A 56978-nucleotide genomic window follows, 5' to 3' on the forward strand; every position below is an offset into this window, starting at 1 on the left:
TCATCATCCCCCCTTGTATTTTTCTATCTCTCTGAACGTGCTGGAGAAATCATGTCTCGACTCATCTATCTGCTGCGCCACGGCCAGACCCGCTTCAATGCCGAGCAGCGTCTGCAGGGGCGTTGCAACTCCGATCTGACCGACAAGGGTGAGGCGCAAGCCATCGCCATGGGGCGGCGGCTTGCCGCCGAACTGGCGGATCCCGCCCGCTGGATCGTCTATGCCAGCCCGCTCGGGCGTGCCCGTCAGACTGCGCTGCTGGTGTGCGAGCAGTTGGGACTGACGGCAGATCGCATCGTCTGGGACGATCGCTTGATGGAGCTGGGGATGGGGGAGTGGGAGAGTTGCCAGATCCCGGCGCTGCGGCTCGCTCATCCCGAGCTCGATACCGGCAAAGGGGACTGGTATCTGCAGGCACCGGGGGCCGAGAGCTTCGAGAGCATTCAGCGCCGGGCACACCTGTGGTTGCAGGATCCCGCGCTCGTCGAGCGGGCCATCGTCATCACCCACGGTCTGCTCGGTGCCATGCTGCGTGGCGTCTATGCCGATCTCGACTATGAGGCGACCTGGTCACAGGAGTTGCCGCAAGATGCCTTCTATAAGCTGCAGGATGGCCACATCACCCGCATTGCCTGCTAATTGCCGTGAGATGGCACCATGGCATGGACCATGATTGCCACCTTCGGATGCCCATTTTTGCCGCAGTTCAACACATCAGAGCACCTTATCGCGGCAAGATGAGGTATCTTATGCCCCGATTTCATCCATTAAACGGATCCGAGACCCCATATGATCATCAAACCCAAGGTTCGCGGCTTTATCTGCACCACCACTCATCCGGTCGGTTGTGAAGCCAATGTTCGTCGCCAGATCGCTTATACCAAAGCCAAGGGCATCATCGAGAATGGTCCCAAGAAGGTGCTGGTGATCGGCGCTTCCACCGGTTATGGCCTGGCCTCCCGGATTGCGGCTGCCTTCGGTAGCGGCGCCGCCACCCTCGGCGTCTTCTTTGAAAAAGCGGGCACCGAGTCCAAGACCGGTACCGCTGGCTGGTACAACTCTGCCGCCTTCGACAAGGCAGCCAAAGAGGCGGGCCTCTACGCCAAGAGCGTCAACGGCGATGCCTTCTCCAACGAGTGCCGCGCCAAGGTGATCGAGCTTATCAAGCAGGATCTGGGTCAGATTGATCTGGTGGTCTACTCCCTGGCCTCTCCGGTGCGCAAGATGCCGGAAACCGGCGAAGTGGTGCGCTCTGCCCTGAAACCGATCGGTGAGGTCTACACCACCACCGCCATCGATACCAACAAGGATCAGATCATCACCGCCACCGTCGAGCCGGCGAACGAGGAAGAGATCCAGAACACCATCACCGTCATGGGCGGTCAGGATTGGGAGCTGTGGATGGCTGCCCTGCGTGATGCCGGCGTGCTGGCTGACGGCGCCAAGTCCGTGGCCTACTCCTACATTGGTACCGATCTGACCTGGCCAATCTACTGGCACGGTACTCTGGGCCGCGCCAAGGAAGATCTGGACCGCGCCGCTGCCGCCATCCGTGGCGATCTGGCTGCCAAGGGCGGCACCGCTCACGTGGCCGTGCTCAAATCCGTGGTGACTCAGGCCTCTTCCGCCATTCCGGTGATGCCGCTCTATATCTCAATGGCCTTCAAGATCATGAAGGAGAAGGGCATTCACGAGGGGTGCATGGAGCAGGTGGATCGCATGATGCGCACCCGTCTCTACGCCTCCGACATGGCGCTGGACGATCAGGCTCGCATCCGTATGGATGACTGGGAACTGCGCGAAGATGTGCAGCAGACCTGCCGCGACCTGTGGCCATCCATCACCAGCGAGAATCTTTCCGAGCTGACTGATTACACCGGCTACAAGCAGGAGTTCCTGCGCCTGTTCGGTTTCGGTCTGGACGAGGTCGATTACGATGCGGATGTAAATCCGGATGTGAAATTCGACGTGGTCGAGCTCTGAGTCTGACTCAAGTGAAAACAGGGCCCCGCGGGGCCCTGTTTTTTTGGCAAACATTCCGCTAATTTGCGGAATTTTATTATCAGCGATCACCTTTTTCCCATATCAAACCCGCTAGTCTTGCGCTGATCGGATCACAGACGGCATTGCCGAGGTACGGAAGCTATGACCACTCCAAATGAAGCGCCCAAAAAGCGCCAACTCCCCACTGTCTATACCCTGCTTTTTATCATCATCGCCCTGATGGCCGCCCTCACCTGGGTGCTGCCGGCGGGCAAATACAACTATGTGACTGCCAAGACCCAGCAGCCGGTGGCGGCCGCGGCCGTGGCTGACTACAGCGGCGATGAGCGACTGTTGCCGGTGCCCGGCAGCTACACCGAGTTGCCCTCTCATCCGCAGGGGGTATTCGAGGTGCTCAAGGCCCCTATTCAGGGCTTTCACAAGGCGGCTGACGTGGCGCTGTTCGTGCTCATCATCGGTGGTTTTCTCGCGGTGACCATGCAGAGCGGGGCACTGGATGCCGGGGTGGGAGCTATCGTGCGCGGCTTTGCCGGGCGTGAGCGGCTGCTAATTCCTGTGTTGATCGCCTTGTTTGCCCTCGGCGGCTCCACCTTCGGCATGGCGGAGGAGACGGTAGCCTTCTGGGCGCTGATCGTGCCGGTGATGATCGCGGCGGGCTTCGATCGCATGGTGGCGGCGGGGATTATCCTGCTCGGCTCCGGGGTCGGGGTGCTCGCCTCCACCGTCAACCCGTTTGCCACCGGCATTGCTTCCGGTTTTGCCGGTATCCCCATCGGCGAGGGGATCGGTTTGCGGGTCATCCAGTGGCTGCTGCTGGTGATCTTTGCCTCCTGGTACGTGATGCGTTATGCCAAGCAGGTGCAGCAGGACAAGTCCCGCTCCGTGCTGGCCGACATCGCCTATGACGACGAGTTCTCCCAGATGAAGAGCGGCAACCTCGCCTTCACCGGCAAGCAGAAGCTCACCATGCTGGTCTTCTTCGGCACCTTCCTGCTGATGATCTATGCGGTGGTGCCCTGGTCCGATTTGGGGATCGATCTGCTGCCCACCTTTGGCTGGTGGTTTGACGAGCTCTCGACCCTGTTCTTCAGTGCCTCCATCCTGATTGCTCTGATCAACCGGATGCCGGAGTCCAACTATGTGGCGACCTTCTTGAGCGGCGCTCGGGATCTCATCGGGGTAGCGCTGGTAGTGGCGGTGGCGCGTGGCATCTATGTGGTGATGGAGCAGGGCGTCATCATCGACACCATTTTGCACTGGGCCGAAGGGCTGGTGACCGGACTCCCCTCATCGGTCTTCATCCTGATGGCCTATCTGGTGCACATCATCCTGAGCTTCTTTATCCCCTCCACCTCGGGGCTGGCGACTGTCTCCATGCCGCTGATGGGGCCGCTGGCTGACTTCTCCGGCATCTCCCGGGATCTGGTGATCACCGCCTATCAGTCCGCCTCCGGCTGGATCAACCTGTTCGCCCCTACCGCCGCCCATCTGGTGGCGGGGCTGGCGCTCGCCAAGATCCCCTACGATCGCTTCGTGCGCTGGGTGCTGCCCTTTATCATCGGCGTAGCCCTCATCACCATGGCGGTGCTGGTGGCCGGTGCCCTGCTGCACGGCTGATGGCACGGATAAAACCACAGATAACAAAAAGGCTCCCGCGGGAGCCTTTTTCATGAGCCTTACTTACTGCTTGTAGCCCTTGAGGAAGCGGGCGAGGCGGCCGATGGCATCCTCCAGCTCCTCTTCGCGGGGCAGAAACACCAGCCGGAAGTGATCCGGCGCGGGCCAGTTGAAGCCGGTGCCCTGTACCAGCAGCAGCTTCTCCTGTTGCAGCAGGTCGAACACCATCTTCTGATCGTCGCGGATGTCATACACCTTGGGATCAAGGCGCGGGAACATGTAGAGCGCCCCCTTGGGTTTGACGCAGGAGACCCCGGGGATCTCGTTCAAGAGCTCCCACGCCTTGTCCCGCTGCTTGCGCAGGCGGCCGCCCGGCAGGATCAGCTCGTTGATGCTCTGATAGCCGCCGAGTGCAGTCTGGATGGCGTGCTGCATCGGCACGTTGGCACACAGCCGCATGGAGGCCAGCATCTCCAGCCCTTCGATATAACCGCGGGCACGGCCCTTGGGACCGGTGATGACCATCCAGCCCTGACGGAAGCCGCAGGCACGGTAGGCCTTGGAGAGGCCGTTGAAGGTCACCACCATCACATCGTCGCACAGGGTGCAGACGCTGGTGTGGGAGATATCGTCGTAGAGGATCTTGTCGTAGATCTCGTCGGCGAAGATGATGAGGTTGTGCTGGCGGGCGATCTCGATCACCTCCAGCAGGAACTCGCTGCCGTAGACAGCACCGGTCGGGTTGTTGGGGTTGATCAGCACCAGGCCGCGGGTGCGCGGGGTGATGCGGGCGCGGATGTCGTCGAGGTCCGGATACCAGTCAGCCCCTTCGTCGCAGCGATAGTGCACCGCATGGCCACCGGAGAGAGTGACGGCAGCAGTCCAGAGCGGGTAGTCGGGGGAGGGCACCAGCATCTCGTCGCCGTTGTTGAGCAGCGCCTGCATCGCCATCACGATCAGCTCGCTGGCGCCGTTGCCGATATAGATGTCATCGATATCGACCTTGCGCATCCCTTTTTGCTGGTAGTACTGCATCACCGCCTTGCGGGCAGAGAAGAGCCCCTTGGAGTCGCAGTAGCCCTGGCTCAGCGGCATGTTGAGGATCACATCCTTGATGATCTCTTCCGGCGCATCAAAGCCGAACGGAGCCGGGTTACCGATGTTGAGCTTGAGAATGCGGTGGCCTTCGTCTTCGAGACGGCGAGCTTCTTTATGCACCGGGCCGCGGATGTCATAGCAGACATCGTCGAGCTTGTGCGACTTGTCGATTGTGAACATGGTGACAGTGATTCCTTCCCCACAGGGACGCGTTGGCGAAAAAGGCGGTTTTTAGTATCAAATATCTTTTCCCCTATTCTTCACAGAATTGAATGCTAGAACAATCTTCTTTTTAGTAGATATTCCTGATTTTTAGCCCCAAAACAGAGTTATTAAAAGGTTAAATTCAGCACGATCGTTTGTGCTTGGCAAGGTTCACCAGTGAAAGATGGGGGAGTGATTAACAAAGCTACTCTACTGTGTTGAAATCTTCACGCTCTCTGGCACGATTGGCTTGTGTAAAAAAGCCTCTTCATCGTCATTTCCGACGAGAAAAAGCTGATACAACTGGCACTGGCCAGCGCATATTTCCCCTTTCCCGTCCTGTTCTATCTGCAGAGGTATCCCATGCATACACCCACGCCCGGTCGCTATCGTCACTTCAAGGGGGGCTACTATCAGGTGCTGACCCTGGCCAGCCATACCGAGACAGGCGAGCAGCTGGTGATCTATCAGTCGGAACAGGATGGCGCCGTCTATGCCCGTCCAGTCGCCATGTTCATGGAGTGGATTGAGCATCAGGGTCAGGTGGTCAGCCGATTTTCGCCGATCAAGTGATCCGCTGGTGTGGCCCTGAATTGTTGATCAACAAATAGACAGAACAGGCCTTTGGAGTCATAAGTTGTCGCATGAGGCTCCTTGTTGGCAACAGCCTCTGTGTGGCTTGCTACTGATAAATATCTCTATTAATCAACCAATTGTGACTTGAGTCACGTTTTCTGGCGACTGGTAACCGGGTTCGCATCGGCTATTGCTGCTCCCATAATGCTGCGCGTGTTAACGCATGGCCCCTTTGCGGGCCTTTTTATCTCATCTTATCGGGAGACATACAGTGAAACCTGTTGCAGCAGAGTTTTTGGGAACCTTCTGGCTGGTATTGGGAGGTTGTGGCAGTGCCGTGCTGGCTGCAGCCTTCCCCCATGTGGGGATCGGCCTCTTGGGCGTATCGCTGGCATTCGGCCTGACCGTGCTGACCATGGCCTATGCCATCGGCCATATCTCCGGTTGCCATCTCAACCCGGCCGTCACCATCGGTCTGTGGGCTGGCGGTCGTTTTCCTGCTTCCGGCGTGCTCTCTTACATCGTGGCTCAGGTGCTGGGGGCAATTGCCGGTGCTGCTGTACTCTATGTGATTGCCAGTGGCCAGGCCGGTTTTGATCTCTCCGCCGGCTTTGCCTCCAACGGCTACGGTGAGCACTCTCCGGGCGGCTACAGCATGATGGCGGCACTGGTGTGCGAAGCTGTGATGACCGGCTTCTTCCTGTTCGTCATCATGGGCGCTACCGACAGCCGTGCGCCAGCTGTGCTTGCTCCGGTTGCCATCGGCCTGTGCCTGACCCTGATCCATCTGGTGAGCATTCCGGTGACCAATACCTCGGTCAACCCGGCCCGCAGTACCGGCGTTGCGCTGTTTGTCGGTGACTGGGCGGTCAGCCAGCTGTGGTTGTTCTGGGTTGCCCCGATTGTCGGTGCCATTCTGGGTGCGCTGGCTTATCGCCTGGTGGCGACGGAGCAGAAGTAATCATTTGCGAAACAAAGTGTGGTATCGACACGCCTGAGGGCGTGTTTTTTGTTTCTGGAGGAGTGAGATAAGAGAACTCACCAAGCCAAACGTCAGAGTCCCTTGGCCTGCAGCATCTCTTTGTAGCGCTGATGGAGCAACTGGACGCGCTCCACATAAGCGCGCGTTTCCGCATAGGGTGGGATGCCGCCATGTTTTTGTACGGCGCCCGCCCCGGCGTTGTAGGCCGCGGTCGCCAGCGCAATGTTGCCGTCATACTGCTTGAGCAGTCCCGCTAGGTATTTCACCCCGCCGAAAATATTCTGTTCCGCCAGCAGGGCATTGCCGACCCCCAGCTCCCGCGCCGTGGCAGGCATTAGCTGGGTCAGCCCCATCGCCCCCTTGCGGGAGACCGCCAGTGGATTGAAAGCCGATTCGGCGTGAATGAGCGCTCGGATCAGCGCAGGCTCAACCTGATAGGTCTTTGCTGCTGCCTTGATGGTGCTGGCATAGTCATAGAGAAACAGTCCTGTGGTCTGCCAGTTGACGCTGGATTTGGGGTCGCAGGCGAAGCAGTCGTTGAACAGCAGCAGTTCGTAATGGCCCTGTTCGGGCGCCATATCGGAGTAACGTACTACCCCGTTTTGCTGCACCGATTTATAGACCTGGATCTGCTTCTTGCCGCCAGCGGCGGTTGCCGCCGTTTGAGCGGTTTCGGGTTGTGGGGCGGGCGCAGCATGATTGACCGGGCGCAAGGGAGAGGGGGCTGCGGTCAGGAAGACCACCTCCGCGGGAGGGGGCGTCTGGCTCCATCCACTCAAGGGGATCAACACCATCTGGCCTGCCAGCATCCATGCTTTCAACCGTCACACTCCTTCCCTAGATCATCATGTTGAGTAAAGCACCATGGCGAGTGCAGAACAAGCGTACAAACAGGGAGTTGTGAAGTGGAGGGGGGATTTGACCGAGGGACGGGGGGATGCCGGAGTATGGCCAGGAGAGGCGCTAAAAGGTGGAATTTTCCGGTAGCCAATGGTCATAAGCGTCTTAGGGAAGTGCTCTAGCATGTTCGCTTTTTTGTTAATAAAAGGCATGCTATCTTGCTGGTGTAAGCTGGTCTGGCTAGTTAGTCTAAATCTATCTTATCTACTGATTATAAAGGAATTTTTTGTGTCAGGAATGCTGGCGATGGAACTCATCTTCGAGGAGTACTGTGACGCCGATCTCTCTCTCATCAAGGACTATTACGAGACGACTTTTTCCCACTATGTGCCAGATCTGGCAGAGCGGGTCTTTGTCGTACGTGATGCTCACTGGCTGGTAGGGGCGGTTCGCTTGCGGGACGAGGAGGAGTTTTATCATCTGTGCGGCTTTCGTCTGTTGCCTCACTACCAGTCGCTGGGATTGGGTTCACGGCTGTTGCAGCACGCCTGTCACGGTCTGGAGGACAAACCGGTAGTCTGTCAGGTACTGCCTTTCGAGAAACCCTTCTATCTCAAGGCCGGTTTTGCCGATATCTCCCTCAACCAATTGAGCGGGTCACTCTTCTCCCTTTATGAGCAACAGCAGCAGCAGGGTTATCAGGTGGAGCTGCTGGTACGGGATACCAGCCAGCCCCTCCTGAATTGAGCGGGCTAGCGGGGTCTGGTCAGCAGGTGGATTTTGCCTGGTGACAGCTCCAGCCCCAGCAGGTTTTCTTTCAGCCAGGCTTGTTGCGGATCCTTGTCATCCAGTCGGTAAACCGGTTTGCTCTCAAGACGCTTCTCCATGCTCTGCAGCAGCATACCGAGCATCATGCCGAACTTTCTCTCTGCCGCCTCCGGTTCCAGCTTGTACTCCACCAGTTTCATGTTGTCGAGAAACAGCGCGCTCTGGCTCTTGTCATAGCGGGGTCTTGCCTCATAGGTCATCTGCAGGCGGGCGTCATATTCGGTATTGTCGGGCAGGGCGATCTTGAGCTTGCCCTTGCCATAGACTCGGGCGGTGTCTGGCTGTTGACGGCCAATCTGGACATCGCTCTGCTCCAGCTTCACATGGGCCTTTATGATGCCGGGCAGCTCCAGCTGTTTGTCGACTTGCACCTGGGATTGCAGGTACTGATTGATCTGCTGCTCATTGATGTCATATGAGCCTTGACCTAGCATGGCCAGGCTGAGCAGCATGGATTGCAGAATCATGGGGGCAACCTGATAGAATGGATTTGCCTTACAGCATACCATTCCTGACTGGCAGGATCTGCCGACCACTGTTTGTTGATGAAAAGGAGTTACCGTTGCTAAACGGTCTGGAACATGATCTCCACCTGCTGTTCTCCCGCTTTCTGGGCTGGCTGCTACTGCTTTTTCATACCGTTATCGTCGCGGGTGTGTCGTTTCGGGTAGTGATGAAACGCCGCCCCATCGGGGTGTCGCTGGCCTGGCTGGCGCTGATCTACGCCATTCCGTTTGCCGGCGTCGGCTTTTACTTGCTGTTTGGTGAAATCAAGTTGGGGCGCCGCCGCGCCGAGCGGGCACAGGCCATGTATCGCCCTTACGCTATCTGGATTCGTCAGTTGGCCCGCCTTTTCCCCCAGCATTGCTGCGAGGTGGGGGAAAAGGCCCAACCATTGCACGATCTGATCCAGGGGCGGTTGGCCATGCCCATGCTCTCCGGTAACCGGATGACTCTGCTCAGCCAACCCGACCAGATCCTGCATGAGATTGCTCAGGATATTCGCCGCTCGACGCTCTCATGCTATCTGGAGTTCTATATCTGGCACCCCGGCGGTGATGCCGACGAGGTGTGTGAAGCACTGATGGAAGTCGCGCTGCGCGGCGTGGATTGTCGTTTGTTGCTCGATTCGGTGGGCAGCAAGCACTTCTTCCGCTCCGGGTGGCCGAAAAAGCTGCGCAAGGCGGGGGTCAAGCTGGTGGAGGTGCTGCCGGTCGGCGCCTGGCGCATTCCGTTCCAGCGGCAGGATTTGCGAATGCACCGCAAGTTGGTGGTGATCGATGACAAGGTCGGCTATACCGGCTCCATGAACATGGTGGATCCCCGTTTTTTCAAGCAGGATGCCGGGGTCGGCCAGTGGGTCGACATCATGATCCGGGTGCAGGGGCCCATGGTGCCGCTGATGTGGTCGATCTTTGTCTGGGATTGGGAGATGGAGACCGGCGAGCGGCTGCTCGACAGTCTGCAGCATGAGCCGGAAGCCTGGCCCCAGACCAACTACCGCGCCCAGCTGATCCCGTCCGGCCCCTTCGTCGGCGGCGACTGCATCCAGCAGAGCCTGCTGCTGGCCATCTATCAGGCGCGCAGCCATCTGGTGCTGACGACCCCTTACTTTGTGCCCGACGATCCGCTGGCGGCCGCACTCAGTTCGGCGGCGGCGCGCGGGGTGCAGGTGCAGCTGGTGTTGCCGGCACGCAACGACTCCATCATGGCCAATTACGCCTGCAACGCCTTTATGGAGGAGCTGCTGGCGGCCGGGGTGGAGATCTACCGCTACGATGCCGGTCTGCTCCATACCAAGAGCGTGCTGGTGGATGATGACTTCGCGCTGGTGGGGACGGTCAATCTGGATCGGCGCAGCCTCTGGCTCAACTTCGAGGTGACCCTGCTGGTGGATAACCCCTCGTTCGTGGCCCAGATGACCCGGCTGGTACAGGGCTATATGGCGGAAGCCACCCCGATGACCCTGGCCCAATGGCAGGCCCGCCCCTGGTACAAGAAGGCGATGGAGAACATCTTCTATCTCTTCAGCCCCTTGCTGTGAGGTGATGGCGAGCCACAAGAATGTTGGCTCGCCCTCTGATTGGACTTGCCTAGTCCCGAGTCCGCCCCGTAGAGTGCAGTGACAACTCCCTGGAGACACATGGATATATGAAAAAGATAGTGGCCCTCGCCGTGGGTGCGGCACTGGTAGGTGGTGGTCTGGCTGCGTGCTGGTACACGGGCAACAGCTTCGACAGCATCATGGCGGAGCAGATCGCCAAGGTAGAGCAAGAGACCGGTATCGATATGCAGTGGCAGCCGAGTAGCAGCAGCCTCTTCACCCGTGACGGGGTCCTGAAGGTCGTGGTGACGCCCGAGGAGCTGGCCTCCATCGATAGCGAGCTGGAGGGCAGTCAGCCCATCGAGTTACAACTGGTGGTCAAGAGCAGGATACTGCCGCTCTACATCAAGAGCCACTTCCTGCTCGATACCCATAATGGCACCTTGGCGCCGGTTTTCACCGCACTGGGTATGGAGCAGTGGCAACTTGGTCTGGAGTCGGCAACCAGCCTCTGGACCCAGGGGAACAGCAGCCGCTTCTGGGCCAATGAATTCAAGGTAAAACAGGGGCTGGACGAGTTCAGTTTCCTGCCCCTGAACGGCGAATTTCACGGCAATCTGGAGGGCAGTGGTCACCTCACCATGACCTGGCAGGGGATGACGGTCCATGAAGAGCAGAGCAAGATGGACTTGGTGCTGGCCGATCTGAAAGGGAGTGCCGACATTGCCGAGATCAGCGGTGTGCTCCTCTCGCCCCAGAGCGAGATGACCCTTTCGGCCCTCACGGTGCAACTGCCTGACAGCGTCAAGGTTGCCCTGCAGGGGATGACTACCGAGACTCAGCTGACTGGTGATGATGCCCAGACCCTCTCCAGCAGCTATCAGATGAAGATTGCCAAGCTGGATCTGGAGAACGAGACTGACACCCTGGCGGTGACGGACAGCAAGTTGGCGCTCAACCTCAACGGTCTGGATCTGGAAGGGTATCAGGGGCTGCAGGCAGCCGGTGGCAAGGGAGTTGAAGATGCCGCCATCCAGCAGGCGCTGGACAAGATGCTCAAACGTGGTGCGACCCTGGAGCTGGCCGATCTCAGCGCCAAGCTCAACGGTGAGGCGGTGACCATGAAGGGGGACGTGAAGCTGGCCTCCACCTCGCTGGAGCAGCTGTTCAACAGCGACGCGGGGATGCAGGCCCTCTCCGGCGTGCTGCATGCCAGCCTCAGCGACAAGTTGGGCAAGGCGGTGCCGCAACTGGCCCCCATGCTCGATCAGCTGACCCTGATGGGTTATCTGAAGGCCGACCAGCAAGCGCTGACCTCCGAGCTGAAGCTGGAGAAGGGCGCGGTGACGGTAAACGATCTGCCGCTCTGACACTCGGCGCAGAAACAACAACGGCTCCCACGGGAGCCGTTGTTGTTTCTGGCGTTTGCATACGAGTCATGTGGGCGGATTACTTGAAGACCACCGTCTTGTTGCCGTAGACGAACACCCGCTCGTTCAGTACCAGCTCCAGCGCACGGCTCAGCACCGATTTCTCTACGTCACGGCCCGCTTTTGCCATCGCATCGGCACTGAAAGTGTGATCCACGTGGATCACGTCCTGCTCGACGATGGGGCCTTCATCCAGATCGTCGGTCACGAAGTGGGCGGTGGCGCCGATCAGCTTGACGCCGCGATCAAACGCCTGCCGGTAGGGGCGGGCACCGATGAAGGCGGGCAGGAAGGAGTGGTGGATGTTGAGGATCTTGCGCGGATAGGCCTCGACGAAGCTCGGGGTCAGCACCCGCATGTACTTGGCCAGGATCACATAGTCAGGCTCATAGCTGTCGATAATGGCGCGCACCTGCTCTTCATGCTCGGTACGGCTCAGCTCGCCATGGCTGACGGTGTGGAACGGAATATTGAACTTGCCGGTGAGCTCGGCCAGGGTATCGTAGTTGCCGATCACCGCGACGATATCCATATCCAGCGCGCCCGCGTAGTTCTTCATCAGAATATCGCCGAGGCAGTGGGTCTCTTTGGTCACCAGGATGACGATGCGCTTCTTGCCCGCCTTGACCAGACGACGCTGGGCGCCGGTGGGCAGGGCATCATCGAGGTCGGCAAGCAGGGTCTCGTCGTTGAAGCGCCCCTCCAGCTCGGTACGCATAAAGAAGCGGCCATTCTCGTGATCCACAAACTCATCGTTCTTGATGATGTTGAGCTGGTGCTTGTAGCAGATGTTGGTGATCTTGGCGATGAGCCCTTTGGCATCCGGGCAATCCGTGAGCAATATTTTCTTTTCCATCTCTGTCATTTTCCGTTTGTGGTGTTGGCGCTGCTGTCTGCGCCGGCAGCGTTGTTCAGGATCTCTTTTCGGGCCCTGTGTTTTTGTTTCGGGAACTATGCCATAAACCGATCCGAGCCATAAAGAAATTCGCCAGTCATGGCCTCGCACGCTGGCGAGCAGGCCGCAGAGCGCGATCCCGGGCGCAATGTTGAAACGCTTTTCAGCCTGCGGGGGGATTTTGACTGGTATCTGCAACCGTTTTTCTTTAGGCTGTCTGCGCTTATTCTCAGGGCGGGGTGCAATTCCCCACCGGCGGTATCCCGATTGACTCGGGGAGCCCGCGAGCGCCCGACTTGGCTGATTGCCAGATCGGGGTCAGCAGATCCGGTGAGATGCCGGAGCCGACGGTCATAGTCCGGATGAAAGAGGATAAGACAGACCTTGCAGCGTTGGCCCTTGTGGGCTGGCCGCTGCATGCCCGTCTCTGTCTGCCTTTCCATGCCCTGATTCTGGTCCTTGTCTTGTTTAGGAGTTTTACCATGAATCAGTCTCTACTCAGTGAATTCGGTGATCCCGTTGCCCGTGTCGAAGCGGCCCTGTCTGCCTTGCGTGCCGGAGGCGGCGTGCTGGTGGCCGACGATGAAGATCGGGAGAACGAGGGCGACCTCATTTTCGCCGCCGAATCCATGACCAATGAACAGATGGCGCTGATGATCCGCGAGTGCTCCGGCATCGTCTGCCTCTGCCTGCCCGACGAGCGGGTTCGCCAGCTCGAACTGCCGATGATGGTGGAGGCCAACTCCAGCCACTACCAGACCGCCTTTACCGTGACCATCGAAGCAGCGCAGGGGGTCACGACCGGTGTCTCGGCGGCTGATCGCATCACCACCATCCGTGCAGCTATCGCTGACGGCGCCCAACCGGGCGATCTACATCGCCCGGGTCATGTTTTCCCGCTGCGGGCGCGAACCGGTGGGGTGCTTACCCGTCGTGGTCATACCGAAGCCACGGTCGATCTGATGCAGCTGGCTGGCCTCAAACCATTTGGAGTGTTGTGTGAATTGACCAAAGAAGATGGCTCGATGGCGCGTCTGCCAGACCTGGTTGCGTTCGGTCGCAAGCACCAGATGCCGGTGCTGACCATCGAGGATCTGGTGCAATATCGTCAATTGTTGTCAGAACGTACAGCCTGAGCCTCATACGAAATTGTAATAAGGCAAAAATTTGGTTAACCTTTGTCCGTGCCCCCACCACACGGCACTCATTTTTTAGACGAATCTGGACAAAAACTGTTCATTCAAAAAAAAATGAGGGTTTTAATGCATTTATCTGTGGTGGGGACTATGCAAAGTAGGATTTTTTTGTGCCATAATCACGCCGCTTGCTAAACGTCTGGCGAGTTCAAGGGAGCTTTAAAAATGAAAAAATTGTTGTTGGTAGGTGTTGTTGGTCTGTCCGCTCTGCTGGGCGGTTGTGCAAACACCAGCGAACTGGAAACTTCCGTTCAGAATCTGTCTAACAAAGTTGACCAACTGGCTCAAGATGTTAGCGCAGTTCGTGCTGATCAGTCCAAAATCGCTGCTGATGTTGCCGAAGCCAAGCAAGAAGCTATGCGTGCTAACCAGCGCATCGACAACATGGCTACTTCCTACAAGAAGTAATCCATGCGAAAAAAATGGCGCAGTTTTGCGCCATTTTTTTTTGCCTGAAATTCACCGTTTCTCCACTATTCCCACAGCACCTTATTCCCACAGTACCTTCTTCGTACTTGACCCATGAGGTCATGCCGGTCTCCCGGCACTCCCCCATCATTACCAGCCAGTCAGTATCTGATCAGTAGAGCAGACTATAGAGTTTGCGACGGTAGCTCTGTGCCGCCGGTGTGCTGCCCATGGTCGCCAGAATATCGAGATAGGTCTTTCTTGCTTCGCCGAATGCCAAGTCCCGTTTGAGGATCGCCAGCAGCAGTTCCAATGCCTCTTCCTGACGGCCGGCCTGGTTGTATTGCACAGCAAGTTCTTGTGCCAGACCAAAATCATCAGGCTGTTCTGCATGACGGGCTTCCAGCGCGCGCAGTTCCGGGCTGTCTGCCGCTTGCAGGGCCAGCGCCAGTCGTGAGCTCAGGGTATGGAAGTGACTTTCCTGTGCCACCATCGGGATGGTGCCGAGGCGCTCCTGCGCTTCATCCAGCAGGTTGAGGTCGAGCGCGGCCTGAATAAGCCACAGGCTGATGTCGTGACGTTCAGGGGCCAGCTGGTGTGCCTTGGTCAGATGGGCATAGGCGATGCTGGGCTGCTCGTCAGCCAGTGCCTGTTGCCCCTTGGCCAGCAACTCTTCCTCTTCTTTGGGGGCGAAGGCGGCGAAATACTGGCGCAGGGTGGCTTCATCCTGCGGTCCTTCGATGATCCCCTGTTCGTCAGGGCGACCCTGATGGAACAGCACCAATGCGGGTAGGGCGCGCAGGCCGAGCTGGCTGGCGAGCGGTTGCAACTGGGGATCGTTCATATCCACCTTGGCCAGGGTGACCTGCTCATTAGCGGGCCCAACCAGTGATTCGATCAGCGGTGTCATCCCGTGACACTCCGGCATCTGCGGAGCATGGAAATAGATGACGACCGGCTTCTTCATGGAGGCATCGATCAGTTCAGCGTGAAAATTCTGGGGATTAATGTCGACGATCATGAGTTGGACTCTTCAGAAAGGGTGTTGAGTAACATGGGGTTGAGTGACTGGCAATTCAAGCGCTCATCAAGCCGGTAAAAGGTCACGGGGGTTGCCGCCGCGAGACTGAGCCAGCCGCTGGCAAAGGGCCAATCCTGTACCTGATAAGGGGTGTCATCGAGCCGGTTGTCGAGTCGCCACCCTTCCTCCGGGAGAAACCGCACCTTCTCCAGTCCCGCCGCTATGCCGCCACCGTGGGCTTTCAGTACCGCCTCCTTGCGTGACCAGAGCCGGTAGAAGGCACTCTCCTGCTCTGGAGCAGGCAGCGCGCAGAGCCACTCATATTCACTCTGTGCATAAAACCGGCGGGCCAGGGGGAGGGGGTGATGCCGCCGTTTGCCCAGTTCGATATCCACCCCAAGCTGCCCCTGCGGGCAGAGCGCCAACACCAGCCAGCTGCCACTGTGGCTCAGATTGAACTGCCAAGCATCATCATGCAGTTGGGGCTTGCCGTGGGGGCCGTTGCAAAATTGCAGGCTGGCGGCAGGGCGTTGCAGCCTCTCGGACAACAGCTGGCGCAGCAGGGCGCGGCTCACCAGATATTCCTGACGCCGTTCAGGATGGGTCATGGTTTGCCAGATATGCAGCTCATCGGTTGACAGCCATTCAGGCAATTGAGCAAGCAGTGCCTGGCATACCCTGGCTGGTTTTAACAAAAAAAGATCGGTTTCGATCATGATTTTTCACTTTAAAAAGGTGCTGAAGCAGGGATAAAAGCCAGTTATCTATGAGGCCAAAGGTCCTTTTTGCGATTGTATATTGTTTGGGCATGATCACATTAATTATGAAAAATCGTGCATTTCCTTGCAAAAATGTGAGCTTGATAGGGATTTTCACTTGCCTCGATAGAATTCTTGGATATAGTCGGGTGCTGTTGCCTTATAAATTGCCCTTTGGGGCCGTATTTTAACAAGATTTACTATTTTGCGGGGATAAAGGATTGCGCTACCTGATGCTACTGCTGGTCGCGCTCGGAATGGCGGGTTGTGCTTCGGCACCCCAACCCGAGGTCGCGAGCAAGATCGAAGTTTCCATGATGGAACCCGTTATTGAACCGGAAGCTTCGCAGACACCCGATGTGAATGAAATCCTGACAGTATACAAAGAGTGGCGCGGTACCCCTTACCGCTACGGTGGTACAACCGAACGTGGTATCGATTGTTCCGCCTTCGCCCGTGAAGTGTTTCGCAATGCGGTCGGTATTGAACTTCCCCGCGATACCCGCTCTCAAGTTCACGAAGGGACGCGCGTTTCCAAGCAGGATCTGGTCGAAGGTGATCTGGTCTTCTTCAAAATCAATCGTCGTCTCAACCACGTTGGTATCTATGTCGGGAATGGCGAATTCATTCACGCCTCGACTCGAGCCGGTGTGACCCGCTCCAAGCTGGACAGCCAATACTGGCGCAGCAAGTTCTGGCAAGCTCGCCGGATCGATATCTGAGTCAGGCTGGACAAACGGCTCGCAGTACGGACTGTTTTTCCAACCTCACTTGAACCGGGCTCGATAGCCCGGTTTTTTATTGCCCTCGTTTAGACTTTCCCGAGTCAAATCACTATAGTGTGGGCCCGTTTTCTTCGGCAGGCTCAGCATGAAACCCCGCATCCCATCAGCTGGTGGCCCCAAGTCGGGCGACCGTAAATCCGGACTTCACTCCCGTAATCGCCATGAGGCGGGTTACGACTTTGAGGCGCTCTGCCTGCGAACTCCCGAGTTGGCCGTCCACATATTTATCAATGACTACGGTACCCGCACCATCGATTTTGCCAATCCCGATGCAGTGAAGTCCCTCAATCGCGCCCTGCTGGCCCATCACTACGGGATTGCCCACTGGGACTTGCCTACCGGTTACCTCTGCCCGCCTATCCCGGGACGGGTGGACTACCTGCACTGGGCGGCCGATCTGTTGGCCGAGAGCGCAGGCCAGCTCCCTACCGGCAAGGGGGTGAGAGTGCTGGATATCGGGGTGGGGGCAAACTGCATCTATCCGCTGCTAGGCTGCCGCGAATATGGCTGGCGTTTTGTCGGATCGGATATCGATCCGGTCTCGGTCAAGGCGGCCACCCTGCTGGCCAAGAGCAACGGGCTCGGCAATCAGATTGAGTGTCGCCTGCAGGGAAACCCCAACCATGTGTTTCGCGGCATCATAGGGCCAAAGGAGCGCTTTGCCCTGACGCTATGCAATCCGCCGTTCCATGCGTCGCTGGAAGAGGCGAGCAAGGGGACGGAGCGCAAGCTGCGCAATCTGGGCAAGGAGGTGACAGGCGCTCCTGTGCTTAATTTTGGCGGCCAGAAGGCCGAGCTCTGGTGCGAAGGGGGCGAGGCGGCGTTTCTGGCCAACATGATTGCCCAGAGCAAGGAGTTTGCCACTCAGTGCCTCTGGTTCAGCTCGCTGGTGTCGAAAAAAGAGAATCTGCCGGGGGCGAAAAAGGCGTTGAGCCGGGTGGGGGCGCGTCAGGTACGGGTGATCGACATGGCGCAGGGCAACAAGGTGAGCCGGATCCTCGCCTGGTCCTTTCTGGATGAAGAGGGATTGCGTCGCGGCTGGTCGAGCGCGCGCTGAGTCCCCACCACAAGGCCCGATGAGGGCCTTTTTTCATGATGAGCCCCGCGAATTTCCCCTGCTGGCGGCATCTTTGGCAATCGATTTCCTCATTGGCAGATCGTGCTGGTTTACATGGTGTAAGTAGTTACTTCCGCCTTGGTACAGGTGTACGCCGAGATTTTTTTGCACTTACAGCTGAAACTTTAATAAAATAGGACTGGTTAGACCTCTTTACAGGCAATGAATCACATAGGGATCGAAACATGAAAGTTGTCGATTTTCTGAAGCGCAAGCGCGAAATTTTGGCGCAGCACCCCTTTGAGCTCAAGGATTGGCTCTCACCGGCGATCCGCGACTACTGGCGTGAGTTTCAGCAAAAGGCACATCTTCACCCTTTGCTGGGTCGTGTACTGGACTTGCAAACCGAGACCCAGAGCGAGCAGCAACAGGATGCAGCAACCGTGGCACGGGTGGCCAACGGTCAGCCTGCCGTGGCTCAGGAACCCGCTGTGGAGCTGGGAGCCGAGGCTGCCGAGCTCTATGCCGCCCTGCAGGCTCGCATTGGTGAAGAGACCCATGTGGGCGAGTGGCTGCACGTCAGCCAGCAGATGATCGATCAGTTTGCTGCCGTGACCGGGGATCATCAGTGGATCCACACCGATCCGGAGCGCGCGGCCGCCGAGTCGCCTTTCAAGACCACCATCGCCCACGGCTTCCTGACCCTGGCGCTGCTGCCGCAGTTGACCGGCTCGGTCGATGAGGCCACCCCCGAGTTCCCGACCGCCCGCATGGTGGTGAACTTCGGGCTGGATCAGGTACGTTTCCCGTACCCCATCAAGGTGGACAGCAACATCCGCGCCCGCACCAAGCTGGCCCGGGTCACCCCCATCAAGGGTGGGCTGGAGCTGCTCAAAGAGATCAAGGTGGAGATCGAAGGGATCCGTCGCCCGGGTTGCGTCATCGAGTCGGTGACCCGCATCTACTTCTGAGCACCCTCATCGGCATGAATGGTGAAACGGGCCCGCTGTCGTGTGCAACGAACAGCGGGCCCGTTTTTTTGCCTGTTTGTTGCAAGGTCTGAGGCGTCAGCCATCGCGCGCCGACCCCAGCTTGATATGACTCACAAAACGGTGCGCCGTGCAGTTAGCCAGCTCTCATTTTGGCGAGTTGGCCGCGTGAGGCGATAGCATGTTATGCCACTATTGGCTTCTTACTCCCGATCCTGGAGACAATAGTGCCCATCAATAACAAGATTATTCTGCCACTGCTGCTGAGCCTCGCCATCCTGCTGATCCCGACCCACTGGATCCCGCTGGAGGGGATCACCGTCATCGAGCAGCGGGTCGTGGCTATTTTCGTGCTGGCCGCCCTCTGCTGGATCCTGGAGCCCATCCCTATCTTCGCCACCTCGGTGCTGATCATCGTGCTGGAGCTGCTGTTGCTCTCCGACAAGGGGCTCTGGTTCATGACTGCCGACAAGGCCGAACCGGGGTTTGGTGAGCTGCTCAAGTCCACCGAGGTGATGGCGACCTTTGCCTCGCCGGTCATCATGCTGTTTCTCGGCGGTTTTTTCCTCGCCATTGCGGCGACCAAATACCATCTGGACGTCAATCTGGCGCGGGTGTTGCTGCGCCCGTTTGGTCAGGATCCCCGGATCGTCATGCTGGGGCTGATGTTGATCACCGCCACCTTCTCCATGTTTATGAGCAATACCGCCACCACCGCCATGATGCTGGCCATCCTTACCCCTGTGCTGGCGGCATTTCCCGACAAGGACCCGGCCAAAGTCGGCTTTGTGCTGGCCATTCCGCTGGCGGCCAACCTCGGCGGGATCGGCACTCCCATCGGTACTCCGCCCAACGCAGTGGCCCTCAAATACCTGACCGGCGAGCATGCCATCTCGTTCGGTCAGTGGATGGGATTTGCGGTGCCCTTTGTGGTGTTGCTGTTGCTGCTTGGCTGGTTCCTGCTGGGGCGCTTCTTCCCGAGTTCCCTCAAGCGGATGGATCTCAAGATTGAGGGGCGCTTTATGCAGACCCCCCGCGCCTGGGTGGTCTACCTCACCTTTATCACCACCATAGTACTCTGGCTGCTGGGGGATCTGCACGGCATGAGCTCCTACGTGGTCGCCATGATCCCGGTGGCAGTGTTCCTGACCACCGGCATCATCACCAAGGACGATCTGCACAAGATCTCCCTCGATGTGCTCTGGCTGGTCTCGGGTGGTATCGCGCTGGGGCTGGCGCTGGAGGACTCCGGGTTGGCCGAGCGGCTCATCACCCACATTCCGTTCCACGAATACTCCACGCTGGCGGTGCTGATTGGTGCCTGTCTGCTGGCAGTGGTGATGGCCAACTTCATGTCCAACACCGCAACCGCCAATCTGTTGCTGCCACTGGTGGCGGCACTGGCGGTCAGCATGCCGGAGCTGGCCGAGTGGGGCGGCAGCCACACCTTGATCCTGGCGGTCACCATTTCGGTTTCGCTCGGGATGTCGCTGCCCATCAGTACCCCGCCCAATGCGCTGGCCCACGCCACCGGTCTGGTGGAGAGTCACCAGATGGTGCGCATCGGCGTCATCATGGGGTTGGTCGGCACCCTGCTGGCGATGGTATGGATCTACCAGATTGCCGCCTGGGGGCTGATCTAGCGAGCCTGTCTGCCTAAAGCAAAGAGGAGCCGAATTGGCTCCTCTTTGCGTGTTGGGGAGCCGGGGCTAGAAACTGACGCCAAGGCTGAGCAGGTGTCTTAATTCGCTCTCGCGGGGTTCCGGGCTGCCTGTGTCGACAAGGATGTCAGCATCTTCCCAATTCAGCTCACTCGACCAGGAGAGGCGCAGATGGTCATTGAAGTAGTAGCGCAACCCTATGCTGCCTTTCAGGTCCTGATTACGGGTGACATAGGGGGAGGGTTGTGCCAGATATTTCAGATAGCGCCCCTGGCTGAACAGTTCCATTTTCTCCTGCCAGAGGGAGAAAGGTTGGCGATAATCCCAGTTCAGGCCAGCGAAGGGGTAGTCTATGACCCGTTCACCCAGAAAAACGCCGGTGATCTTGCTATCTTCACGGAAGTAGAGCCGACTTAGCCCCCCTTGGGCCATCAGCTCCAGTCGGCGGCGCTTGTCGTTCCAAAAGCGATAGCCAGGCCCCGAGCCATAGTCCATGTAGAGATAGCGATCTTTATCCAGCATGTCATATTCGGCATCGAGTGAGGTACGCAAGAACCACTGCTGGTTGAAGAAGTAGTCCAGCGTAGGGTTGAGCTGATAATCATGGCTGTCGGTGACGTTGTCAGCGGTCTCATAGGTGTATTCACCGGAGAAGCTGTAACGCCAGTCCAGATTGGCCAGCTCGCTTTTCCACTTGAGGTTGACGTTGTTGGTCTGCTTGTCATTCTGTTTGAGTTTGACATTGAGATCGCCGCTGCCGGTCCAGAGCCAGGCGTTGCGTTCATCCTGGTCATCCTCGAACAGCTTGAGCCCACCCTTTGCCGTCGCCTTGGGTTTGTCCTCTTTATCGATACGCCAGCGTTTGATGGCCTCTCGCTGGACGGTGACTGCGCCGCTGTAGGGAAGGGCGATGCGCACCGACTGTTCGGTCACCTCCTCGATGTTGCCGGTCAGACGATCGCCATTGTTCATCCAGAGAATGTCCTTGGCCCACAAGGAGTGACAGACCAACAGGAGCAGGAGGGGCAGGAATTTCATGAGGTAAGGTGACTCCGGTGCGACTCGGGCGCTGGTGACTTAACCACTGACAAGTTGGCTGCTGATGGGGCGGGGCAGGCCATTTTTGCTCTCCAGCGCCGCCGTCACCTCATCCTGCATCACGTCAGGTGCACTGATAAAGCTCTCTATGGCCGGAGATAGCACCAGCGGGGCGCCATTTTCAAGCTCCTCTTCGGTGCGGGAGAGCGGGGAGTGCACCTCCAGCCAGCGCCTACCATCCGGTTCGATGGCGACCTTGACCGGTTGATTGATGACCCGCACCGGCGTGCCGATCGGCACAATCTTGAACAGGGCCTCAATATCGTCAGGTCGCAGCCGGATGCAGCCTGCACTTACCCGCAGGCCAACGCCAAAATCCTTGTTGGTGCCGTGGATCAGGTAGTCGCGCTTGCCATAGCCAAGGCGCATGGCGAACTTGCCGAGGGGATTCTCCGGGCCGGGGGGCACCACGGCGGGCAGGGTGATCCCTTTTTGCTCCAGCCAGGATTTGCGCACCATGGGGCCGGGAACCCAGGTCGGGTTGGGATTCTTCTCGATGACGGTGGTGGTCATCTCGGGTGTTTCGCGGCCGATATCGCCAATCCCGATGGGCAGCACGATGACCTCGTTCTTCCCTTTGGGGAAGTAGTAGAGGCGCAGTTCGGGCAGATTGATGACGATCCCCTCGCGCGGCACATCAGGCAGCAGCATCTGGGTGGGCAGCGTCAAGCGGGTGCCCGGCTTGGGTAAATAGGGGTCTACACCCGGATTTGCTTCAAGCAGCGCCAAAAATCCAATTTGTGTATTTTTGCCAACCAGCTCCAGATGTTCATTCTGCTGGATGATGTAATCCTCCAGCTCACCGATTAGGCGACTCCCGGCAGGTGGCAGCGGGTAGCGTTTGGCCTCTGCCGGCGTGGCGCAGAGCAGGATCGCTGCCAGCAGCAGGGAAAGGGCGGGCGTTATGGAGAGGGGTATGAGTTTCGGCAATCGCATAAGGAGATCCATCAGTTCAATCGGGGCGGAACATCATCAACACAGCCGCCAGGATGGCGCGATTGTTCCTCAATCAGCCCATGATTACCAGCTTGCCGCGCACCCGCAATGATTTGGGGATACATAGGAAACCAGCCAAAATCGGCATCACCCATAAATTTGAGTGCCAAGCAGGAAAAAGAGGCGCCTCATGGCAATGGGGGAATATCACGACGTGGATAATGGCCGGGTGTGCGAGCGGGTGGATACAGAGCCATACAAGAGTGGCCTCGCAACGCAGGCCGTGCGTGAAGCATTGTGAGCCTGCTCTCAGATAGCTGATTCAGCCATTTGATATATAAGAAATTTATGTTGCATCCTCGGCCCAGCTTGGGTAAAACTCTCTCCCCACGGAGAGATGCCGGAGTGGCCGAACGGGATTGACTCGAAATCAATTGTGGCAGCAATGCCACCCAGGGTTCGAATCCCTGTCTCTCCGCCACATACCAAGCCCAAGCAATTAGATTGCTTGGGCTTTTTCGTTTCGTGTGATGCCTGATATGCCATCTGATGTTGGCTGGCTTGAAGCGTCCCCTCTATCGACCACCTGTTAGTCGACTCGAGCCCATATCGAGATGTCTTATCGTCGTGCAATAGGGGCCCCCTTTTACTTGCCCGATCGCCTATCGGTTGCAAGGTTGGCCCCAACGGCTTGCTCGCCAGTCATGATGGCGACACAATGGAGTCCCTTTGGCTGGCCGCTCGCAGCTGGGGCTCGTGGCCGAATGGCCAGCGATAGTATGAGCGCGCCCGAGTGTTATGGGCCGGTGACAACGGGAAACATGGCGAGAACAGGAGCAAAAGAGGATGAGGGAAGGGCTTGAATGGTGCTGGCTCAATGAACCGGCCGAATGGCACAAAACAAGCGACGGCTTGCTGGTGGTAACGGACAAGCAGACCGATTTTTGGCGCAGCACCTGGTATGGTTTCGAGCGCCACAGTGGGCATCTCTATGGCTGTGAGGTCGAGGGTGAATTTACCTTTCAGGTCTGTGTCGAAGGGGAGTTCACCACCCTCTACGATCAGGCGGGGTTGATGTTGCTGCAAGACGAGGCGCACTGGCTCAAAGCGGGGATAGAGTACAACGATGCCCAACCGATGATCGGCAGCGTGCTCACCAATCTGCGATCTGACTGGGCCACCGGTATTTTCAGCGGCAATCCGCGCCGTTTCTGGCTGCGCCTGACCCGGCTGGCCGATTGTCTGCGTCTGCAATACTCCACCGATGGCGAGGTGTGGCCACTGCTGCGGCTCGCTCCGTTCCCGCCAGGCGAGCGCTGCTTTATCGGAGTGATGTGCTGCACCCCCGAGCGACAGGGGTTGGTGGTGCGTTTTTCGGATCTGCGCCTCACGCCGCCCCTTGGCAAGGCACTGCATGATTTGAGCTAGCCAGCCCATGGCTGGCATTGCGTGTCAACCGGCAGAGTGAACAATGCCGTCGGCCTGTTGCGTCATTCGCAGGGCCTACCGAGCGGGAGGGGCGTTGCCCTCCCGCTTTTTTACACCGGTAGGTCGGGAATGGCGGGTGGCTGTGATGGGCAAGCCTTGGCAAGCAACGTCGAAAAGCATGCGGTATGCGATGTAGCAGACAACAAGTTACCGGAACTGGGATCTCGATCGGGGCAACAGGACTTTTGTCCTGCAAGGGGCGAGGGGGCGGGGGCTAGGATGCCCTCATCCACACGAGTCAAACTGGAGCACAACAATAATGACCGCTCATATCAATGCCAACCCGGGCGATTTCGCCGAGACCGTCATCATGCCGGGGGACCCGCTGCGGGCCCGCTATATCGCCGAGACCTTTCTGACCGATGCGCGCGAGGTGACCAATGTGCGCAATATGCTGGGCTACACCGGCTATTACAACGGCCAGCGTATCTCGGTGATGGGCCACGGCATGGGGATCCCCTCCATGGTGCTCTACGCCCACGAGCTGGTGAACGACTTCGGGGTCAAGCGGATCATCCGCATCGGCAGTCTGGGGGCGACCCAGCGCCACGTGCAGATGCGCGACGTCATTCTGGCGCAGGCGGCGGGCACCGACTCCCCGACCAACGCCAAGCGCAGCGCCGGTTACCAGATGGCCACTTCGGCCGACTTCGCCCTGCTGCACAAGGCGTTTACCAAGGCGCAGGAGAAGGCGATTCCGGTCAAGGTGGGCAATATCTTCACCGGCGACCTCTATTACGATCCGGACGAAAACCTCATTCCGGCGCTGGAGAAGTTCGGCGTGCTCGGCATCGACATGGAGGTGGCCGGTCTCTACGGGCTGGCCCATCAGCAGGGGATCGAGGCGCTCGCCATCCTGACTGTCTCCGACCACTGCCTGACCGGTGAAGAGACCACTGCCGAGGAGCGGCAACTCTCCTTCAACCAGATGATCGAGCTGGCGCTGCACACCGCGCTGTAAGCGCCGCGGCCCGCCCAACCCTGCACGCACCCTGACCCCAAGAGAGATCCAATATGAACAATAAGCTCTCCCTCACTGCCATCAGCTTCCTGGCCAACTTCGTGATGGCCGGTTTTGCGACCCAGTTCGGCATGCTGATCGACCCCATCGCCGCCAAGTTCGGCGCCGACGTCAATCAGGTGGCCTCCATCTTCTCCCTGCTCAACGGCGGGGCGCTGGCGGGCACCATTGCCGCCTTCTTCCTCATCGAGAAGGTGGGCCTCAAGCGGATGACGCTGCTCTGCTACGGCCTGATCGCGCTGGCGGCGGCTTCGCTTCATCTGACCGGCTCGCTCTATGTGGTGATGGCGGCCATGACGGTGATTGGCCTGTGCGGTGGGGTGGGACTCTGCATTGCGGGGACTCTAGTGGTGAGCGTCTGGCAGGCGCGGATGCAGAGCACCATGCTGGTGGTGCAGGATGCCACCTTCAACGTGGCCGGGGTGGTCTTCCCGCTTGTCACCACCTATACGCTCACTCACGCCATGGCGTGGAGCTGGAGCTATCTGGCGGTGGGCGTGGTGGCACTGGCGACCATGCTGGTGGCGGTGCTGACCAACTTCCGCAGCTGTGAGGCGGGCGGCGAGAGCGCCGGCAACGAGCACTCGGAGTGGAACCTTGGCATCATCAGCGGTGGGCTGGGGCTTTTTCTGGGCATGCTGGCGCTCTACACCTTCCTCACTTGGGCGCCCATGTTCGTGAAGAACAAGTTCGGCATCCCCTTCGAGGAGGCGGGCAACATCATCACCCAGTACTGGACGGCGGCCCTGCTCGGCGCGCTGGTGTCGACCGCCATCGTGACCCGCATTGCGATCCGCACCTTCCTGTTGGTGATCATCACTCTGGCGATGGGGATGACGGCGCTTATCGTCACCACCGACAACCTGAGCCAGCTGCCATACCTCACCTACGGTTACGGCTTTGTCTGCGCCGCGCTCTACAACGCCTTTATCGCCTACGGGGTGTCGTTTGTGCGCCAGGCATCGAGCAAGAACGTCTCCTATATTCTCATCAGCGGCAGCGCGGGGGCCATGTTCAGCCCGGCCATCAGCGCCCTGTTCGAGCAGGTGATCGGCCTGCAGGCGGTGATGTACGCCATCCCGCTTATCTACGCCGTGATCCTCGCCATGCTGGTAGCCTCGCTGCGCATGGCCCGGCCTCAGCCCTGTCTCGCCTGAGCGGGGGAGTAAACAGCAAGAGGGGCGGTATAAACCGCCCCTCTTTTTTGTTGCTGTTCCGCTTGTTGCTGCTCAGTCGGCAACTGAGGCCTGCGACTTATGGCTGCTCCAGAAAGGCCTTGAGCCCCGCCAGATCGCGGATCTGCAATCCCTCTTCGCCGCGCTCCACCAGTCCCTTCTCCATCAGCTCTTTCACAGCCCGCCGGTAGACCCGGTCGGTCGTGCCGAAGCGTTCCGCCTCCTGATACCCCTTGCGAAAGCCGCTCACCGGGTTGTGGTGGCAGTGGCTGTGATAGAGGTCGAGGGCGATGTTGTAGCTGATGGGGTAGAGCATGCGGCAGGTGAAGATATCCACCGTGTCCTGATAGTCGATGGCAATGGCGGTGGCAAAGAAGAGCGCCACCTTGGGGTGGGCGACCAGCGCCTGCTCCAGCTGCTCGCCGTCGATGCGGGCCACTTCCAGCGGCTCCTCGGCGATGATGTCGAGCTGGCAGCGGTAGCCGGTGAAGAACTCCATCTCGCCAAACAGCTGGTTGTCGCACTCCAGGGTGCCGAGCTGAAAGCGGCGGCCATTCATGGCGGTGTGGCCCATGGCGATGCGGCCGCCCGGTACCAGCACCAGATCCCGCAATAGCTCCCCCTGACGCATCAGGGGCTCCCCCTCGGGGATCAGATGCTGCTCCGTGATGCAGGATTGCACTACCTGCACGATAAGATCATGACTGGCCTGCCAGTGGGGCTGAAAGCGTCCCTTGAGAAGGGGTTTGAGTTGCATGGGATTTCGAGTCGTCGTCAAACAGAAACGACTATTACACACCCTTGCATACGGATATGCCAGTTTTGTACCGCAAAGTGGGGCTTACTGGTGTAGAAGTGCAATCTGGAAGCATAAAAAAGCGCCCGAAGGCGCTTTTTCATTGAGCGGTGGTCAGCAAGGGTTAGCTAATCAGGCTGGCCCACAGGTCATATTCGTCGGATTCATCGATCCGCACCTTGACCATATCGCCCGGCTTGAGGCCGGTTTCGCCGTTGAGGTAGACCAGACCGTCGATCTCCGGCGCATCGGCGAAGGAGCGGCCAGTGGCACCCTCTTCATCCACTTCGTCGATGATGACGGTCATCTCCTGACCCACTTTGCGGGCCAGCTTGCGGATGGAGACCTGCTGTTGCAGCTCCATAAAGCGCTGGAAGCGCTCTTCCTGAATCGCTTCCGGTACCGGATCCGGCAGCTCGTTGGCCAGCGCCCCTTCGACCGGGCTGTATTTGAAGCAACCGACCCGATCCAGCTCCGCCTTGTCGATAAAGTCCAGCAGCATCTGGAAATCTTCCTCGGTCTCGCCCGGGAAGCCGACGATAAAGGTGGAGCGCAGGGTGATCTGCGGGCAGATCTCGCGCCACTTCTGGATCCGCTCCAGGGTGCGCTCGACCGAACCCGGGCGCTTCATCAGTTTGAGGATGCGCGGGCTGGCGTGCTGCAGCGGGATGTCGAGGTAGGGCAGGATCTTGCCATCACGCATCAGCGGGATGACGTCATCCACGTGCGGGTAGGGGTAGACGTAGTGCAGACGTACCCAGATATCGAGCTTGGCCAACTCTTCGCACAGGGCGACCATGCTGGTCTTGACCGGCATGCCGTCGTAGAAACCGGTGCGGTGCTTCACATCGACGCCGTAGGCGGAGGTGTCCTGGGAGATCACCAGCAGCTCCTTCACGCCGGCCTCTTTCAGACGCTTGGCTTCGGCCAGCACGTCGCCGATGGGGCGGCTCACCAAATCCCCGCGCATGGAGGGGATGATGCAGAAGGTGCAGCGGTGGTTGCAGCCTTCGGAAATCTTCAGATAGGCGTAGTGGCGCGGGGTCAGCTTGACGCCGTGGGCCGGTACCAGACTGGTGAAGGGGTTGTGCTGCGGCTTCTCCACATATTTGTGGACGTGACCCAGCACCTCTTCATAGGCGTGGGGGCCGGTGATCTCGAGCACCTTGGGGTGGATCTCGCGGATCTGGTTCTCTTTGGCACCCAAGCAGCCGGTGACGATCACCTTGCCGTTCTCGGCTAGTGCTTCGCCGATCGCTTCCAGCGACTCTTGCACCGCGCTGTCGATAAAGCCGCAGGTGTTGACGACGACCAGCTCGGCATCGTCATAGCTGGGCACCACATCGTACCCTTCGGTACGCAGCTGGGTCAGGATGCGTTCTGAATCGACCAGGTTTTTGGGGCAACCCAAGGAGACGAATCCTACTTTGGGGGCCTGTTTTGTGTTGGACATCGCTCAATCACTCTTAGGTGGCTCTTCTTTAAGGGCGCGGATTTTACCGGAATGGTTAACCAAAAACTATACAGCCAGCATGGCAGAACCTAACAATATCTCCGAGTGGGCAGGATTGGGCCGTGCGAATAGCGGCTGATGGTGGAGCCCTGACTGGCGCGCAGTCCCTGCTGCACAGGTTTGTGGCTGGCAATATGCATTGCTGACTTATTAGTCAATTTCGCGGTCTGTGGCTGGGAACCCTGTCACGGGTGCCCCTATACTCCCATCATGGTGATCCGGTGGAGAAGGCAATGGAAAGTTCATTTGGCGAAAGAATGCAGAATCTGCACGCTACGCTACGCGAGCGTTTTGACAAGCTGAGTCGGGTGGCCATTGCGATTTACGATCCCCATACCGATCAGCTCAAGACCTTCGCCCACAGCACCGAGGGGCCCTCGCCGCTGGTGCAGTATGAGGTGAAGCTGAGCGATGTTCCCTCCTTGCGCTATCTGGCGGAGCACAAGCACCCCCGGGTGCTTGGCAATCTCGATGCCCTGCGTGGTTCCGCGTCGGAACACAGCCGCAAGCTGCTGGAGGCGGGCTATGCCTCCAGCTATACCGAGCCGCTGTTGTTCAACAGCAAGCTGTTTGGTTTTCTGTTTTGCGATGCCATGGAGCCGGGCTATTTCGATGAGTCGATCCAAAGCGAGCTGTCGGCCTATGCCCAGATGTTGTCCGCCATCATTGCGGTGGAGTTCTTCTCTATTCAGACCCTCGGCGGCGCGCTGACCACGGCACGGGAGTTCAGTCGCTATCGGGATGAGGAGACCGCCAACCATCTGCATCGGATGTCGGCCTACTCCCGACTGATCGCCAAGACGCTGGCCCCGACTTGCGGGCTGAGCGACGAGGAGGTGGAGTTTGTCTACCTCTTCTCCGAGCTGCACGACATCGGCAAGATCGCGGTGCCGGATGCCATTTTACTCAAGCCGGGCAAGCTGACCCCGGAAGAGTTCGAGATCATGAAGGTTCACACCAGCAAGGGGCGAGAGATGATCAGCCTGATGATCAATGAGTTTGGCCTCGATGGCATTCACCACACCGATATGCTGACCAACATCATCGCAGGCCATCATGAGCGTTTTGATGGCACCGGTTATCCGCTGGGCCTGGCGGGGGAGGCGATCCCGCTGGCGGCGCGTATCGTGACGGTGGCTGATGTTTTTGATGCCCTGACCAGCGAGCGCCCCTACAAGCAGGCCTGGCCGTTCGAGACGGCGTTTGCCTATCTGGAGGAGCATGCCGGCAGCCAGTTTGATCCCACCTGTGTCGCTGCGGCCCTGCACAACAAGGCCGAGTTTTATGCCATCTATCAGCAGTATCAGGATCCCGCCAGTTCATCAGGTGTGGCGGCCAGTGGCGCAGAGCCGGGTTGAGCGCGTGTGATGAGCGTAAGGGGGAAAGAGGCGGTTCAAGCATGACGAGGAATAAATAGAGAGGGGGCACCAGCAGGTGCCCCCTCTCTTTTATGCTCTTCTCGATTTCACGCGCCCTTATTTTGCCGACCTTGTATCTGCGGCTATGGCGTTTGCGCTCAGGTTACTTTTTGGGAGTCGGTTCGCTGATTTGATAGAGGTGATCCGTGCAAGCGCTGGAGCAGCCACAGGGGCGCACCTCTTTATCTTCCCGTTTCTGGGCAAGCTGGTATTGGCGCCACCAGATGATGGAGCCCATAGCCAGGATCAGCACGAATGAGGCGAGCAGGCTCAATAACCAGATGGACATGATCTCTTCTCCCTGATGGTGATGACATGCACGGCGATGGCATCAGTGATGATAGCAGCAACCGCCCTGCTGGTTGGCGCCCTCACTGCCGTGGCAACAAGTATGGCCTTGTCGTGAGCTCTCTGCCTGATTGCCACCACTGGCGCAGCAGTGATCGGAACCACTGTTGCACCCACCGTGACAATGGGCATGACTCTGGCCTGCGACGAGGGGCTGGATGACACGGATCGCGGCCTTGCTCTGATGACGGCGAGATGGACGGCCCTGACTTGCCTCGGTGAGAGGTTGTAGATTTGCAGGGGCTAGCAGCGCGGGCAGCGGCAAGCGGGCAGAGCGGCACTGCAGCACCCGGATATTGGCCGCCAGCAGGCGACTCAGCATCCGCTCGCCGATATTGCGCACCACCACCTGACCCACCTGATGATGGGCGAGGGCGTCGAGCAGCGCTTGCTTGCCGTGGCAGCCTTCGGCGGCGGCCGGGTTAGCCAGGGTGGCGATAACGTTCCCTTCGGGGTTAAGAATTTGCAGCTGCTCGGCACGGGTAAAGTGGCCAGCCAGCAACCCCTGACTCAGCATCAGGGCGCTGTTGCAGAGGGTGGTGGTCATGGTTGTGACAGCATTCATGTCGGCTCTTCTCCACTGGTTGGGTGGTCGGGCTCGGCAGGTTGCATCATCAATGCCTTGCCCAGACTCAGACACTCCACCACCTTGTAGCGCCCTTTTTTCAGGATATTGGCCAGGGTCTGGCGGGAGACCCCCATCACCAGGGCGGCCTCCTGCTGCTGCATTCCTTGAAGGTCGACGAGGCGCAGTGCCTCGAACTCGTCAGGGGCCAGCGTGACCTGCTCCAGCTGATGCATGGGGCGGCCGTTGGGTTTGAAGCAGCTGTTGGCGGGGCGGCCACAGATCTGGCGGGCAATCTTGGGTCTTGGCATGGTGGCTCCTAATTGGCATAAGCCATTTATACGCTCATATGTGGCATATGCCAATAATTTTGTCTGATGCAGAGGGTAGCGCCAGTGCTGTTTACGGCAGAGGGGGGTAAAGAGGGGGAGGAGGAATACTAACAAAAGCAGGGAAGGTGGCTGAAACGAATCAGGCCCGAACATGGTTCGGGCCTGCGGTTTTGCAGAGGATGGTCGGGCTATCCGGCGAGCTTACGCCTGTTCGGCCTCGGCCACTGGAGCTGCGCTCTCGCTACCGTTGGCGAAGCGATCCGCCCACAGGGCAATCACGCCGTCACCGGTGACGTTGCAGGCGGTGCCGAAGCTGTCTTGCGCCAGATAGAGGGCGATCATCAGGGCGATGGAGGCCTCACCGAAACCGAGCATGGAGGTGAGCAGGCCCAGCGCCGACATCACGCCACCACCCGGTGCGCCCGGGGCTGCGATCATGATCACCCCCAGCATCATGATGAAGGGGAGCATGGTCTCGATGCCCGGAATGGCCAGATGCTCGGAGAGGAACATCACCGCGGTGGCACAGGTGACCAGGGTAATGGTGGAGCCACAGAGGTGAATGGTGGCACACAGCGGTACGGTAAAGTTGGCGATGCCGTCGCTGACCCCGTTGTTCTTGCTCGACTGCAGCGCGACCGGAATGGTGGCGGCGCTCGACATGGTCCCCAGCGCGGTGAAGTATGCGGGCAGCATGTTCTTGATGAGCTGGGCTGGTGAGCGGCCAAGGGCCAGACCGGTACCCACGAACAGCACGGATAGCCAGATCCAGTGCATCAGGATCGCCATCACCAGCACCACGCCGAAGGTTTTCAGGGTGGCGAATACGGTGCCTTCTACCGTCATCTCGACAAAGACACCGGCGATGTAGAACGGCAGCAGCGGGATGATCACCTTGGCCAGCAGGCGGTCGATGATGTCACGGCCCTGATCGGCGACACGGCGCAGATCGGTGGCCTGGGTGGCGCTGATGCCGATGCCGAACACGAAGGCGGCAGCCAGTGCCGACATCACGCCAAACAGCGGCGGGATCTCGAGATTGACATAGGAGGCGAGCTTGATGGCTGTGGCCGTGGTGGGCTCGGCGGCGGTGGTGAACTGCGGGATCAGGTGGCTCGCCACGGTAAAGGCGAACAGCCCCGCCAGAATGGTAGAGCAGTAGGAGAGGGCCACGGTTTTGCCCAGCAGCTTGCCGGAGTTTTTCGGCAGGCTGGCGATGCCGCTCATGATAAAGAACAGAATGATGAGCGGAATGGTGAAGGTGATCAGCTGACCTATCACTGTCTTGGCCGTAAACAGCACGCGCGCCACCCACTCAGGGGCGTAGAGACCGAGCAAGAGACCGGCAAGGATGCCAGCAATGAGTTTCAGGACAAGTTTCATAAGGAAATCCGGAGTTGGTTGTATTGTCTGTTTTGTTATTAAATTTTGATATTAATCGAACTTTTTAACACGTAAGCCGTGTTATGTCTGCCTTTTATGCGTTAATGCCGAGTTAAATATTGTCGATAGCCAAGATCGCCGACTAGCAGCCGGCTTAGCATTGAATGGGAAAATCCGTGATGAATTAGCCCGTTAGGTGGCCTGATGATCGCCGCGCAGCAACATGACGTACTGGTTGGCATATTGACTTGCGGAGTCTGAGGTGCTGGCTGATACGGTTTCCATCGGCGCCAGTTGCAGCGCTATCCCGGATGTGGTGACCAGTTGCTGTAGCTCATCGTGACTTATCTTGCCGCTTGGCTGTAGGGGGAAACAGAGCGGTGCGCCCGTTTTGAGCAGGGTCGCCAGCTGTTGCAACAGGGGGACAAGAGTGGCTTCGTCGCTATCAAGTGGGCGACTCAGCCAGATGCCATCGTAAGGGAGCACCGAGTGCATCTTCGCCAGCGAGCAGACCCGCACTGCTTGCCCGGATTGCTGTGAGGCAACTCTGGCGTCGGCCAGTATCGCTTCGCAGGCGGTGACCACATACCCTTCTGCACGCAGCCAGCACAGATCCTCCCCCGTACCGCACTGACCATTGAGCAGGTGAGCGCCGGGTTTGAGGCGCGCCACAAAGGCAGCTCGAGCGTGGGCATGCTGGTCGTTCAATGGCCGGGAAGCGGGGATGGCGTCAGAGTGTGGCACAGGGGTTACCTCAAGCAGGGGGCGCACAGGGTAACAAATCGGGGCCTGACTGCCAAAGCGCGCGGTCAGGCCCCGATTTGGATGGGTGGGAGTTACCGGAGCCGGTTAGCGGCCGCAGGCAGGCCCGTGGGGGTGGGCCAGCATGGTAAACATGCTCTCTATCAGGAAGGCTGATTCGCCCTGCAGGTCGATCCGCTCCGGAAAGTGGAGCCAGTTGATGATGTAACCATCCAGGGTGCAGTGGAGCAGGGTGGCGGCGCGCTGCAGGTTGAGGTCGGCGGGCAGTTGGCCCCGCCGTACCGCATTGGCCAGGGTGGTCTCCAGGTCCCGGAAAAAGTTGGCTGACTCGCTGCGGATATGTTCGCGCAGTGAGATTGCCTCCCCCTCCAGCGATTCGAGATTGAACAGTATGGTGAACATCTGCCGCTGGGCCGGATTGTGAATGAAGCTGTGGAGTATCCCTTCGAAGAAGAGGCGCAGTTGCCCCAGCGGATCCGGCTCATCTGGATTGAGGCAGGCATCGAGCTGGTGGGCGAGGGGGCTGCAGAGCTCCTGCCAGAGCGAAAGGAAGAGTTCATCCTTGTTCTTGAAGTGCCAATAGATGGCCCCGCGGGTCAGGTCTGCCGCCCTGGCGATGTCAGTCAGGCTGGTCTTGGCCAAGCCCTGGGAGCAGAACAGATCCAGCGCCGTGCTCATGATGTGGCAGCGGGTTTGCTGCGCCTCTTCTTTGGTTCGTCTGGCCATCGAAATTTGTGCCTCATGCAAGTAAAAAGTCACTTACATACATTTATGAATGTATGTATATTGCCTCATCTTTCGACTATTTACCAACAGGGCCCATGCGGCCCTGATTGTTCATTGACTGGCAAAGGCTCAGGTGTTTCATGCATAAACATATTCTTGCTCGTTCAGTTGGTCTTGCCTTGCTGGCTACAGGCTTGCTGGCAGGTTGTGGTGACAAGGGGGGCGCACCCCAGGGACAGGGCGACATGCCCCCCGCGGCAGTCAACGTGGTGACCCTGCAGAGCGGTCCGCTGATGTTGACCACCGAGTTGACCGGCCGCAGCGCCCCGTTGCGGGTGGCTGAAGTGCGTCCGCAGGTGAGCGGCATCATCCTCAAGCGCCTCTTTACCGAGGGAAGCGATGTGAAGGCGGGCGATCTGCTCTATCAGATCGACCCGGCTGTCTATCAGGCGGCAGTCGCCAGCGCCAAGGCCAATCTGGCCAAGGCCGAGGCTAACGAGCAGAGTACCCGCCTCAAGGCGCAGCGCTATCAGGAGCTGCTCAAGGTCAAATCCATCAGCCGTCAGGACTATGACGACGCCGACGCCAGCTGGAAGCAGGCCAAGGCCGAGATCATGGCGAGCAAGGCAGCTTTGCGCACTGCCGAGATCAATCTCGGTTACACCCGCATCACCGCCCCCATCAGCGGCCGCATCGGTAAATCCGCGGTGACCGAGGGGGCACTGGTAACCGCCCAGCAGGCTGACAGCCTGACCGCCATTCAGCAGCTGGATCCCATGTATGTGGATGTGCGTCAGTCCACCGCCGATCTGCTGCGCCTGAAGCGACTGGTCGCCGAGGGCAAGCTGACCCAGGACGAGCAGAAAGGGGCCAAGGTGACCTTCCAGCTGGAAGATGGCTCCACTTATGGTGAAGAGGGCTCGTTGCAGTTCTCCGATGTGACCGTGGATGAGACCTCCGGCATGGTGACCCTGCGGGTGATTGTGCCCAACCCTCACCAACTGCTGCTGCCCGGCATGTTTATGCGCGCCACCCTGCAAGAGGGTGAGCGGGCGCAAGGACTGCTGGTGCCGCAAACTGCCGTGACTCGCACTCCCAACGGCGGCGCCACCGTGATGGTGGTGACCGCTGATAACAAGGTGGAGCTGCGCAACGTGCAGCTGAGCCGGGTCGTTGGCAGCAACTGGGTGGTGGAGTCAGGACTCACCTCCGGCGAGCGGGTGATCGTGGCTGGCTTGCAGAAAGTACGACCGGGCGCCGTGGTCAATCCCGCCGAGCAGGGTGCTGATGCAGCGTCTGCTCAAGCTGCGTCCAACACCCCGGCCAACAAGTAGGATGGAGTAGTCGCTTCATGGCTCGATTTTTTATAGACAGACCCATTTTTGCCTGGGTGATCGCGCTGGTGATCATGCTGGCGGGCAGCCTGGCCATCATCAAATTGCCGGTCGCCCAGTATCCGAGCATTGCGCCGCCCGCTGTCGGGATTTCCGCCAGCTATCCGGGCGCATCCGCCAAAACGGTGGAAGACTCGGTGACCCAGATCATCGAACAGAACATGACCGGGTTGGATCACCTGCTCTACATGTCCTCCCAGTCTGACTCCGCGGGGCGGGTGTCGGTGACCCTCACCTTCCAGCCGGGGACCGATCCCGATATTGCCCAGGTGCAGGTGCAGAACAAGCTGCAGCAAGCGATGTCGCTGCTGCCGCAAGAGGTTCAGCAGCAGGGGATCCGGGTACAGAAGACCTCCAGCAGCTTCCTGATGGTCGCGGCCTTCATCTCCAGTGATGGCTCGATGAACAATGACGATCTGGCGGACTATGTGGTCTCCAACATCAAGGAGCCCCTGAGTCGTCTGGACGGGGTAGGGGATATCACCTTGTTCGGCAGCCAGTACTCCATGCGGGTCTGGCTCGATCCCAACAAACTCAACCGGGTGCAGATGACTCCGGGTGATGTGCAGGCAGCCATCAAGGCGCAGAACGCCCAGGTGGCCTTCGGCAAGCTGGGTGGCACACCATCTGTGGAAGATCAGCAGTTCACCGCCACCATCATGGGGCAGACCCGTCTCTCTACCGTGGAGCAGTTCAACGACATCCTGCTGCGGGTGAATCAGGATGGCTCCAAGGTACGACTGAAAGATGTGGCCCGGGTCGAGCTGGCGGGCGAAAGCTATGACGCCGATGCGCTCTACAACGGCCAGTCTACCGCCGCGGTTGCCATCAAGCTGGCGACCGGCGCCAATGCGCTGGATACCGCCGAGAAGGTGCGTGCCAAGCTCAATGAGCTGTCGGATTACTTCCCGGCCAATATGGAAATCGTCTACCCCTACGACACCACGCCGTTTGTGAAGATCTCCATCGAGGAGGTGGTGCAGACCCTGATCGAGGCGATCTTCCTGGTGTTCTGCGTCATGTATCTGTTCCTGCAGAACTTCCGCGCCACCCTGATCCCGACCATTGCGGTGCCTGTGGTGCTGCTCGGTACCTTCGGGGTGATGGCGGCGTTCGGCTTCTCCATCAACACCCTCACCATGTTCGGTATGGTGCTCGCCATTGGCCTGCTGGTGGATGACGCCATCGTTGTGGTGGAGAACGTGGAGCGGCTGATGAGCGAGGAGGATCTCTCCCCGCTGGAAGCGACCCGCAAGTCGATGATCCAGATCACCGGCGCACTGGTGGGGATCGCGTTGGTGCTCTCCGCCGTGTTCGTGCCGATGGCTTTCTTCGGCGGCTCGACCGGTGCCATCTATCGCCAGTTCTCGCTGACCATCGTCTCGGCCATGGTGCTGTCGGTGCTGGTGGCGTTGATCCTGACCCCGGCGCTCTGTGCCACCCTGCTCAAGCCGATGAAACATGGCGAATTTGGAGCCAAGCGCGGCTTCTTTGGCTGGTTCAACCGCGCCTTTGATGCCGGTACCAACCGCTATCAGAGCGGTGTGCGCAAGGTGATCAAGCAGGGCGTGCGCTACAGCCTGATCTACGGTGCCATGCTGGCGGTACTGGCAGTGCTCTTTATGCGGATGCCCACCTCCTTCCTGCCGGAAGAGGATCAGGGGGTCATCATGTCCATGGTGCAACTGCCGGTGGGGGCGACCAAGCAGCGCACCGAGGTGGTGCTGGCGGACATGCGCGACTACTTCCTGAAAAACGAGAAGGATAACGTTGACTCCGTACTGACCGTATCCGGCTTCAGCTTCGCCGGTAGTGGCCAGAACGCGGGGATGGCCTTTATCAAGCTCAAGGACTGGAGCGAGCGCAAGAGCCCGGATCGCAGCGCCAATGCCATTATCGGTCGTGCCATGGGCTATCTGTTCAGCATCAAGGAGGCGCAAGTGTTCGCCTTTAACCTGCCTCCGATCCCGGAGTTGGGTACGGCGACCGGTTTTGACTTCTTCCTGCAGGATCGCGGCGGTATCGGTCACGACAAGCTGATGGCGGCGCGTAACCAGCTGCTCGGTATGGCGGCGCAGGATCCCACTTTGGTGCGGGTACGCCCGAACGGGATGGAAGACACCCCCCAGCTCGATATCAAGATCGACTACGAGAAGGCGCTGGCGCAGGGGCTATCCATCGCGGATATCAACAACACCCTGGCTACCGCTTGGGGTTCTTCCTACGTCAATGACTTCGTCGATCGTGGCCGGATCAAGAAGGTCTACATGCAGGCAGATGCCCCCTTCCGGATGAACCCGGAAGATCTGAAACTCTGGTATGTGCGCAACAGTGCCGGTCAGATGGTGCCCTTCTCCGCCTTTGCCAGTACCGAGTGGAGCTTCGGCTCGCCGCGTCTGGAGCGTTACAACGGCGTGCCGGCGATGGAGATCGTCGGTGAGGCGGCGCCCGGCAAGAGTACCGGTGATGCTATGGCCGCCATCGAGCAGATGGTGAAACAGTTGCCGGAAGGGGTGGGCATCGAGTGGACCGGGCTCTCCTTCCAGGAGCGCCAGGCCGGTTCACAGGCGCCCGCGCTCTACGCCATCTCCTTGCTGGTGGTGTTCCTCTGTCTGGCGGCCCTCTACGAGAGCTGGAGCATTCCGTTCTCGGTGATGCTGGTGGTGCCGCTCGGGGTACTGGGGGCCATTGTGGCTGCTACCCTGCGCGGGCTGGAGAACGACGTCTACTTCCAGGTCGGCCTGCTCACCACCATAGGCCTGTCGGCTAAGAACGCGATCTTGATCGTGGAATTTGCCAAAGAGCTCTACGACAAAGGGATGGGCTTGGGTGAAGCCGTGGTGGAGGCGGCGCGCCTGCGTCTGCGTCCGATCCTGATGACCTCGCTCGCCTTTATCCTCGGGGTGCTGCCGCTGGTGATCAGCTCCGGCGCCGGTGCCAGCAGCCGTAATGCAATCGGTACCGGCGTAATGGGGGGGATGATCAGCGCCACCGTGCTGGCCATCTTCTTCGTCCCGCTCTTCTTCGTGCTGGTGATGCGTTACTTCACTAGCCACAAGAGTAAAGAGGCGCGCATGGTTGCAGCAGTTGAGTCAAAAGGTGACTGAGCAAAGTAACCCCTGAAGTTCTGGGTGGCAGATCACAATAAGACAAATACATCAGGTATGACTGAGTAATAAATAGAGCGACTTGGAAAGTCGCTCTATTTTTTTTCCGTAAAAACGGTAACTTAAGCGTAATTATTAAGTTAATACTGCTTCTTTTCGAGAAATTATGTCGCCGTGAGGTGGTTTTCTATCGACTCCTTTTCAGAGGTGAGGGGCAAGTCAGTTTCTGCTGTGCAGCTCGGCTGGAAACAAGATAGAATCTGCGTCTTATAGGGTTGGATATGTAGTGTCCGCTCTTTCTTGGTCTTGGGCCATAAAGCTGTGCTACACACCATCAAGACAGCAAAATGCTGGAGGACATGATGACCAACAGCAGACCTAATTTGGTTAAAAGCAGCAAACTGGGGGCTGTAACCCAAGGGCGGTAGCCTTGAGATTATTCAGCGATTTGCACAAATAATGTTCATTTATTGTTTTGCTGCTGTTGGCGCTGGTTAAATTGCAGTCTATTGGGTGTTTCAATAACGCATTAGTGGATAGCCAGCCTCTCTCTGATGTCATATCAACGCCTCGCAAGAGATACATATTTATGAAAATCCTCGTGACCGGTGGTGCCGGCTTTATCGGCTCTGCCGTGGTGCGCCATATTATCCGTGATACCCAAGATTCCGTTATCAATCTCGATAAACTCACCTATGCCGGCAATCTGGAATCCTTGGCCGATGTATCGTCAAGCGAGCGTTATGTGTTTGAGCAGGTGGATATTTGCAATCGCGCCGAGCTGGATCGGGTGTTTGCCTTGCACCAGCCGGATGCCGTGATGCATCTGGCCGCCGAGAGCCATGTTGACCGCTCCATTACAGGGCCGGCTGACTTTATCGAGACCAATATCGTCGGCACCTATATGTTGCTGGAAGCGGCTCGCGCTTACTGGAACGGTCTGGACGAGGTACGCAAGGCGGTCTTCCGCTTCCACCATATCTCCACCGACGAGGTGTATGGTGATCTGCCTCATCCGGATGAAGTGGCTGCCGGTGAACCATTGCCGCTCTTTACCGAGACCACCCCCTACGCCCCCAGCAGCCCCTATTCTGCCTCCAAGGCTTCCAGCGACCATCTGGTGCGCGCTTGGCGCCGTACTTACGGCCTGCCGACCATGGTCACCAACTGCTCCAACAACTACGGCCCGTACCACTTCCCCGAGAAGCTGATCCCGCTGGTCATTCTTAACGCGCTGGATGGCAAGCCGTTACCTGTCTATGGCAAGGGCGACCAGGTCCGTGACTGGCTCTACGTGGAAGATCACGCGCGTGCGCTCTACAAGGTGGCGACCACAGGCGTGGTCGGTGAGACCTACAACATCGGCGGTCATAACGAGAAGCAGAATCTGGAGGTGGTCCACACCATCTGCGATCTGCTGGACGAGATGGTGCCAAAATCGGGCTCTTATCGTGAGCAAATCACCTATGTGGCGGATCGCCCCGGCCACGATCGCCGTTATGCCATCGATGCGACCAAGATGAGCGCCGAGCTGGATTGGCACCCGCAAGAGACCTTTGAATCCGGTATTCGCAAAACTGTACAGTGGTATCTGGATAACCAGCAGTGGGTCAGCAACGTCAAGAGCGGTGCCTACCAGTCCTGGATTGAGCAACACTATTCCTCGATTGAACAGAATGATGGGGAGCGTGCCTGATGCATATTCTGCTGTTTGGCAAAAACGGCCAGGTAGGCTGGGAGCTGCAACGCGCACTGGCGCCGCTGGGGCGCATCACTGCCGTTGATTTTGACTCCACCGATTATTGCGGCGATTTCAGAAACCCGGCAGGGGTGGCCGACACTGTACGTCTGGTCAAGCCGGATGTGATTGTCAACGCTGCGGCCCACACCGCAGTCGACAAGGCGGAGAGCGAGCGTGAATTTGCCGAGCTGCTCAACGCGACCAGCGTGGCAGCGATAGCCAAAGAAGCGGAAGCATTGGGTGCCTGGTTGGTGCATTACTCCACCGACTATGTATTTGATGGCAGCGGTGAGCGCCCCTGGGTGGAAACCGATGCAACCGCCCCGCTCAACGTCTATGGCGAAACCAAGCTTGCGGGTGAGCAAGGGGCCGCACTTTGTTCCCGTCACCTGATCTTCCGCACCAGCTGGGTTTACGCCGCCCGCGGAGCCAATTTTGCCAAGACCATGCTGCGCTTTGGCAAAGAGCGTAGCGAGATGTCAGTGATCAATGACCAGTTTGGCGCTCCGACCGGCGCCGAGTTGCTGGCCGATTGCACCGCCCATGCTCTCCGCGTGGCGCAGCGCAAACCCGAGGTCGCCGGGCTGTACCATCTGATTGCCTCCGGTACCACCACCTGGTTTGACTACGCCCAGCTGGTGTTTGCCAAAGCCAGAGAGGCTGGCGTTGAACTGGCGGTGACACAACTCAATGCGGTGCCGACCAGCGCCTTCCCTACCCCGGCCAAACGCCCCCATAACTCCCGCCTGGATACCGGCAAATTCCAGCGCACCTTCGATCTGGTGCTGCCGGAGTGGACAGTCGGTGTGGAGCGGATGTTGACCGAGATCCTTGGCAAGTAAATTACTGGCTAGGGATGTAGTGACTGCCTCCCTGGCTGGCAGGGATAAAACGGAAAGGTGGCCTAAAGCCATGCTTCCTCTATATAAGAAACAAGCATCATGACCAAACGTAAAGGCATTATTCTGGCCGGCGGCTCAGGCACCCGTCTCTATCCGGTAACCATGGCAGTGAGCAAGCAGCTGTTGCCTATCTATGACAAGCCGATGATCTACTATCCTCTCAGCACCCTGATGCTGGCGGGAATTCGCGATATTTTGATCATCAGCACGCCGCAAGATACCCCCCGTTTTGAGCAACTGCTAGGTGATGGCAGTCAGTGGGGCCTGAGTTTGCAATACAAGGTTCAACCAAGCCCGGACGGGTTGGCACAAGCCTTTATTCTGGGTGCAGAGTTTATCGGTTCAGACCCCTGTGCACTGGTGTTGGGGGACAACATCTTCTACGGCCACGACTTGCAGAAACAGTTGGAGGCGGCAGTGGCCAAAGAGAGCGGTGCTACCGTCTTTGCCTACCATGTGCATGACCCCGAGCGTTATGGGGTGGTTGAATTTGATAAAGAGGGCACCGCGATCTCTCTGGAGGAGAAGCCACTGGAGCCCAAGAGCAACTATGCGGTAACCGGCCTCTATTTCTACGACAACAGCGTGGTCAAGATCGCCAAGAGTCTGACTCCGTCGCCCCGTGGCGAGCTGGAGATAACCGATGTAAACCGTATCTACCTGGAACAAGGTAATCTGTCGGTGGCCATGATGGGCCGTGGTTATGCTTGGCTTGATACCGGTACCCACGAGAGCATGATTGAAGCGAGCAACTTTATTCAGACCATCGAGACCCGTCAGGGGTTGAAAGTCGCTTGTCCTGAAGAGATCGCCTATCGCAAGAAATTCATTGATGCAGAGCAAGTAAAAACGTTGGCGACACCACTTGCGAAAAATGCTTATGGACAATACCTGTTAAAGATGGTTTCGAAAGTATGAGTTGGAGTTAAGGGTGTGCACCCGTTCCTGCAAAATAAACTAAATAAAATATGGATATGAAGATGAATGTAATCGAGACCACGATACCTGATGTACTTATTTTTGAGCCAAAAATATTTGGTGATGAGCGTGGCTTTTTCTTTGAGAGTTTCAACCATAAACTATTCGAAGAAGCAGTAGGATACCCTGTTACTTTTGTTCAAGATAATCATTCTAAATCCTCGAAAAACGTGTTGCGTGGACTGCATTATCAATCATCACCACACGCCCAGGGAAAGCTGGTGCGATGTGTTGTGGGAGAAGTATTTGATGTAGCAGTGGATATTCGTGAAAATTCGCCGACCTTTGGCAAATGGGTCGGTGTTCATCTATCAGCTGAGAATAAGCGGCAATTGTGGATTCCGAAAGGGTTCGCCCATGGTTTTATAACTAGAACAGAAACAGCAGAAGTTTTATATAAAGCAACCAATTATTATAGACCTGACTTTGAACATACAATATGTTGGAATGACCAGCAACTAGGAATAGAGTGGGAGAGTGATATGCTCCCTATATTATCTCTTAAAGATAAAAATGCAAAGCCATTTATGGCAGCTAAACATTTCTGAAAATCATATCAACACATTAAATACATTATGGTGTATCTATGACTGTCTTAATTCCTGCTATTATGTGTGGTGGAAGCGGTTCAAGATTATGGCCTGTTTCACGTGAACAACATCCCAAGCCATTCATTAAACTATCGGATAATCAAAGTTTTTTACAAAAAGCATTTTTACGTGGAGCAAAATTATCAGATGTCAGTGAAGTATTAACTATTACTAATCGAGACCTTTATTTCAAAACACTAGATTCATTTAAAGAAGTTAATAGTAATGAAATTCAGACTTCATTTATTCTTGAACCTTATGGCCGTAACACTGCAGCAGCAGTAGCATCTGCAGCAATTTATGCTCGCGATACATATGGCGATGATGCGGTCTTGTTGGTCTTGGCTGCTGATCACTTGATCACAGAGCAAGTTGCATTCGATGATGCTGTTTCCTGCGCTATTGAATTAGCAAAAGCAGGACGGTTAGTCACATTTGGTATTAAACCCACAATACCTGAAACAGGTTATGGTTACATTGAAGCTCTTGGTTCAGAGGTTTTGCGCTTTGTTGAAAAGCCAACATTGGATAAGGCAATTGAGTACGTTGAAAGCGGTCGCTTCTTCTGGAATTCAGGTATGTTTTGCTTTAAAGCAAGTACAATGATTGCAGAGATGGACTTGCATTGTCCGGAAGTATTGATAGCAACAAAAGCTTGCCTTGACAAGTCCGATTCGGTTCAAAGTAAAAAGGTCAAGCATATTGATCTGGACCCTGACACATTTATCCATGTTCCAGACATCTCGATAGATTATGCCGTGATGGAAAAATCAGGAAATGTTTCAGTAGTTCCATGTGACATAGGCTGGAGTGATATTGGGTCTTGGGCTGCAATAAGTGAACTACATCAAGCTGATGACGATGGAAACACCGTTCAGGGGCATGCAATTTTACATGCTACCTCAAATTGTTATATTTCGAGCGAGGATCGGGTTATTGGTGCTGTAGGTGTAGAAAACCTAGTAATTGTTGATACTGCTGATGCTCTATTGGTCGCTCACAAAGAAAGTAGTCAGGATGTAAAATTAATTTATAATCACCTTAAGACGATAAATAATGATGCATATAAAATACATCGTACAGTCTATTGTCCATGGGGACGTTATACGTTACTTGAGGTGGGAGAGCGTTTTAAAATAAAAAGACTTGAAGTTAAACCTGGGGCTAGCTTAACGATGCAAATGCATCATCATAGAAATGAACACTGGGTGGTATTATCTGGTGTTGCAGAGGTTTTCTATGAAGACCAAATTGCCTTGCTAACTGCTAACCAATCTACATATATTCCTGCTGGGCATCGTCACCAATTAAAAAATCCAGGTCTCATCGATTTAGTTATGCTAGAGGTGCAAACGGGTGAATATTTAGGTGAAGATGACATCATTGATTATTGAAAAGGAATTTAATTTAGGGGGCATCATGAATCTTACTTGTTTTAAAGCTTACGATATTCGCGGCAAACTGGGTGATGAGCTGAACACTGAGATTGCATACCGTATTGGCCGTGCAACTGCACAGTATCTAAATGCAACGACAATTGCTGTTGGAGGCGATGTTAGACTCACGAGCGAAAGCCTAAAGCAAGCACTTGCAAGAGGGATTCTTGATGCCGGTTGTGATGTCATCGACTTAGGGACTACGGGGACTGAAGAAACCTATTTTGCAGCATTTACGTTAGACATTGATGGTGCTATAGAAGTGACGGCCAGTCATAACCCTATGGATTACAATGGCATGAAACTGGTTGGTCGTGATGCTTGTCCAATTAGTGGTGATAGTGGTTTGAATGATATTCGAGCATTGGCTGAAAAGGGTGACTTCATTGCATCCTCCCGGCAAGGAACATTGATTAAAAAATCGATACTAGATGCTTATGTCGATCATTTGCTGACGTATATAAAGCCGCATCAATTACGTCCACTCAAGCTAGTTGTGAATGCCGGTAACGGGGCGGCAGGGCATGTGCTTGATGTTATCGAGCGACGTTTCAATACCCTCAATGTTCCTGTTGAGTTTATAAAAATTCATCATGAGGAAGATGGTAACTTTCCCAATGGTATTCCTAACCCATTGCTTCCTGAAAATAGAAGTGCTACATCGGAAGCGGTAAAGTTCTATCATGCTGATATGGGTATTGCTTGGGATGGTGATTTTGATCGCTGTTTTCTGTTTGATGAAAATGGTGATTTCATCGAAGGATACTATATTGTTGGATTATTAGCAGAGGCATTTTTAGTAGATAATCCTCATGAGAAAATCATTCATGATCCGCGCTTGACATGGAATACTATTGATATCGTTGAAAAGTCTGGTGGTACACCAGTACAAAGCAAAACTGGTCACGCATTTATTAAAGAACGGATGCGCAGTGAGAATGCAATATATGGTGGTGAAATGAGTGCCCATCACTATTTCCGTGACTTTGGCTACTGTGATAGCGGTATGATTCCTTGGTTACTAGTAATTAACTTGCTATCACTAAAAAAATCCACATTGTCTAGTTTAGTTGCTGAACGTGTTAAAGCCTATCCATGCAGTGGTGAGATAAATTATAGAGTTGATAATGCTCTTGAGATAATAAAGAAGCTGGAAGAGGTCTATGCGCCACTTGCTGTCAAGGTAGAATATGTAGATGGTCTTAGTATTGAAATGAATGATTGGCGATTTAATGTTCGCATTTCAAACACAGAACCATTACTAAGGCTTAATGTTGAAAGCAAAAACGATATAAGCAAGTTAACGTCTGGTTTGAATTCATTACATAAAATGATCAACAACTTATAAGGAGAGTACTGAAAATGTCCAAGAAAGTAGCGTTAATTACTGGGGTGACTGGTCAGGATGGTTCATATCTGGCTGAGTTTCTATTAGAGAAGGGGTATGAAGTCCATGGTATTAAGCGCCGTGCATCTCAGTTTAATACACAACGTGTAGACCACATTTATAAAGACCCTCATGAAGAGAACGTTGATTTTAAACTACATTATGGTGACTTAACGGATTCATCAAATCTAACGAGAATTATAGCCGAAGTTCAACCAGATGAAGTTTATAATCTTGGTGCTCAATCTCATGTCGCTGTTAGTTTTGATTCACCAGAATATACTGCGGATGTTGATGCGATAGGTACTTTACGCTTATTGGAAGCTATTCGTTTCTTGGGACTGACAAAAAAAACTCGTTTTTATCAGGCATCGACATCCGAACTATACGGCCTCGTGCAAGAAATTCCGCAGCGAGAGACAACACCTTTTTATCCGCGCAGCCCTTATGCTGTTGCAAAAATGTATGCGTACTGGATTACGGTGAATTATCGTGAGGCATATGGTATGTATGCTTGTAATGGTATTTTGTTTAATCATGAGTCACCCCGTCGTGGAGAAACATTTGTCACTAGAAAAATTACTCGAGGTTTGTCAAATATTGCTCAAGGCCTCGAAAAGTGCCTGTATATGGGAAACATGGACTCATTGCGTGATTGGGGACATGCAAGAGACTATGTCAAGATGCAATGGATGATGTTGCAACAAGAGCAGCCAGAGGACTTTGTCATTGCAACTGGAGTGCAATATAGTGTCCGTGAATTTATAAAAATGGCCGCTGCTGAGTTAGGTATTGAATTGAACTTTGTTGGAAGCGGCGTCGAGGAAAAAGCTGTCGTTTCGGCGATTTATGGAGATAAGGCGCCGGCATTGAAGGTCGGTGATATTATCGTATGTGTTGATCCACGTTATTTCAGACCGGCCGAGGTAGAGACTCTTCTTGGTGACCCATCTAATGCAAAAAATAAGCTGGGTTGGGAGCCGGAAACGACACTCGCAGAAATGGTAAGTGAGATGGTTGCATATGATTTGCAGCAAGCTCGCCAGCATGCCTTGCTGAAATCTCATGGCTTTGATGTTAATGTCAGTGTGGAGTGACTATGATTCCAGTATATCAACCAAGATTATCTGGTAATGAAAAAAAATATGTTAATGAATGCCTTGATTCAACATGGATCTCTTCAAAAGGTGAGTTTATTAACAGATTTGAATCTGCATTTTCAAAGTATATTGGTGCAGAAAATTGTACAACAGTGAGTAATGGTACTGTAGCACTTCATTTGGCGTTGGCTGCTTTAGGTATTGGTCCTGGTGATGAGGTTATTGTTCCTTCATTCACATATATTGCCTCAGTGAATACAATCATTCAGACCGGTGCAAAAGCAGTCTATGTTGACTCGCTACCAGATACATGGAACATCGATGTCAATGATGTAATAGCAAAAATCACAACAAAGACCAAGGCTGTCATGGCTGTGCATCTTTATGGTTTACCATGTGATATGGATGCGTTAGTCGATGTTTGTAAGAAACATAACTTGTTTTTGATAGAAGACTGTGCGGAGGCGTTCGGTACTCTTTATAAGAATAAGCATGTTGGTACATTTGGTGATGTGGCAACATTCAGTTTCTTTGGAAATAAGACAATAACTACCGGCGAAGGTGGCATGGTTGTTTCAAAGGATAAAAATGTCCATGACTTGGCATGCCACTTGAAGAGCCAAGGTGTTTCGAAGGTTAAAGAGTATTGGCATGATGCGTTGGCATTTAATTATCGCATGACAAATATATGTGCTGCGATTGGCCTGGCACAATTAGAGCAAGCAGACGAGATAATTGCAAAAAAAAGAGAGATTGCCAGTTGGTATCAGCGTCGATTAAACCATTTGCCGATAACATTCCACAAAGAGATTGAGAATACCAGGCATTCATTTTGGATGTGCTCGATCCTAGTCGAGAATGCACAAGATAGAGACTTGCTCAGAACAGTTCTAAAGAGTCATGATGTTGAGACAAGGCCATTGTTTCCTTTAGCTAATACGATGCCACATGTATTTACGGAACATAAATTTCCTGTTGCTGAAGATATCAGCTCAAGAGGAATGAATTTACCAAGTTACCCTGAATTATTGGAAAAAGATGTTGATTATATCTGCAACGTAATTTCTGATTTTTATTTAAATAAGTAATGTTAAATAAATAACCCTTCATCTTTCGTTGGTGAAGGGTTATTTTAAGTTGGTGGGAGTTTTATGAGTCTTTCTTATGTTAGGGGTATTTGGGATGCTAGATATTTTTGGCAGCATCTCGCTTTATCGGATCTACGCTCTCGTTGGCGGCGGTCTTTTTTCGGTGTATTATGGTCATTTATTCAACCTTTAGGTATGACATTATTAATATCTATAGTTTTTAGTAAAATGTTTAATACGGACATAGTGACGTATGCACCCTATATTTTGTCAGGAATTATAGTCTGGGATTTTGTAGTAGCCAATACCATTGGTGGTTCACTTGCGTTTGTGCAAGCAGATGCCTACATTAAACAATGCAAGCATCCATTAGCAATATATACATTACGAACTGTCTTGAGCAGCATTATAGTACTTGCACTTGCCAGTTTGGCTCTATTTGCTTGGTCAATAGTTGTATTGCCACAAAATATAAATATAACCTGGCTAGCCACCTTAACTGTTTTCCCAATATTGGCACTTATAGCATGGCCATTATCAACATTGCTAGCCTATATCGGGGTTAGATTTAGAGATGTACCACATGCGATGGGATTAGTCATGCAAGCGATATGGTTTATCTCTCCGGTATATTTCGAAGAACGTATGTTCCGTTCTGGCGGATTGGATTGGTTAGTCGATTACAATCCTGTGTATCATGTATTGCAAATTATAAGAGCACCACTACTAAAAGGTGAATGGCCGAGTCTAGAGAACTATACATTTAGTCTAATAACTGCTGCTTTCCTATTTTTGCTTGCGTGGCTGATTGGCCGAAATGCAGAGAAAAAAGTGATCTTCTACCTATGAAAAAGAATAAAATTAAACTTGAGAGTGTTAACCTTCATTATGCATCAGTAGCTTACAAAGAGCGGTCACTAAAGTCTCTTTTCTCTACTGCTTTTAAAAAAGGAAAAGCAGAACGTTCTGTTTCTGATATTCATGCATTAAAAAATATTACGCTAGAAATAAATAATGGAGAGAGGGTTGGGCTCTTAGGGCATAATGGTGCAGGAAAAAGTACATTTCTTAAAACGGTGGCAGGTCTCTATCCTATATCTAGTGGTAAATTAATTGTTGAAGGGCAAGTTCGTTCTCTTTTTGATTTAAGTCTAGGTTTTGAACCTGATGCAACAGGCCGAGAGAATATTCTCTATCGTGGTCTTCTGCTTGGCCTCTCTCCGACTTTTATGAAAGAGAAAGAAAATGAGATCGTAGAGTTTGCTGGTTTGGGTGAGTTTATTGATTATCCAATTAAAACTTACTCTGCAGGCATGCAGGTAAGACTAGCATTTGCCATATCAACAACTGTAGGAGGTGATATATTACTCCTTGATGAGGTTATAGGTGCGGGTGATGCAAACTTTATGGCCAAAGCTAAAAGCAGAATATCTCAACTTATTGAAAATGCAGAAATTTTGATTCTAGCATCTCATGATTTTGGTGCGTTGAAAGAAATTTGTCATAGAGGAGTAGTATTTCATCATGGAGAGATTGTGTTCGATGGTGATATGCCCAATGCAATTGAATACTATAGATCTATAAATGGACTGTTTTTATGACTTTTGATAGTCAAGGTTATGGGTGTCATGTAATGGAAAGTGAAGTTAAGCCAGCATACTTGATTAAACCGTTAAGGGTTGCAGTTATTGTACCTATCCCATACAGAGGAGGGAGTTTAAGAGCTGCAAAGTTACTTGTAGAGGCGTTTTATCTTGGAAGCAAAGCTGATAAAGATAATGTTGAGATTATTTTTCTTCATCCTGATCTTGAATATCTTGAAGCGGAAGGTGAGCTTGATGACTTACCAAGGTCAACAGTAAAGCGCTCATTTAAATGGATGACTATATCTCCCGCTGAAGCTAGAAGAGCTATGTGTTATAGTGGAAATGCTACATGGGAGCCTGATAATTGTGATTATTTTGTGCCAAACGATGGGATTCAGAATTTATGTGATTGCGATGTTTGGGTAATCGTGTCTGACCGATTGGAACATCCCATACTTCCTATTAGACCAGTTGTTGCAGTTATCTACGATTATTTACAGCGTTATCGAAAAATCATCAATGAAGATATTAATATGTCATTCTTATCCGTTGCGAGACGAGCTGATAAGGTTATTGTTACCACAAAATTCACTTATGATGATGCTCTTCAGTATGCTGGATTAGATAAGTCAAAGTTGAGCCTACTTCCTATGTTGGCACCAGATTTCTCGTCTTCTGTTGAACTTATTGACATTCATGATAAGTATTTTGTATGGACAACTAATAAAGCCATTCATAAAAATCATCTAAATGCAGTTAGAGCTTTGAAGCATTATTATGAGGTTCTTGGTGGTAATTTAAAATGTATAGTTACAGGTGTGGACTCTCATGCGGTGTTCGAATCGGATCCTTCCAATTTTAACGCAGATATTTTGAGAGTACTGTCATCATCATTATTATTGTCACAAAATTTAGTTTTAAAGGGTGAGCTTTCGACATCTGCATACAAGAAGCTTTTAGCGAATGCTGAGTTTTTATGGCATCCAGCTTCTATTGATAATGGGACATTTTCTGTTATAGAGGCTGCATATTTGAAAACGCCGGGGCTTTCTAGCAATTATCCTGCAATGAGAGAAATTAATGAGCAGTTCAATCTTTCCTTGAAATGGATGGACTCATCGGATCCATATGATATGGCAGATAAGTTGCTTTTTATGCAAGAAAATGCGGCCAAAATTACGTTGCCGTCTGGTGATGAATTAATGCGGAATAATGTGGCTAACTATTCGGAGTGCTATTGGCTTGCAATTAAGGAACTATTAAAGTGATGAAGAAAAACTATGGTATTTTTTTGTCGTATGCACCAAATGTGGATTTGAGAAGTGAAGGTCTAGGGCGCTATTTGGCTTCGTTTATGAAGGGAGCTATCTCTCGAAATGAAGTGCAGTTTACAATAGTGTGTCCTAGTTGGTCAAAAAGTGGTTTATATGCATTATTTGAAAGTGAAAATGTTCCATTAGATAAGTTTGTTATTCAGTCGCCAGATTCGAAGCCATTAATATTGTCTATTTACGAGAAGTATATTTCATATAAAAAGAATCGAAGAAATAAATATAGAGTTCTGTCAAACGCAAAGGAATATCTACGTCATCTTACTGATCGGTATTTAAACCGGGTTGAATCTTATCTGATATCCGCCGTTTCTCTTCGGGATATTATTCCAATACTTTTTGAAGTTGCGATTATTGGCATTCTTTTAATAGGTTTGGCTCCTGTATTCATAGCTCTTCTTATGTTTGTTGCGTTGCTTATTAAAATATCAAGTGTAGTTAAGGGAACATTACTTAAATTCTTCATAAAGTATTTGATACGAATGTCCAGTATAATATCATCACCCAAAAACGATGGGCTAGTGATAAGTCTATACAATAAACTTGAAGCCGCTGAGTCTAAAAGGATGCTAAATCTGGTTGACTCATTGAGCGATATATCTGCTTGGTATTGCCCTACTGCCTTTTGGCCTGAATTTAATAAAATACATGCACCTCGTTTGCTATGTGTGCCTGATGTTGTCTTGACGGAGTTTCCAGTCGGATTTTGCAATGTTGGAGGAGAGCGTTTTCTTCAAACGTTCAGAAAAATTGAGTCAACTATTCGTGATGGAGATCATTTTGTTACCTATAGTAATAAAGTTAAATGGGATACTTTAGTTGAACGTTATAAAGTAAACCCTGCTCACATATCAGTGATTCATCATGCTCCAAACACGCTAGACAGGACTATCTCACCTGATGGTAAAAGTCTTCAATGTGAAGAAGTTAATTTGCAGGCTCGTTCAGACTTTATGAATGCGCTTAAAAAATCTAATAAAACTAGGTATATATCTGGTTTTAGTAATGATGAGGTGAAATTTATATTTTATGCGAGTCAGACTAGACCTAATAAAAATATGCTAAGCCTTTTTAAGGCATATAATTATTTATTAAGAGAGCGTTTTTTATCATGCAAGTTGATTGTGACAGGGAGTCAGAGTGAGATATCAGAAATAGCTACATTTATCAAAGAACAGGAATTAGAGTTGGATGTTCTGTTTTTGCATGGCTTGTCTGTTCCAGAATTAGCTGCTTGTTATCATCTTGCTGAACTAGCTGTCAATCCAAGTCTAAGTGAAGGTGGGTGTCCATTTACATTTACTGAGGCGTTATCTGTTAATACTCCAGTTGTTATGGCTCGTATTCCTGTAACTGAAGAAATTCTTACTGACCCTGAGTTACAGGAAATGACATTTTTTGATCCATATGATTGGAGAGATATGGCTAAGAGAATAGAATGGGCACTCCACCATAAGGACATCTTACTACGAAAACAGTTGCAGATATACGATCAGTTATCAATGCGTACATGGTCTGATGTTGTAAATGAGCATATCGATATACTTGAGCGTATTAGTTGCTTGGAGAAATAATGTGGTAGATTCAAAGAAGTTGGCCATTTTAGGATGTGGTGGACATGCAAGAAGTGTGGCTGATGTAGCATTATCGTTAGGATTTTCAACGTTATGCTTTATTGATGATAATGCAAAACCTGGCGAGAGTATTTTGGGTTATCCAGTTTTTCCTTCGTGGGATGTAATCTCTCCCGATGAGTGGATTTTTTTTTCTGCAGTAGGTGATAATCATAAAAGAAAGTTACAGTTAGAGATATTGGGGAAAATGGGGTGGCAAGTTGCCACCTTGATTTCTGCCACAGCCACGATTGGTATTAACTCTATCATAGGTAAAGGAACATTCGTCGGTCATCATGGGCACATTGGTCCTTCAGTTAAAATTGGTGAGGGATGCATTATCAATTCAGGTGCAATAATTGAACATGACGTCTGTGTTGATGAATTTACGCATGTATCGGTCAACAGTACAGTGGCAGGTTCAGTTAATATTGGGACGTTATGTTTTATAGGTGCTGGCGCGACTATAATCAACAATATTACTGTTCGCGACGAGATTACTGTTGGTGCAGGTGCGTGTGTTGTAAACACTATAGATCAGCCCGGAATTTATGTGGGTGTGCCAGCAAAGAAATATAAATAACATCTTGGGGCGAGATATGCATCTTACGGATGATGATTTTTTAAAAACAATAAAAAACACCCCCTTAATCTCGATTGATCTGGTGATTTCTGATAGTTCAGGGCGATATCTTCTCGGTCTCAGAAGAAATAGACCTGCAGCCGATCATTGGTTTGTTTTGGGGGGCAGGATAAAAAAGGGAGAAGCTATATTAGATGCCTTTAAAAGAGTTGCTGAGAATGAGCTTGGTGTGACGTTACAGAATTCGAAAGCTAAATTTATTGGAGTCTACGAGCATTTTTATAAAGATTCTTTTTATGACGTTATGACTCCAACTCACTATGTTGTTTTAGCGTATTCAATAGAACTAGACCATGATATAAATTCATTCTCTGTTGCTCAGCATTCAAAGTATAAATGGTTTGATATAGTAGACCTTCTTGCATCACCAGATGTTCATCAATACACAAAGAACTATTTTTTAGATAAGGGCTTGGAAGATAATGAAAATTCTTCATTTTTTTAAAACATATTATCCAGATGCTTACGGTGGTGTGCAACAAGTCATATATCAGCTTGCGGAAGGTGCAGTAAAAAGAGGGCATGAGGTCGATGTATTATGTTTAAGTGCTGAGAATGCTGGTCGAAATTTTAACATCGCTAATCATAGTGTGCATGCTGCAAAAGAAGATTTTTATATAGCTTCGACTGGTTTTTCATGGTCTGCGATTGTCGAATTCAGGCGACTGGCTGAGAAAGCTGATATTATTCATTATCATTTTCCGTGGCCCTATATGGATCTCGTTCATTTTTGGGTTAATCCTAAAAAGCCGACGGTGGTCAGTTACCATTCTGACATTGTCAAACAAAAATACCTGCTACAACTTTATAAGCCATTGATGATGTCTTTTCTAAATAAAGTTGATGCTGTGGTCGCTTCTTCACCCAATTATGTCAAGACCAGCCCTGTTCTCTCTAGCCTAAAAAAGGATGTTGAGGTGATACCATTCGGTCTGGAAAAGGTATCTCCAAGTTATGCAGAACTATCGTTATCGAATAAATGGAATGATAAAATAAAAGGGCGTTTTTTTCTTTTTATCGGATTTTTACGATATTATAAGGGGTTGTCATTTGTCCTTGATGCTATGCGTGGACTTGATTATCCTTTGATAATAATTGGTGAAGGCCCATGTGAAAAGGAGTTGAAGTCTCAGGCGGATAAGTTAGGATTAAAAAATACGTTGTTTGTTGGTCCAGTAAGTGACGCTGAAAAAAATATTTTACTGGAGTTATGTTACGCTGTGGTATTTCCATCTCATCTGCGTTCTGAAGCGTTTGGTATGACTTTGTTAGAGGCATCAATGTATGGTAAGCCAATGATTACTTGCGAAATTGGTACAGGCACTACATATATAAATCTGCATGGTGAAACCGGCTTGGCAGTTGAGCCAGCAAATAGTGAGGCTCTCTCATCTGCAATGAAAAAGTTATGGGATGATCAAGATGAAGCTGAGCGTATGGGGAAAAATGCAAAGGCTAGATTTGAACATAACTTTACTGCCGACGTCATGATTGATAAATATATGACGTTATATGAAAAGGTTATCTCAAATTATTATTCATCTTGAAATGCCTATCTCAAACTGTATGTCCATACCTAGAATTCTTGTCACAGGTGCCAACGGATTTGTAGGCAAGGCGGTCTGTGAACACTTGCTGGCTCTGGGGGCGAATGTTAAAGGAGCGGTGCGAAGTCACCCGCTGGCTTCTTACCATGTTCAGGCTCCCTCTCTGACTGCGGATGCCAACTGGACAGCCCAATTGCAACAGGTGGATGTGGTTGTTCACTGTGCTGCCAGGGTGCACGTGATGTCGGATACCGCGACAGATCCCCTGGCAGCATTTCGAGCGGTGAATACAGAGGGCACCCTAACGCTTGCTCGACAAGCGGCTGAGGCTGGGGTGAAGCGCTTCATCTTTATCAGCTCGATCAAAGTGAATGGCGAGCAGACCGAGCCAGGCAAGCCATTTGATGAGAATGTGCAAAGTCCGCCAGAAGATCCCTATGGACGCTCGAAGTATGAGGCGGAGCAGGGGCTGATGGCACTCGCGAAAGAGTGTGGTATGGCTGTAACCATCATCCGTCCTCCTCTTATTTACGGGGAAGGGGTGAAGGCTAACTTTGCCAGCATGATGACGTGGGTGCGCAAAGGGATCCCGCTACCCTTTGCCCGTTTGACCAATGCGCGTAGCCTGTTGGCGTTACCTAATTTGTGTGACTTCATTGCCCATGCGATGGAGCACCCTGCCGCAGTGAACCAGGTCTTTTTAGTCGCAGATCCTGTCGCAGTGTCGACGTCTCAGTTGTTGGCGGCGATTGCAGAAGCAGAAGGGGTTAGCTGTCGGCTCTTTTATCTCCCACCAGGAGTAATAAGAGGGCTTGGACGCTGTTTGGGGATTGATGCCAAGCTACAACGGATTTATGGCTCTCTGGAAATGAATACCCGCAAGGCTCAGAGCCGATTACAATGGTCGGCACCCTATTCGCTCTCTCAGACCTTATCTCTGATGGCGTCAATCCATAGTGAGTCGTCTTGATGCTGGCATTTGTTTTGTTGTCGATGTTTTGTCTTTTTCTTTCAATTACCATGACCGGCCTGCTCAGGCGCTACGCCCAGACCCGCTTGCTTGACCAACCCAATCATCGCAGTTCGCATCAGATGCCTACCCCGAGAGGCGGTGGCATGGCTATCGTGGCGACCTTTCTGCTGGCAGCCCCGTTGTTTGTTACCCTGATCCCACTGCCCGCCGGCATATCCCAGAGCAGCTTTGCATTGATATGGGCTGCGGCGCTGGGCATTGCATTGGTTGGTTTTATCGATGACCACATCTCTCTCAAGCCTCGAACCCGCCTGATTGTGCAGAGCATGGCGGCCGCTTTGGTGGTTTCTGCGGTTAATGGTTTGCCAGCGCTGACCTTCTTTGGTTGGCAGCTCGATCTGGCCTGGTTTGGTTACCTGCTGGTCTGGCTGGGGGTGATCTGGTTTATCAATCTCTACAACTTTATGGATGGCATCGATGGCTTGGCGGCAGGTGAAGCCGTTGTCGTCTGTCTGTTCATGACGTTATTTCACTATCTGGTTGGGGGGGAGTGGTCGTCTGCCAGTTTGATCCTGCTACTGGGGATTTCGGCGGCTGGCTTCTTGTGCTGGAATTTTCCGCCCGCCAGGATCTTTATGGGGGATGGTGGCAGCGGATTTCTTGGCTTGATGCTGGCTTCCCTGATGCTGCTGGATGCCGCTTCTGCGCCTCAATTCCTGTGGGCATGGCTCGTCATGCTCGGAGTCTTTGTGGTTGATGCGACCTGGACGTTACTGAATCGCTATCGTCTGAAATGTCGTCTGAGCGAGGCGCATCGTACTCATGGCTATCAATATCTGGCGAGGCGTTGGCAGAGCCATCGAAACGTAACCTTGGCTGTGCTTCTTATAAATAGCCTCTGGCTTGCGCCGATCGCTGTCATGATTGTATTGGGCCAGCTCGATGGTGTGAGCGGTCTGGTCATTGCCTACTTGCCGTTAGCTTTTCTTGCGTATCACCTGAATGCAGGAGTACCAGAATGAGAAATGAGCTTTTACCCGGTGGGAGCTGGCTACTGACTTGCCTGGGCTCCCTGTCACGAGCCAGCAAGCGTGTCATCTCTGTCGCCGTTGATATGCTCTTGATCACCATGACCTATTGGGGTGCGTACTGGATCCGGCTTGAACACAACTGGCCAATCGATAGCCCGCATCACTGGGCACTGCTTGGCGCAATTATCATTGTCAGCATCAGTTTGTTTGTAAGGCTGGGGCTTTATCGCGCAGTGCTGCGATACGTCAGCTTTCGGGTGCTATGGACAATCTCGCTAGGGGCATTTCTTTCAACCTGTTTCTTTGTTCTCTCTGCGTTTTACTTTGATATCTTTCTGCCGAGAACGGTATCTGTTATCTATCTCTCCTTTTTGGTGTTACTGGTTGGCGGTGTGCGGCTGTTTTTCCGGGCGCTCCTTAATACCACCCGTTTGGCTCGTACCCAGGTATTGATCTATGGCGCGGGCTCTTCGGGTCGACAACTGCAAATGGCCTTGTTGCAAGGTAATGAGTTTTATCCCGTCGCCTTTATTGATGACGATCCCGCCAAACAGGGATGCGTGATCCAGGGTTGTAC

General features: G+C 53.9%; 54 protein-coding genes, 1 tRNA gene and 1 riboswitch (1 of these 56 running past the window's edge). Of the genes, 39 read left to right on the forward strand and 16 right to left on the reverse strand.

Going from position 1 to position 56978, the window contains the following annotated elements; all coding sequences use genetic code 11:
- Positions 1 to 51: 51 nt before the first annotated feature.
- From G5179_RS07585 to G5179_RS07595, 3 genes are all read left to right on the forward strand, one after another.
- A complete protein-coding gene (locus G5179_RS07585; RefSeq protein WP_421258143.1) occupies positions 52 to 639 on the forward strand; it encodes a histidine phosphatase family protein in 588 nt (195 codons plus the stop codon).
- Positions 640 to 789: 150 nt separating this feature from the next.
- The gene (gene fabV / locus G5179_RS07590) at positions 790 to 1983 is read left to right on the forward strand and encodes an enoyl-ACP reductase FabV (RefSeq protein ID WP_100653359.1); all 1194 of its coding nucleotides are present in this window, start codon (positions 790 to 792) and stop codon (positions 1981 to 1983) included.
- 162 nt (positions 1984 to 2145) lie between these two features.
- Positions 2146 to 3621: a YfcC family protein gene (locus tag G5179_RS07595; RefSeq protein WP_266134497.1), complete on the forward strand. Its 1476-nt coding sequence runs from the start codon at positions 2146 to 2148 to the stop codon at positions 3619 to 3621.
- A gap of 63 nt (positions 3622 to 3684) precedes the next feature.
- Here G5179_RS07595 and G5179_RS07600 read toward each other — a convergent pair whose 3' ends face one another.
- Positions 3685 to 4899 carry a pyridoxal phosphate-dependent aminotransferase gene (locus tag G5179_RS07600; protein WP_005334367.1) on the reverse strand — a complete coding sequence of 405 codons (1215 nt, stop codon included), beginning with the start codon at positions 4897 to 4899 and terminating at the stop codon, positions 3685 to 3687.
- A 387-nt stretch (positions 4900 to 5286) separates the two neighbouring features.
- Between G5179_RS07600 and G5179_RS07605 the strand changes: the two genes are divergently transcribed.
- Both G5179_RS07605 and aqpZ read left to right on the forward strand, forming a co-directional pair.
- Positions 5287 to 5496 carry a DUF1653 domain-containing protein gene (locus G5179_RS07605; protein WP_266134496.1) on the forward strand — a complete coding sequence of 70 codons (210 nt, stop codon included), beginning with the start codon at positions 5287 to 5289 and terminating at the stop codon, positions 5494 to 5496.
- 274 nt (positions 5497 to 5770) lie between these two features.
- Positions 5771 to 6460, forward strand: a complete 690-nt coding sequence (aqpZ, locus tag G5179_RS07610) for an aquaporin Z (RefSeq protein ID WP_266134495.1) — start codon at positions 5771 to 5773, stop codon at positions 6458 to 6460.
- A gap of 92 nt (positions 6461 to 6552) precedes the next feature.
- Here aqpZ and G5179_RS07615 read toward each other — a convergent pair whose 3' ends face one another.
- Positions 6553 to 7302: a lytic transglycosylase domain-containing protein gene (locus G5179_RS07615; RefSeq protein ID WP_410170577.1), complete on the reverse strand. Its 750-nt coding sequence runs from the start codon at positions 7300 to 7302 to the stop codon at positions 6553 to 6555.
- A gap of 325 nt (positions 7303 to 7627) precedes the next feature.
- Here G5179_RS07615 and G5179_RS07620 point away from each other — a divergent pair, with 325 nt between their 5' ends.
- Positions 7628 to 8068: a GNAT family N-acetyltransferase gene (locus tag G5179_RS07620; RefSeq protein WP_266134531.1), complete on the forward strand. Its 441-nt coding sequence runs from the start codon at positions 7628 to 7630 to the stop codon at positions 8066 to 8068.
- A gap of 5 nt (positions 8069 to 8073) precedes the next feature.
- Here G5179_RS07620 and G5179_RS07625 read toward each other — a convergent pair whose 3' ends face one another.
- A complete protein-coding gene (locus G5179_RS07625; protein ID WP_005344183.1) occupies positions 8074 to 8616 on the reverse strand; it encodes a DUF1439 domain-containing protein in 543 nt (180 codons plus the stop codon).
- 95 nt (positions 8617 to 8711) lie between these two features.
- Between G5179_RS07625 and cls the strand changes: the two genes are divergently transcribed.
- Together cls and G5179_RS07635 are read left to right on the forward strand one after the other, a co-directional pair.
- Positions 8712 to 10193 (forward strand): cardiolipin synthase, encoded by a 1482-nt coding sequence (gene cls, locus G5179_RS07630; RefSeq protein ID WP_266134494.1) that lies wholly within the window; start codon positions 8712 to 8714, stop codon positions 10191 to 10193.
- Positions 10194 to 10300: 107 nt separating this feature from the next.
- Positions 10301 to 11563, forward strand: a complete 1263-nt coding sequence (locus G5179_RS07635) for a DUF945 family protein (protein ID WP_421230699.1) — start codon at positions 10301 to 10303, stop codon at positions 11561 to 11563.
- A 79-nt stretch (positions 11564 to 11642) separates the two neighbouring features.
- Here G5179_RS07635 and purU read toward each other — a convergent pair whose 3' ends face one another.
- On the reverse strand, positions 11643 to 12479 hold the full coding sequence (purU, locus tag G5179_RS07640) for a formyltetrahydrofolate deformylase (protein WP_421230698.1): 837 nt from the start codon (positions 12477 to 12479) through the stop codon (positions 11643 to 11645).
- 260 nt (positions 12480 to 12739) lie between these two features.
- Positions 12740 to 12896, forward strand: a riboswitch (FMN riboswitch).
- 104 nt (positions 12897 to 13000) lie between these two features.
- Here purU and ribB point away from each other — a divergent pair.
- Both ribB and G5179_RS07650 read left to right on the forward strand, forming a co-directional pair.
- Positions 13001 to 13654 carry a 3,4-dihydroxy-2-butanone-4-phosphate synthase gene (gene ribB / locus G5179_RS07645; RefSeq protein WP_421230697.1) on the forward strand — a complete coding sequence of 218 codons (654 nt, stop codon included), beginning with the start codon at positions 13001 to 13003 and terminating at the stop codon, positions 13652 to 13654.
- Between the two features lie 225 nt (positions 13655 to 13879).
- Positions 13880 to 14122, forward strand: a complete 243-nt coding sequence (locus G5179_RS07650) for an Lpp/OprI family alanine-zipper lipoprotein (protein ID WP_005334342.1) — start codon at positions 13880 to 13882, stop codon at positions 14120 to 14122.
- A gap of 172 nt (positions 14123 to 14294) precedes the next feature.
- Here the strand turns inward: G5179_RS07650 and G5179_RS07655 are convergent, their stop codons facing one another.
- Positions 14295 to 15143, reverse strand: a complete 849-nt coding sequence (locus tag G5179_RS07655) for a tetratricopeptide repeat protein (protein ID WP_421258144.1) — start codon at positions 15141 to 15143, stop codon at positions 14295 to 14297.
- Positions 15140 to 15859: a 4'-phosphopantetheinyl transferase family protein gene (locus G5179_RS07660; protein WP_158112381.1), complete on the reverse strand. Its 720-nt coding sequence runs from the start codon at positions 15857 to 15859 to the stop codon at positions 15140 to 15142. Before G5179_RS07660 ends, G5179_RS07655 begins: the two co-directional genes overlap by 4 nt.
- Before the next feature lie 275 nt (positions 15860 to 16134).
- Between G5179_RS07660 and G5179_RS07665 the strand changes: the two genes are divergently transcribed.
- The 4 genes from G5179_RS07665 to G5179_RS07680 all read left to right on the forward strand — a co-directional run bounded on the left by G5179_RS07665 (position 16135) and on the right by G5179_RS07680 (position 20375).
- Complete coding sequence (locus tag G5179_RS07665; RefSeq protein ID WP_421172010.1) at positions 16135 to 16623, forward strand: C40 family peptidase; 489 nt, start codon at positions 16135 to 16137, stop codon at positions 16621 to 16623.
- Between the two features lie 148 nt (positions 16624 to 16771).
- On the forward strand, positions 16772 to 17743 hold the full coding sequence (gene rlmF / locus G5179_RS07670; RefSeq protein WP_421172009.1) for a 23S rRNA (adenine(1618)-N(6))-methyltransferase RlmF: 972 nt from the start codon (positions 16772 to 16774) through the stop codon (positions 17741 to 17743).
- 245 nt (positions 17744 to 17988) lie between these two features.
- A complete protein-coding gene (locus G5179_RS07675; protein WP_204483864.1) occupies positions 17989 to 18714 on the forward strand; it encodes a MaoC family dehydratase in 726 nt (241 codons plus the stop codon).
- Between the two features lie 245 nt (positions 18715 to 18959).
- Positions 18960 to 20375 carry an SLC13 family permease gene (locus G5179_RS07680; RefSeq protein ID WP_421222144.1) on the forward strand — a complete coding sequence of 472 codons (1416 nt, stop codon included), beginning with the start codon at positions 18960 to 18962 and terminating at the stop codon, positions 20373 to 20375.
- A gap of 66 nt (positions 20376 to 20441) precedes the next feature.
- Here G5179_RS07680 and G5179_RS07685 read toward each other — a convergent pair whose 3' ends face one another.
- Together G5179_RS07685 and G5179_RS07690 are read right to left on the reverse strand one after the other, a co-directional pair.
- Entirely contained in the window at positions 20442 to 21431 is a 990-nt protein-coding gene (locus tag G5179_RS07685; protein ID WP_323913161.1) for a DUF481 domain-containing protein, read from the reverse strand.
- A gap of 39 nt (positions 21432 to 21470) precedes the next feature.
- Positions 21471 to 22427 carry a L,D-transpeptidase family protein gene (locus G5179_RS07690; protein ID WP_216979181.1) on the reverse strand — a complete coding sequence of 319 codons (957 nt, stop codon included), beginning with the start codon at positions 22425 to 22427 and terminating at the stop codon, positions 21471 to 21473.
- A gap of 391 nt (positions 22428 to 22818) precedes the next feature.
- Between G5179_RS07690 and G5179_RS07695 the strand changes: the two genes are divergently transcribed.
- The 4 genes from G5179_RS07695 (at position 22819) to tsgA (ending at position 26093) form a co-directional block, all read left to right on the forward strand.
- Positions 22819 to 22908, forward strand: a tRNA-Ser gene (locus G5179_RS07695).
- A gap of 365 nt (positions 22909 to 23273) precedes the next feature.
- Complete coding sequence (locus G5179_RS07700) at positions 23274 to 23855, forward strand: DUF1349 domain-containing protein (protein ID WP_216951707.1); 582 nt, start codon at positions 23274 to 23276, stop codon at positions 23853 to 23855.
- A 319-nt stretch (positions 23856 to 24174) separates the two neighbouring features.
- A complete protein-coding gene (gene deoD, locus G5179_RS07705) occupies positions 24175 to 24876 on the forward strand; it encodes a purine-nucleoside phosphorylase (protein WP_005303072.1) in 702 nt (233 codons plus the stop codon).
- 53 nt (positions 24877 to 24929) lie between these two features.
- The gene (gene tsgA / locus G5179_RS07710) at positions 24930 to 26093 is read left to right on the forward strand and encodes an MFS transporter TsgA (protein ID WP_216951705.1); all 1164 of its coding nucleotides are present in this window, start codon (positions 24930 to 24932) and stop codon (positions 26091 to 26093) included.
- Positions 26094 to 26190: 97 nt separating this feature from the next.
- Here the strand turns inward: tsgA and G5179_RS07715 are convergent, their stop codons facing one another.
- On the reverse strand, positions 26191 to 26868 hold the full coding sequence (locus tag G5179_RS07715) for a Crp/Fnr family transcriptional regulator (protein ID WP_216951704.1): 678 nt from the start codon (positions 26866 to 26868) through the stop codon (positions 26191 to 26193).
- Positions 26869 to 27031: 163 nt separating this feature from the next.
- Positions 27032 to 28360, reverse strand: a complete 1329-nt coding sequence (gene rimO, locus G5179_RS07720) for a 30S ribosomal protein S12 methylthiotransferase RimO (protein WP_216951703.1) — start codon at positions 28358 to 28360, stop codon at positions 27032 to 27034.
- Between the two features lie 293 nt (positions 28361 to 28653).
- Between rimO and G5179_RS07725 the strand changes: the two genes are divergently transcribed.
- The gene (locus G5179_RS07725) at positions 28654 to 29778 is read left to right on the forward strand and encodes an HD domain-containing phosphohydrolase (RefSeq protein ID WP_216951702.1); all 1125 of its coding nucleotides are present in this window, start codon (positions 28654 to 28656) and stop codon (positions 29776 to 29778) included.
- A 163-nt stretch (positions 29779 to 29941) separates the two neighbouring features.
- Here G5179_RS07725 and G5179_RS07730 read toward each other — a convergent pair whose 3' ends face one another.
- The 6 genes from G5179_RS07730 to G5179_RS07755 all read right to left on the reverse strand — a co-directional run bounded on the left by G5179_RS07730 (position 29942) and on the right by G5179_RS07755 (position 33954).
- Positions 29942 to 30127 carry a hypothetical protein gene (locus G5179_RS07730; RefSeq protein WP_421207999.1) on the reverse strand — a complete coding sequence of 62 codons (186 nt, stop codon included), beginning with the start codon at positions 30125 to 30127 and terminating at the stop codon, positions 29942 to 29944.
- A 42-nt stretch (positions 30128 to 30169) separates the two neighbouring features.
- A complete protein-coding gene (locus G5179_RS07735) occupies positions 30170 to 30751 on the reverse strand; it encodes a NifB/NifX family molybdenum-iron cluster-binding protein (protein WP_421258145.1) in 582 nt (193 codons plus the stop codon).
- Entirely contained in the window at positions 30748 to 31062 is a 315-nt protein-coding gene (locus G5179_RS07740) for a DUF134 domain-containing protein (protein WP_005338107.1), read from the reverse strand. Before G5179_RS07740 ends, G5179_RS07735 begins: the two co-directional genes overlap by 4 nt.
- A gap of 222 nt (positions 31063 to 31284) precedes the next feature.
- Positions 31285 to 32466 (reverse strand): dicarboxylate/amino acid:cation symporter, encoded by a 1182-nt coding sequence (locus tag G5179_RS07745; protein ID WP_005359180.1) that lies wholly within the window; start codon positions 32464 to 32466, stop codon positions 31285 to 31287.
- A gap of 192 nt (positions 32467 to 32658) precedes the next feature.
- Positions 32659 to 33210, reverse strand: a complete 552-nt coding sequence (locus tag G5179_RS07750; RefSeq protein ID WP_421208002.1) for a hypothetical protein — start codon at positions 33208 to 33210, stop codon at positions 32659 to 32661.
- Between the two features lie 105 nt (positions 33211 to 33315).
- Positions 33316 to 33954, reverse strand: coding sequence for a TetR family transcriptional regulator (locus tag G5179_RS07755; protein WP_421258146.1), 639 nt, complete (start codon positions 33952 to 33954; stop codon positions 33316 to 33318).
- Between the two features lie 140 nt (positions 33955 to 34094).
- On the opposite strand from G5179_RS07755, the gene G5179_RS07760 reads away from it, so the two are divergent.
- The 20 genes from G5179_RS07760 to G5179_RS07855 form a co-directional block, all read left to right on the forward strand.
- Positions 34095 to 35288: an efflux RND transporter periplasmic adaptor subunit gene (locus G5179_RS07760; RefSeq protein ID WP_421258147.1), complete on the forward strand. Its 1194-nt coding sequence runs from the start codon at positions 34095 to 34097 to the stop codon at positions 35286 to 35288.
- Between the two features lie 17 nt (positions 35289 to 35305).
- Positions 35306 to 38455, forward strand: a complete 3150-nt coding sequence (locus G5179_RS07765; RefSeq protein WP_421258148.1) for an efflux RND transporter permease subunit — start codon at positions 35306 to 35308, stop codon at positions 38453 to 38455.
- 589 nt (positions 38456 to 39044) lie between these two features.
- Entirely contained in the window at positions 39045 to 40151 is a 1107-nt protein-coding gene (rfbB, locus tag G5179_RS07770; RefSeq protein ID WP_421208005.1) for a dTDP-glucose 4,6-dehydratase, read from the forward strand.
- Positions 40151 to 41038, forward strand: coding sequence for a dTDP-4-dehydrorhamnose reductase (gene rfbD, locus G5179_RS07775; protein ID WP_421205823.1), 888 nt, complete (start codon positions 40151 to 40153; stop codon positions 41036 to 41038). Before rfbB ends, rfbD begins: the two co-directional genes overlap by 1 nt.
- 99 nt (positions 41039 to 41137) lie before the next feature.
- Positions 41138 to 42016, forward strand: a complete 879-nt coding sequence (gene rfbA / locus G5179_RS07780) for a glucose-1-phosphate thymidylyltransferase RfbA (RefSeq protein ID WP_216954298.1) — start codon at positions 41138 to 41140, stop codon at positions 42014 to 42016.
- 62 nt (positions 42017 to 42078) lie between these two features.
- Positions 42079 to 42624 (forward strand): dTDP-4-dehydrorhamnose 3,5-epimerase, encoded by a 546-nt coding sequence (gene rfbC, locus G5179_RS07785; protein ID WP_216954296.1) that lies wholly within the window; start codon positions 42079 to 42081, stop codon positions 42622 to 42624.
- A gap of 38 nt (positions 42625 to 42662) precedes the next feature.
- Positions 42663 to 44060: a mannose-1-phosphate guanylyltransferase/mannose-6-phosphate isomerase gene (locus G5179_RS07790; protein WP_421258149.1), complete on the forward strand. Its 1398-nt coding sequence runs from the start codon at positions 42663 to 42665 to the stop codon at positions 44058 to 44060.
- Positions 44041 to 45450, forward strand: a complete 1410-nt coding sequence (locus tag G5179_RS07795; RefSeq protein WP_302055988.1) for a phosphomannomutase CpsG — start codon at positions 44041 to 44043, stop codon at positions 45448 to 45450. Before G5179_RS07790 ends, G5179_RS07795 begins: the two co-directional genes overlap by 20 nt.
- 14 nt (positions 45451 to 45464) lie before the next feature.
- Complete coding sequence (gene gmd, locus G5179_RS07800) at positions 45465 to 46586, forward strand: GDP-mannose 4,6-dehydratase (protein ID WP_108540000.1); 1122 nt, start codon at positions 45465 to 45467, stop codon at positions 46584 to 46586.
- Between the two features lie 2 nt (positions 46587 to 46588).
- Positions 46589 to 47677 carry a DegT/DnrJ/EryC1/StrS family aminotransferase gene (locus G5179_RS07805; protein ID WP_421208008.1) on the forward strand — a complete coding sequence of 363 codons (1089 nt, stop codon included), beginning with the start codon at positions 46589 to 46591 and terminating at the stop codon, positions 47675 to 47677.
- A gap of 63 nt (positions 47678 to 47740) precedes the next feature.
- Positions 47741 to 48526, forward strand: a complete 786-nt coding sequence (locus G5179_RS07810; protein ID WP_213386863.1) for an ABC transporter permease — start codon at positions 47741 to 47743, stop codon at positions 48524 to 48526.
- Positions 48523 to 49278 carry an ABC transporter ATP-binding protein gene (locus tag G5179_RS07815; protein ID WP_421222166.1) on the forward strand — a complete coding sequence of 252 codons (756 nt, stop codon included), beginning with the start codon at positions 48523 to 48525 and terminating at the stop codon, positions 49276 to 49278. Before G5179_RS07810 ends, G5179_RS07815 begins: the two co-directional genes overlap by 4 nt.
- The gene (locus G5179_RS07820) at positions 49275 to 50531 is read left to right on the forward strand and encodes a glycosyltransferase (protein ID WP_421222168.1); all 1257 of its coding nucleotides are present in this window, start codon (positions 49275 to 49277) and stop codon (positions 50529 to 50531) included. The genes G5179_RS07815 and G5179_RS07820 overlap by 4 nt, the downstream gene beginning before the upstream one ends.
- The gene (locus tag G5179_RS07825; protein ID WP_421258174.1) at positions 50531 to 52168 is read left to right on the forward strand and encodes a glycosyltransferase; all 1638 of its coding nucleotides are present in this window, start codon (positions 50531 to 50533) and stop codon (positions 52166 to 52168) included. Before G5179_RS07820 ends, G5179_RS07825 begins: the two co-directional genes overlap by 1 nt.
- Positions 52140 to 52790 carry an acetyltransferase gene (locus G5179_RS07830; RefSeq protein WP_254204284.1) on the forward strand — a complete coding sequence of 217 codons (651 nt, stop codon included), beginning with the start codon at positions 52140 to 52142 and terminating at the stop codon, positions 52788 to 52790. The genes G5179_RS07825 and G5179_RS07830 overlap by 29 nt, the downstream gene beginning before the upstream one ends.
- A 16-nt stretch (positions 52791 to 52806) precedes the next feature.
- Positions 52807 to 53295, forward strand: coding sequence for a GDP-mannose mannosyl hydrolase (locus G5179_RS07835; protein ID WP_421222170.1), 489 nt, complete (start codon positions 52807 to 52809; stop codon positions 53293 to 53295).
- Positions 53273 to 54397: a glycosyltransferase family 4 protein gene (locus G5179_RS07840; protein ID WP_421208013.1), complete on the forward strand. Its 1125-nt coding sequence runs from the start codon at positions 53273 to 53275 to the stop codon at positions 54395 to 54397. Before G5179_RS07835 ends, G5179_RS07840 begins: the two co-directional genes overlap by 23 nt.
- Positions 54398 to 54416: 19 nt before the next feature.
- Positions 54417 to 55367 carry a UDP-glucose 4-epimerase family protein gene (locus G5179_RS07845; RefSeq protein WP_421258175.1) on the forward strand — a complete coding sequence of 317 codons (951 nt, stop codon included), beginning with the start codon at positions 54417 to 54419 and terminating at the stop codon, positions 55365 to 55367.
- Complete coding sequence (locus G5179_RS07850) at positions 55367 to 56392, forward strand: MraY family glycosyltransferase (RefSeq protein ID WP_421258150.1); 1026 nt, start codon at positions 55367 to 55369, stop codon at positions 56390 to 56392. The genes G5179_RS07845 and G5179_RS07850 overlap by 1 nt, the downstream gene beginning before the upstream one ends.
- Positions 56389 to 56978, forward strand: the 5' end (the start) of a protein-coding gene (locus tag G5179_RS07855) for a nucleoside-diphosphate sugar epimerase/dehydratase (RefSeq protein WP_227340924.1). 1396 nt of this gene lie beyond the right edge of the window; 590 of the gene's 1986 nt are visible here — the first part of the coding sequence; the start codon lies at positions 56389 to 56391; its stop codon lies beyond the right edge, outside the window. Before G5179_RS07850 ends, G5179_RS07855 begins: the two co-directional genes overlap by 4 nt.

Origin of the sequence: Aeromonas sp. 600886 (genome assembly GCF_049174935.1) — a bacterium.
GTDB lineage: Bacteria > Pseudomonadota > Gammaproteobacteria > Enterobacterales > Aeromonadaceae > Aeromonas > Aeromonas veronii_A.

Bases quoted from the DNA above. Each gene is read 5' to 3' on its own strand.
- G5179_RS07795 (WP_302055988.1), top strand. From the start codon at position 44,041: ATGACATCATTGATTATTGAAAAGGAATTTAATTTAGGGGGCATCATG.
- rfbD (WP_421205823.1), top strand. From the start codon at position 40,151: ATGCATATTCTGCTGTTTGGCAAAAACGGCCAGGTAGGCTGGGAGCTG.
- G5179_RS07845 (WP_421258175.1), top strand. From the start codon at position 54,417: ATGTCCATACCTAGAATTCTTGTCACAGGTGCCAACGGATTTGTAGGC.
- G5179_RS07840 (WP_421208013.1), top strand. From the start codon at position 53,273: ATGAAAATTCTTCATTTTTTTAAAACATATTATCCAGATGCTTACGGT.
- G5179_RS07810 (WP_213386863.1), top strand. From the start codon at position 47,741: ATGAGTCTTTCTTATGTTAGGGGTATTTGGGATGCTAGATATTTTTGG.
- rfbA (WP_216954298.1), top strand. From the start codon at position 41,138: ATGACCAAACGTAAAGGCATTATTCTGGCCGGCGGCTCAGGCACCCGT.
- rfbC (WP_216954296.1), top strand. From the start codon at position 42,079: ATGAATGTAATCGAGACCACGATACCTGATGTACTTATTTTTGAGCCA.
- G5179_RS07715 (WP_216951704.1), bottom strand. From the start codon at position 26,868: ATGCAACTCAAACCCCTTCTCAAGGGACGCTTTCAGCCCCACTGGCAG.
- G5179_RS07685 (WP_323913161.1), bottom strand. From the start codon at position 21,431: ATGAAATTCCTGCCCCTCCTGCTCCTGTTGGTCTGTCACTCCTTGTGG.
- G5179_RS07740 (WP_005338107.1), bottom strand. From the start codon at position 31,062: ATGCCAAGACCCAAGATTGCCCGCCAGATCTGTGGCCGCCCCGCCAAC.
- G5179_RS07790 (WP_421258149.1), top strand. From the start codon at position 42,663: ATGACTGTCTTAATTCCTGCTATTATGTGTGGTGGAAGCGGTTCAAGA.
- tsgA (WP_216951705.1), top strand. From the start codon at position 24,930: ATGAACAATAAGCTCTCCCTCACTGCCATCAGCTTCCTGGCCAACTTC.
- G5179_RS07625 (WP_005344183.1), bottom strand. From the start codon at position 8,616: ATGATTCTGCAATCCATGCTGCTCAGCCTGGCCATGCTAGGTCAAGGC.
- G5179_RS07815 (WP_421222166.1), top strand. From the start codon at position 48,523: ATGAAAAAGAATAAAATTAAACTTGAGAGTGTTAACCTTCATTATGCA.
- G5179_RS07620 (WP_266134531.1), top strand. From the start codon at position 7,628: ATGGAACTCATCTTCGAGGAGTACTGTGACGCCGATCTCTCTCTCATC.
- fabV (WP_100653359.1), top strand. From the start codon at position 790: ATGATCATCAAACCCAAGGTTCGCGGCTTTATCTGCACCACCACTCAT.
- G5179_RS07600 (WP_005334367.1), bottom strand. From the start codon at position 4,899: ATGTTCACAATCGACAAGTCGCACAAGCTCGACGATGTCTGCTATGAC.
- G5179_RS07760 (WP_421258147.1), top strand. From the start codon at position 34,095: ATGCATAAACATATTCTTGCTCGTTCAGTTGGTCTTGCCTTGCTGGCT.
- rfbB (WP_421208005.1), top strand. From the start codon at position 39,045: ATGAAAATCCTCGTGACCGGTGGTGCCGGCTTTATCGGCTCTGCCGTG.
- G5179_RS07665 (WP_421172010.1), top strand. From the start codon at position 16,135: ATGCTACTGCTGGTCGCGCTCGGAATGGCGGGTTGTGCTTCGGCACCC.
- G5179_RS07690 (WP_216979181.1), bottom strand. From the start codon at position 22,427: ATGCGATTGCCGAAACTCATACCCCTCTCCATAACGCCCGCCCTTTCC.
- G5179_RS07660 (WP_158112381.1), bottom strand. From the start codon at position 15,859: ATGATCGAAACCGATCTTTTTTTGTTAAAACCAGCCAGGGTATGCCAG.
- G5179_RS07835 (WP_421222170.1), top strand. From the start codon at position 52,807: ATGCATCTTACGGATGATGATTTTTTAAAAACAATAAAAAACACCCCC.
- G5179_RS07675 (WP_204483864.1), top strand. From the start codon at position 17,989: ATGAAAGTTGTCGATTTTCTGAAGCGCAAGCGCGAAATTTTGGCGCAG.
- G5179_RS07745 (WP_005359180.1), bottom strand. From the start codon at position 32,466: ATGAAACTTGTCCTGAAACTCATTGCTGGCATCCTTGCCGGTCTCTTG.
- G5179_RS07805 (WP_421208008.1), top strand. From the start codon at position 46,589: ATGATTCCAGTATATCAACCAAGATTATCTGGTAATGAAAAAAAATAT.
- G5179_RS07765 (WP_421258148.1), top strand. From the start codon at position 35,306: ATGGCTCGATTTTTTATAGACAGACCCATTTTTGCCTGGGTGATCGCG.
- ribB (WP_421230697.1), top strand. From the start codon at position 13,001: ATGAATCAGTCTCTACTCAGTGAATTCGGTGATCCCGTTGCCCGTGTC.
- G5179_RS07650 (WP_005334342.1), top strand. From the start codon at position 13,880: ATGAAAAAATTGTTGTTGGTAGGTGTTGTTGGTCTGTCCGCTCTGCTG.
- rlmF (WP_421172009.1), top strand. From the start codon at position 16,772: ATGAAACCCCGCATCCCATCAGCTGGTGGCCCCAAGTCGGGCGACCGT.
- G5179_RS07655 (WP_421258144.1), bottom strand. From the start codon at position 15,143: ATGATCGTCGACATTAATCCCCAGAATTTTCACGCTGAACTGATCGAT.
- G5179_RS07595 (WP_266134497.1), top strand. From the start codon at position 2,146: ATGACCACTCCAAATGAAGCGCCCAAAAAGCGCCAACTCCCCACTGTC.
- G5179_RS07605 (WP_266134496.1), top strand. From the start codon at position 5,287: ATGCATACACCCACGCCCGGTCGCTATCGTCACTTCAAGGGGGGCTAC.
- G5179_RS07820 (WP_421222168.1), top strand. From the start codon at position 49,275: ATGACTTTTGATAGTCAAGGTTATGGGTGTCATGTAATGGAAAGTGAA.
- G5179_RS07635 (WP_421230699.1), top strand. From the start codon at position 10,301: ATGAAAAAGATAGTGGCCCTCGCCGTGGGTGCGGCACTGGTAGGTGGT.
- G5179_RS07725 (WP_216951702.1), top strand. From the start codon at position 28,654: ATGGAAAGTTCATTTGGCGAAAGAATGCAGAATCTGCACGCTACGCTA.
- rimO (WP_216951703.1), bottom strand. From the start codon at position 28,360: ATGTCCAACACAAAACAGGCCCCCAAAGTAGGATTCGTCTCCTTGGGT.
- G5179_RS07825 (WP_421258174.1), top strand. From the start codon at position 50,531: ATGAAGAAAAACTATGGTATTTTTTTGTCGTATGCACCAAATGTGGAT.
- G5179_RS07585 (WP_421258143.1), top strand. From the start codon at position 52: ATGTCTCGACTCATCTATCTGCTGCGCCACGGCCAGACCCGCTTCAAT.
- G5179_RS07850 (WP_421258150.1), top strand. From the start codon at position 55,367: ATGCTGGCATTTGTTTTGTTGTCGATGTTTTGTCTTTTTCTTTCAATT.
- G5179_RS07735 (WP_421258145.1), bottom strand. From the start codon at position 30,751: ATGAATGCTGTCACAACCATGACCACCACCCTCTGCAACAGCGCCCTG.
- G5179_RS07755 (WP_421258146.1), bottom strand. From the start codon at position 33,954: ATGGCCAGACGAACCAAAGAAGAGGCGCAGCAAACCCGCTGCCACATC.
- purU (WP_421230698.1), bottom strand. From the start codon at position 12,479: ATGGAAAAGAAAATATTGCTCACGGATTGCCCGGATGCCAAAGGGCTC.
- G5179_RS07730 (WP_421207999.1), bottom strand. From the start codon at position 30,127: ATGTCCATCTGGTTATTGAGCCTGCTCGCCTCATTCGTGCTGATCCTG.
- G5179_RS07700 (WP_216951707.1), top strand. From the start codon at position 23,274: ATGAGGGAAGGGCTTGAATGGTGCTGGCTCAATGAACCGGCCGAATGG.
- gmd (WP_108540000.1), top strand. From the start codon at position 45,465: ATGTCCAAGAAAGTAGCGTTAATTACTGGGGTGACTGGTCAGGATGGT.
- deoD (WP_005303072.1), top strand. From the start codon at position 24,175: ATGACCGCTCATATCAATGCCAACCCGGGCGATTTCGCCGAGACCGTC.